The organism is Galactobacter valiniphilus (genome assembly GCF_003575975.1).
Lineage (GTDB): Bacteria > Actinomycetota > Actinomycetes > Actinomycetales > Micrococcaceae > Galactobacter > Galactobacter valiniphilus.
In genome coordinates this window covers 1-56567 of sequence record NZ_QQXK01000007.1, presented here as the reverse complement: position 1 = coordinate 56567, position 56567 = coordinate 1, and the positions used below count along the sequence as shown (strand labels likewise).

Annotated in this window: 52 protein-coding genes, 1 pseudogene and 2 riboswitches (1 of these 55 running past the window's edge); of the genes and pseudogenes, 17 read left to right on the top strand and 36 right to left on the bottom strand. The window is 70.1% G+C overall.

What is annotated here, in order from left to right:
- The 18 genes from DWB68_RS04875 to DWB68_RS04800 form a co-directional block, all read right to left on the bottom strand.
- Positions 1 to 944 carry the 5' portion of an NAD(P)/FAD-dependent oxidoreductase gene (locus DWB68_RS04875; protein WP_119424026.1) on the bottom strand. 457 nt of this gene lie to the left of the window's left edge, so the window shows 944 of its 1401 coding nt (coding positions 1-944); the start codon lies at positions 942 to 944; its stop codon lies off the left edge, out of view.
- Between the two features lie 99 nt (positions 945 to 1043).
- The gene (locus DWB68_RS04870) at positions 1044 to 1997 is read right to left on the bottom strand and encodes a Ppx/GppA phosphatase family protein (RefSeq protein WP_119424025.1); all 954 of its coding nucleotides are present in this window, start codon (positions 1995 to 1997) and stop codon (positions 1044 to 1046) included.
- Positions 1998 to 2000: 3 nt separating this feature from the next.
- Complete coding sequence (locus tag DWB68_RS04865; RefSeq protein ID WP_407645653.1) at positions 2001 to 2723, bottom strand: DUF501 domain-containing protein; 723 nt, start codon at positions 2721 to 2723, stop codon at positions 2001 to 2003.
- Between the two features lie 65 nt (positions 2724 to 2788).
- A complete protein-coding gene (locus tag DWB68_RS04860; RefSeq protein ID WP_119424024.1) occupies positions 2789 to 3721 on the bottom strand; it encodes a septum formation initiator family protein in 933 nt (310 codons plus the stop codon).
- Between the two features lie 177 nt (positions 3722 to 3898).
- Positions 3899 to 5179, bottom strand: coding sequence for a phosphopyruvate hydratase (eno, locus tag DWB68_RS04855; RefSeq protein ID WP_119424023.1), 1281 nt, complete (start codon positions 5177 to 5179; stop codon positions 3899 to 3901).
- 94 nt (positions 5180 to 5273) lie between these two features.
- Positions 5274 to 6056 (bottom strand): MazG nucleotide pyrophosphohydrolase domain-containing protein, encoded by a 783-nt coding sequence (locus tag DWB68_RS04850; RefSeq protein WP_119424022.1) that lies wholly within the window; start codon positions 6054 to 6056, stop codon positions 5274 to 5276.
- Positions 6057 to 6061: 5 nt separating this feature from the next.
- Positions 6062 to 7246: an adenosine deaminase gene (locus tag DWB68_RS04845; protein ID WP_119424021.1), complete on the bottom strand. Its 1185-nt coding sequence runs from the start codon at positions 7244 to 7246 to the stop codon at positions 6062 to 6064.
- 75 nt (positions 7247 to 7321) lie between these two features.
- Entirely contained in the window at positions 7322 to 7885 is a 564-nt protein-coding gene (locus DWB68_RS15935; RefSeq protein ID WP_147391578.1) for a hypothetical protein, read from the bottom strand.
- 183 nt (positions 7886 to 8068) lie between these two features.
- A complete protein-coding gene (locus tag DWB68_RS04840) occupies positions 8069 to 8860 on the bottom strand; it encodes a DedA family protein (protein ID WP_119424020.1) in 792 nt (263 codons plus the stop codon).
- A gap of 143 nt (positions 8861 to 9003) precedes the next feature.
- Positions 9004 to 10314 carry a thymidine phosphorylase gene (locus DWB68_RS04835; RefSeq protein WP_119424019.1) on the bottom strand — a complete coding sequence of 437 codons (1311 nt, stop codon included), beginning with the start codon at positions 10312 to 10314 and terminating at the stop codon, positions 9004 to 9006.
- Positions 10315 to 10327: 13 nt separating this feature from the next.
- On the bottom strand, positions 10328 to 10720 hold the full coding sequence (locus DWB68_RS04830; RefSeq protein ID WP_119424018.1) for a cytidine deaminase: 393 nt from the start codon (positions 10718 to 10720) through the stop codon (positions 10328 to 10330).
- Between the two features lie 4 nt (positions 10721 to 10724).
- Positions 10725 to 12026 carry an ABC transporter permease gene (locus DWB68_RS04825; RefSeq protein WP_119424017.1) on the bottom strand — a complete coding sequence of 434 codons (1302 nt, stop codon included), beginning with the start codon at positions 12024 to 12026 and terminating at the stop codon, positions 10725 to 10727.
- Complete coding sequence (locus DWB68_RS04820; protein WP_119424016.1) at positions 12023 to 13285, bottom strand: ABC transporter permease; 1263 nt, start codon at positions 13283 to 13285, stop codon at positions 12023 to 12025. The genes DWB68_RS04825 and DWB68_RS04820 overlap by 4 nt, the downstream gene beginning before the upstream one ends.
- Complete coding sequence (locus tag DWB68_RS04815) at positions 13278 to 14834, bottom strand: ABC transporter ATP-binding protein (protein ID WP_119424015.1); 1557 nt, start codon at positions 14832 to 14834, stop codon at positions 13278 to 13280. Before DWB68_RS04815 ends, DWB68_RS04820 begins: the two co-directional genes overlap by 8 nt.
- 81 nt (positions 14835 to 14915) lie before the next feature.
- Entirely contained in the window at positions 14916 to 15995 is a 1080-nt protein-coding gene (locus DWB68_RS04810) for a BMP family lipoprotein (protein WP_233548618.1), read from the bottom strand.
- Positions 15996 to 16197: 202 nt separating this feature from the next.
- The gene (locus DWB68_RS04805; RefSeq protein ID WP_119424014.1) at positions 16198 to 17394 is read right to left on the bottom strand and encodes an amidohydrolase; all 1197 of its coding nucleotides are present in this window, start codon (positions 17392 to 17394) and stop codon (positions 16198 to 16200) included.
- Between the two features lie 159 nt (positions 17395 to 17553).
- Positions 17554 to 17682: a hypothetical protein gene (locus tag DWB68_RS16950; RefSeq protein ID WP_267896929.1), complete on the bottom strand. Its 129-nt coding sequence runs from the start codon at positions 17680 to 17682 to the stop codon at positions 17554 to 17556.
- Positions 17683 to 18007: 325 nt separating this feature from the next.
- Entirely contained in the window at positions 18008 to 19120 is a 1113-nt protein-coding gene (locus tag DWB68_RS04800; protein WP_119424013.1) for a mannose-1-phosphate guanylyltransferase, read from the bottom strand.
- 404 nt (positions 19121 to 19524) lie between these two features.
- Here DWB68_RS04800 and sdhC point away from each other — a divergent pair, with 404 nt between their 5' ends.
- From sdhC to DWB68_RS04780, 4 genes are read left to right on the top strand one after another with little or no spacing between them, the layout of a single operon-like run.
- Entirely contained in the window at positions 19525 to 19911 is a 387-nt protein-coding gene (gene sdhC / locus DWB68_RS04795) for a succinate dehydrogenase, cytochrome b556 subunit (protein ID WP_119424012.1), read from the top strand.
- 2 nt (positions 19912 to 19913) lie between these two features.
- The gene (locus DWB68_RS04790) at positions 19914 to 20381 is read left to right on the top strand and encodes a succinate dehydrogenase hydrophobic membrane anchor subunit (protein WP_119424011.1); all 468 of its coding nucleotides are present in this window, start codon (positions 19914 to 19916) and stop codon (positions 20379 to 20381) included.
- A gap of 37 nt (positions 20382 to 20418) precedes the next feature.
- Positions 20419 to 22206 (top strand): succinate dehydrogenase flavoprotein subunit, encoded by a 1788-nt coding sequence (gene sdhA / locus DWB68_RS04785; protein ID WP_119424010.1) that lies wholly within the window; start codon positions 20419 to 20421, stop codon positions 22204 to 22206.
- Entirely contained in the window at positions 22206 to 22982 is a 777-nt protein-coding gene (locus tag DWB68_RS04780) for a succinate dehydrogenase iron-sulfur subunit (RefSeq protein ID WP_119424009.1), read from the top strand. The genes sdhA and DWB68_RS04780 overlap by 1 nt, the downstream gene beginning before the upstream one ends.
- Before the next feature lie 184 nt (positions 22983 to 23166).
- On the opposite strand, the gene DWB68_RS04775 is transcribed toward DWB68_RS04780, so the two are convergent.
- From DWB68_RS04775 to DWB68_RS04750, 6 genes are all read right to left on the bottom strand, one after another.
- Complete coding sequence (locus tag DWB68_RS04775) at positions 23167 to 23520, bottom strand: DUF6804 family protein (RefSeq protein WP_158588207.1); 354 nt, start codon at positions 23518 to 23520, stop codon at positions 23167 to 23169.
- 238 nt (positions 23521 to 23758) lie between these two features.
- On the bottom strand, positions 23759 to 24292 hold the full coding sequence (locus tag DWB68_RS04770) for a 2'-5' RNA ligase family protein (protein ID WP_119424007.1): 534 nt from the start codon (positions 24290 to 24292) through the stop codon (positions 23759 to 23761).
- Positions 24293 to 24300: 8 nt separating this feature from the next.
- Complete coding sequence (gene trpS, locus DWB68_RS04765) at positions 24301 to 25317, bottom strand: tryptophan--tRNA ligase (protein WP_119424006.1); 1017 nt, start codon at positions 25315 to 25317, stop codon at positions 24301 to 24303.
- A 65-nt stretch (positions 25318 to 25382) separates the two neighbouring features.
- Positions 25383 to 26225, bottom strand: a complete 843-nt coding sequence (locus DWB68_RS04760) for an exodeoxyribonuclease III (RefSeq protein ID WP_119424005.1) — start codon at positions 26223 to 26225, stop codon at positions 25383 to 25385.
- Positions 26226 to 26383: 158 nt separating this feature from the next.
- Positions 26384 to 26908 carry a hypothetical protein gene (locus tag DWB68_RS04755; protein WP_233548617.1) on the bottom strand — a complete coding sequence of 175 codons (525 nt, stop codon included), beginning with the start codon at positions 26906 to 26908 and terminating at the stop codon, positions 26384 to 26386.
- Between the two features lie 57 nt (positions 26909 to 26965).
- A complete protein-coding gene (locus tag DWB68_RS04750) occupies positions 26966 to 27328 on the bottom strand; it encodes a VOC family protein (protein WP_119424004.1) in 363 nt (120 codons plus the stop codon).
- 175 nt (positions 27329 to 27503) lie between these two features.
- On the opposite strand from DWB68_RS04750, the gene DWB68_RS04745 reads away from it, so the two are divergent.
- Positions 27504 to 28139 carry a hypothetical protein gene (locus DWB68_RS04745; RefSeq protein WP_119424003.1) on the top strand — a complete coding sequence of 212 codons (636 nt, stop codon included), beginning with the start codon at positions 27504 to 27506 and terminating at the stop codon, positions 28137 to 28139.
- Positions 28140 to 28210: 71 nt separating this feature from the next.
- Here the strand turns inward: DWB68_RS04745 and DWB68_RS04740 are convergent, their stop codons facing one another.
- Genes DWB68_RS04740 through DWB68_RS04730 form a run of 3 tightly spaced genes read right to left on the bottom strand, consistent with a single transcriptional unit; the run spans position 28211 to position 30871 of the window.
- Positions 28211 to 29029: an ABC transporter permease gene (locus tag DWB68_RS04740; protein ID WP_119424002.1), complete on the bottom strand. Its 819-nt coding sequence runs from the start codon at positions 29027 to 29029 to the stop codon at positions 28211 to 28213.
- On the bottom strand, positions 29026 to 29913 hold the full coding sequence (locus DWB68_RS04735) for an ABC transporter permease (RefSeq protein WP_233548616.1): 888 nt from the start codon (positions 29911 to 29913) through the stop codon (positions 29026 to 29028). The genes DWB68_RS04740 and DWB68_RS04735 overlap by 4 nt, the downstream gene beginning before the upstream one ends.
- The gene (locus DWB68_RS04730) at positions 29906 to 30871 is read right to left on the bottom strand and encodes an ABC transporter ATP-binding protein (RefSeq protein ID WP_119424001.1); all 966 of its coding nucleotides are present in this window, start codon (positions 30869 to 30871) and stop codon (positions 29906 to 29908) included. The genes DWB68_RS04735 and DWB68_RS04730 overlap by 8 nt, the downstream gene beginning before the upstream one ends.
- A gap of 103 nt (positions 30872 to 30974) precedes the next feature.
- On the opposite strand from DWB68_RS04730, the gene DWB68_RS04725 reads away from it, so the two are divergent.
- The 4 genes from DWB68_RS04725 to DWB68_RS04710 all read left to right on the top strand — a co-directional run bounded on the left by DWB68_RS04725 (position 30975) and on the right by DWB68_RS04710 (position 34742).
- The gene (locus DWB68_RS04725; protein WP_119424000.1) at positions 30975 to 31922 is read left to right on the top strand and encodes a hypothetical protein; all 948 of its coding nucleotides are present in this window, start codon (positions 30975 to 30977) and stop codon (positions 31920 to 31922) included.
- A gap of 79 nt (positions 31923 to 32001) precedes the next feature.
- Positions 32002 to 32505 carry a Fur family transcriptional regulator gene (locus DWB68_RS04720; RefSeq protein ID WP_119423999.1) on the top strand — a complete coding sequence of 168 codons (504 nt, stop codon included), beginning with the start codon at positions 32002 to 32004 and terminating at the stop codon, positions 32503 to 32505.
- On the top strand, positions 32498 to 33958 hold the full coding sequence (locus tag DWB68_RS04715; RefSeq protein ID WP_119423998.1) for a catalase: 1461 nt from the start codon (positions 32498 to 32500) through the stop codon (positions 33956 to 33958). Before DWB68_RS04720 ends, DWB68_RS04715 begins: the two co-directional genes overlap by 8 nt.
- A gap of 91 nt (positions 33959 to 34049) precedes the next feature.
- The gene (locus tag DWB68_RS04710) at positions 34050 to 34742 is read left to right on the top strand and encodes a DUF4190 domain-containing protein (RefSeq protein WP_119423997.1); all 693 of its coding nucleotides are present in this window, start codon (positions 34050 to 34052) and stop codon (positions 34740 to 34742) included.
- 65 nt (positions 34743 to 34807) lie between these two features.
- On the opposite strand, the gene DWB68_RS04705 is transcribed toward DWB68_RS04710, so the two are convergent.
- From DWB68_RS04705 to DWB68_RS04685, 5 genes are all read right to left on the bottom strand, one after another.
- Complete coding sequence (locus DWB68_RS04705) at positions 34808 to 35692, bottom strand: bifunctional methylenetetrahydrofolate dehydrogenase/methenyltetrahydrofolate cyclohydrolase (protein ID WP_119423996.1); 885 nt, start codon at positions 35690 to 35692, stop codon at positions 34808 to 34810.
- Between the two features lie 4 nt (positions 35693 to 35696).
- Positions 35697 to 36986, bottom strand: coding sequence for a serine hydroxymethyltransferase (glyA, locus tag DWB68_RS04700; protein WP_119423995.1), 1290 nt, complete (start codon positions 36984 to 36986; stop codon positions 35697 to 35699).
- A 57-nt stretch (positions 36987 to 37043) separates the two neighbouring features.
- A riboswitch (ZMP/ZTP riboswitch) is annotated at positions 37044 to 37127 on the bottom strand.
- Positions 37128 to 37216: 89 nt separating this feature from the next.
- Positions 37217 to 37636: a hypothetical protein gene (locus DWB68_RS04695; protein WP_119423994.1), complete on the bottom strand. Its 420-nt coding sequence runs from the start codon at positions 37634 to 37636 to the stop codon at positions 37217 to 37219.
- A complete protein-coding gene (locus DWB68_RS04690) occupies positions 37636 to 38037 on the bottom strand; it encodes a hypothetical protein (RefSeq protein WP_147391577.1) in 402 nt (133 codons plus the stop codon). Before DWB68_RS04690 ends, DWB68_RS04695 begins: the two co-directional genes overlap by 1 nt.
- A 10-nt stretch (positions 38038 to 38047) precedes the next feature.
- Entirely contained in the window at positions 38048 to 40453 is a 2406-nt protein-coding gene (locus DWB68_RS04685; RefSeq protein ID WP_119423992.1) for an HNH endonuclease signature motif containing protein, read from the bottom strand.
- Positions 40454 to 40696: 243 nt separating this feature from the next.
- Here DWB68_RS04685 and DWB68_RS04680 point away from each other — a divergent pair, with 243 nt between their 5' ends.
- Both DWB68_RS04680 and DWB68_RS04675 read left to right on the top strand, forming a co-directional pair.
- Positions 40697 to 41071, top strand: coding sequence for an RNA polymerase sigma factor (locus DWB68_RS04680; protein WP_119423991.1), 375 nt, complete (start codon positions 40697 to 40699; stop codon positions 41069 to 41071).
- On the top strand, positions 41046 to 42146 hold the full coding sequence (locus tag DWB68_RS04675; RefSeq protein WP_119423990.1) for a hypothetical protein: 1101 nt from the start codon (positions 41046 to 41048) through the stop codon (positions 42144 to 42146). Before DWB68_RS04680 ends, DWB68_RS04675 begins: the two co-directional genes overlap by 26 nt.
- Before the next feature lie 286 nt (positions 42147 to 42432).
- Here the strand turns inward: DWB68_RS04675 and DWB68_RS04670 are convergent.
- From DWB68_RS04670 to DWB68_RS04655, 4 genes and pseudogenes are all read right to left on the bottom strand, one after another.
- Positions 42433 to 43608, bottom strand: a pseudogene (locus DWB68_RS04670) (cystathionine gamma-synthase); the annotation flags it as partial.
- Between the two features lie 3 nt (positions 43609 to 43611).
- Positions 43612 to 45084, bottom strand: a complete 1473-nt coding sequence (locus DWB68_RS04665) for an O-acetylhomoserine aminocarboxypropyltransferase/cysteine synthase family protein (RefSeq protein WP_199700379.1) — start codon at positions 45082 to 45084, stop codon at positions 43612 to 43614.
- 191 nt (positions 45085 to 45275) lie between these two features.
- A complete protein-coding gene (gene metE, locus DWB68_RS04660; protein ID WP_119423989.1) occupies positions 45276 to 47636 on the bottom strand; it encodes a 5-methyltetrahydropteroyltriglutamate--homocysteine S-methyltransferase in 2361 nt (786 codons plus the stop codon).
- A 136-nt stretch (positions 47637 to 47772) separates the two neighbouring features.
- Positions 47773 to 48696: a methylenetetrahydrofolate reductase gene (locus DWB68_RS04655; protein ID WP_119423988.1), complete on the bottom strand. Its 924-nt coding sequence runs from the start codon at positions 48694 to 48696 to the stop codon at positions 47773 to 47775.
- Positions 48697 to 48823: 127 nt separating this feature from the next.
- Positions 48824 to 48919: riboswitch (SAM riboswitch) on the bottom strand.
- A gap of 169 nt (positions 48920 to 49088) precedes the next feature.
- Here DWB68_RS04655 and DWB68_RS04650 point away from each other — a divergent pair.
- From DWB68_RS04650 to DWB68_RS04625, 6 genes are all read left to right on the top strand, one after another.
- Positions 49089 to 49997 carry a flavin-containing monooxygenase gene (locus DWB68_RS04650; protein WP_119423987.1) on the top strand — a complete coding sequence of 303 codons (909 nt, stop codon included), beginning with the start codon at positions 49089 to 49091 and terminating at the stop codon, positions 49995 to 49997.
- Between the two features lie 33 nt (positions 49998 to 50030).
- Positions 50031 to 51125 (top strand): SH3 domain-containing protein, encoded by a 1095-nt coding sequence (locus DWB68_RS04645; protein ID WP_119423986.1) that lies wholly within the window; start codon positions 50031 to 50033, stop codon positions 51123 to 51125.
- A 57-nt stretch (positions 51126 to 51182) separates the two neighbouring features.
- Positions 51183 to 52034, top strand: a complete 852-nt coding sequence (gene purU / locus DWB68_RS04640) for a formyltetrahydrofolate deformylase (RefSeq protein WP_394162027.1) — start codon at positions 51183 to 51185, stop codon at positions 52032 to 52034.
- 256 nt (positions 52035 to 52290) lie between these two features.
- Entirely contained in the window at positions 52291 to 54792 is a 2502-nt protein-coding gene (locus tag DWB68_RS04635; RefSeq protein ID WP_233548615.1) for a galactose oxidase early set domain-containing protein, read from the top strand.
- 493 nt (positions 54793 to 55285) lie between these two features.
- Entirely contained in the window at positions 55286 to 55576 is a 291-nt protein-coding gene (locus tag DWB68_RS04630; protein WP_119423984.1) for a hypothetical protein, read from the top strand.
- The gene (locus DWB68_RS04625; RefSeq protein WP_119423983.1) at positions 55576 to 56550 is read left to right on the top strand and encodes a glycosyltransferase; all 975 of its coding nucleotides are present in this window, start codon (positions 55576 to 55578) and stop codon (positions 56548 to 56550) included. The genes DWB68_RS04630 and DWB68_RS04625 overlap by 1 nt, the downstream gene beginning before the upstream one ends.
- The last annotated feature ends 17 nt before the right edge of the window (positions 56551 to 56567 follow it).

Below are 56567 nucleotides of genomic sequence, written 5' to 3'. Positions count from 1 at the left end.
CCCTCGGCGTCCAGCGCGTGCAGGGAGGCGTCCACCACGAGGCGGCCGCGGGGCTCCACCGTGAAGTCGGTGTTGCGGACCATGGGGTTGGCCTGGACACCGGCGGTCCAGATCAGGGTGTCGACGTCGAACTCGTCGATGACCTGGCCCTTGGTGTCGTCATTGGCCATGGAGGTCAGCTTCAGGTGCTTGTCCGTGGCGTCGCCCAGGGAGGTCTGCAGGCGCACGTTGATGCCGCGGGAGCGCAGGTGCTCCACGACCCACTCGGCGGTCTCGGCCTTGATCTCGGGCATGATCTTCGGCATCGCCTCGACGAGCTGGAAGTCCAGATCGGCCGGGGTGATGTTGTTGCTGCGCTCGGCCGCGAGGCGGGCGGCGTCCTGCAGCTCGGAGATGGTCTCGACGCCGTTGAAGCCGCCGCCGACCACGATGAAGCGCAGGGCGCGCTTGCGGGCCTCTTCGTCCGCCGTGTTGTCGGCGAACTGGATGCGCTCCTGGACGTGATCGCGCAGGAAGATGGCCTCCTCGACGCGCTTCACACCGATGCCGGCCTGGGCCAGGCCCGGGATCGGGAACGTCTTGGTGATGGCGCCAGCGGCGACCACGACGTCCTGGTACGGCACGGCGAATTCGACGCCGTCCACGCCCTCGACCGTGGCGGTCTTGGAGGCGTGATCGATCTTGGTGACCTTGCCCTGCAGCAGCTCGGTGTCACGCAGGTGACGGGAGTGCGGCACGGTGATGTGGCGCGGCTCGATGGAACCGGACATCACCTCCGGCAGGAACGGCTGGTAGGTCATGTACGGCAGCGGGTCGACGAGGGTCACGACGCCGCCGTGAACCTTGACCTTCTTCTGCAGGTTCTTCGCGACGTAGAAACCGAGGTAACCGCCGCCGACGACGAGGATGCGCGGGCGCTCCGAGAGCTTGGGGGTGGTAGGCATGTCTCCATGATAGGCCGAGATCCGGGGTTTGTGAAAGTTCCCACGAACTAGGTTTCGACCCCGAGTTGGGCTAGAGCCTCTCCCCCCCGCTCGAGCCCCTCAGGAGGGGCGCGAGGCGAGGTCGAGGGCGATGCCGTCGAGGATGTCGAACTCGCTCGTCACCGCGCTGCGCACGCGGCCGGCGGTCACCTCTTCGAGGCGTTTGAGGAGCGTGCGCCAGATGAGCGCGCCGGCCTGCAGAACGTCGACGCGGCCGGGGTGCACGTACGGCAGCGAGGCGATGCGATGCTTGGGCCAGGAGAGCAGCTCGGAGGCCGCGGCCTCCACGATCCCGATCGGCAGCACCGTGGAGTTGATGGCCTCGGAGGAGTACTCGGGCAGGTCGAGCGCGTGCGCCGTGACCGTGGTGATGGTGCCGGCCACGCCGACCACCCGCTCCACGCTGGAGAGGTCGACGCTCTCCTCCACCACGGCGAGCAGCTCGCGCGTGGCAGCCTCGGCCGCCGCGATCTCCGCCTCGCTCGGCGGATCGGAGTGCAGGAAGCGCTCCGTGAAGCGCACGGCCCCCATGTCCACGCTGCGCGCGGCCATGACGCCGCGGCCGTCGCCGAGCACACACTCGGTGCTGCCACCGCCCAGGTCCACCACCAAGAGACGCTCGCGGCTCCCGGCGTCCACGCCGCTCGTGGCGCCGAGGAAGGACAGCCGAGCCTCCTCGTCGCCGGAGATGACCTCGGGGCGCACGCCGAGGCGCGCCTCGATGCCGTCCATGAACGCCTCGCGGTTGCCGGCGTCCCGCGTCGCGGAGGTCGCCACGAAGCGCACGCGCTCGGGGTGCAGGGGCGCCAGGATCGCGGCAATCTCCTCGGCGCCGGCGAAGGTGCGCTCGAGCGCCGCGGGGGCGAACTCACCCGTCGCGTCGATGCCCTCGCCCAGGCGCACCACGCGCATGGAGCGGTGCACCTGGCTCAGCGTGACGGGCCCCTCCTGCGGGGTGTCTGCTACGAGCAGGCGCAGGGAGTTGGTGCCGCAATCGATCGCCGCCACGCGCATGGCTCAGGCCTCCGTCTGGGTGTCGGTGGCCGAGCCGGCCTCTGCCTCCGCCGCCTCGCGGGCAGCGCGCTTGGCGGCGCGCTCGCGGCGCTTGGCCTCCGGGTCGCCGGCCTGCGTGCGCACGTGGCGCGAGCGGTCCTGTTCCGGCACGGGAGCCTCGGTGTCCCAGGCGCCTGCGCACGCGCAGACGTCCGCGGTCCACCACTGGGTGATCTTGGCCAGGGCCTCGTCGCCGAGGGCGTTGACGCCCGGACCGGCCGCGAGCGAGTGGCCCACCATGACGTGCAGGCACTTCACGCGCGCCGGCATGGCTCCCGCGGAGACGCCGTCGATCTCGGGGACGGGCCCCACGCCGGAGCGCTCACCGATGGCGTCGCGGACGGCGAGGTAGTGCTCGTGGGCGCGCAGCTGGGCGGCCTGAAGCTCCTCGTCCGTCTCCAGTCGCTCGTTCATGGTCACCATCTCGCCGGCCGCCTCGAGGCGGGACACGGCGGCCGTGATGACGGGGTGCGTCAGGTAGTACGTGGTCGGGAAGGGGATCCCGGAGGAGAGCCGCGGGGCGGTGGTGGCCACGAGCGGGTTGCCGCACACGCAGCGGGCGCCGATCTCCACGATGTCGCGGGCCGGGCGTCCGAGCTGCCGCGAGACGGTGTCGAGGTCCTGCTGGCTGGGGGTGCGCTCGGCGGCGGCGAGGGCCTCGGCCACGGGCACGCTGGGGGTGGGCACTGACGCTCCTAAGGGGCTGACTGACTTCTCCTGCCGGCCCCTCGAGCGGGCGCCCGAGCCGCCCGCTAGGGGGTCGAGGCGCGCACCACGGAGTCGATGAGGCCGTCCCCCCAGGGTAGTCCCTGGCGGTACTCCCCCGGTGTGAGCGTGGTGTCCTCCTCGGCGGCGCTCTCCTCCGGCGCGCCGATCACGACGTAGCGCTTCTCGCCCGGAAGGAAGCGCTGGATGCGCTCGCGGGCCTGCTGGCGCACAAACTCCGGGTCGTCCCAGCGATCCAGCTCGGCCTGCAGGTTTTCCTTGGTCTGCTTCTCCTGGGCCAGGAGCGCCTGGGCGCTGCGCAGCTCGGCGTTCTGGCGCACGTACGTGGTGACGGCCGGGAAGAGCATGAACCCGGAGACGATGAGGATCAGTGCGAGCGCGAGCACGCGCGTGGAGAGGGCGCGGGCGGCGACGGGCGCCGTGGCGCGCGGGGCGCTGGGCCGCGGCTGCGGGGCGTGGCCGGGGTCGCGGATCGCGCCCTCGAGCGCCGTGCGCTCGATGAGTCGGCGCTCGCGATCGGCCGGGTCGTGGCGGCGGCGACGGCGCACGCCGCCGGGCAGGTGCTCGCCGTTGAGGTCGGCCTCGATCTCCTCGGCCACGGCGTCCCTGGCCTTGCGCACGCCCTGGCCCACGGCGTCGGCGCCGCGCTGGGCGGCGGTGCGGGCCGCGTCACGCGCGGCAGCGAGGCCGCGGCGCTGGGTCCTAGCGGTGCCCGACGGCGCGGGCTCGCCTGCGGCTCCCGGCTCACCGGCCGCCGTGGCTTCCATGGAAGGCGCCGAGGCGGCCTTGGCACGGCGGTCCGCCGCCGCAGCGGCCGCGTCGATGACGGGCAGGGCCTCGGTTGCTGGCTCAGCGTCGGCGCCGTCCGCGCCCAACGCGCGCGCTGCGTCGTCGTTCGGTGGGGTGGGCCCCTGGCCGGCCCGGCCGCTGTGGGGCACGCGGGGAGGGCGTTGCGCCATGATCCCGTCCCCTCCTTGTCCTGCTCGCTGCTTCGGTGCGCGCCGGCGGGCCTTGGCGCCGCGCGGCGTGCGTCCCCCGCGCGGTGAAACGACGGAGGGAGCCACCCCAGCGGGGTGACTCCCTCGATCGTAGCGAAGCCGGTGGCCTCGCCTGCGCTACAACGCGCGGTTCTCAGCTCACGCGGAGAAACGCGGGAAGGCGGAGCGGCCGGCGTACTCGGCGGCGTCGCCCAGCTCCTCCTCGATGCGCAGCAGCTGGTTGTACTTGGCCACGCGCTCGGAGCGGGCCGGGGCACCGGTCTTGATCTGACCGGAGTTCACGGCGACGGCGAGGTCGGCGATCGTGGTGTCCTCGGTCTCGCCGGAGCGGTGCGAGGAGATCGTCGTGAAGCCGGCGCGCTGGGCCAGGGAGATGGCGTCCAGGGTCTCCGTGAGGGAGCCGATCTGGTTGACCTTGACCAGCAGGGAGTTGCCGGCCTTCTCCTGGATGCCGCGGGCGAGGCGCTCGGGGTTGGTGACGAAGAGGTCGTCACCCACGAGCTGGACCTTGTCGCCCAGCTCGGCGGTGATGGTCTTCCAGCCGTCCCAGTCGTTCTCGTCCAGCGGGTCCTCGATGGAGACCAGCGGGTACGCGGCGACGAGCTCGGCGTAGTAGGCCGTCATCTCGGCGGCCGTGCGGGCCTGGCCCTCGAACTGGTAGGCGCCGTTCTCGAAGAACTCGGAGGAGGCGACGTCCAGGGCCAGAGCGATCTCCTCGCCCGGGGTGTAGCCGGCCTTCTTGATGGCCTCGACGATGAGGTCAAGAGCGGCGCGGTTGGAGGGCAGGTTGGGGGCAAAGCCGCCCTCGTCGCCCAGGCCCGTGGCCAGGCCCTTCTCCTTCAGCACGGACTTCAGGGAGTGGTACACCTCGGCACCCCACTGGAGAGCCTGCGAGAAGGTCGCGGCGCCGATCGGGGCGACCATGAACTCCTGGATGTCCACATCGGAGTCGGCGTGGGCGCCGCCGTTGAGGATGTTCATGAGCGGCACGGGCAGCACATGAGCGTTGGGGCCGCCGAGGTACTTGTACAGCGGCAGGTTGGCGGACTCGGCGGCGGCGTGGGCCACGGCCAGGGACACGCCCAGGATGGCGTTGGCGCCCAGGGAACCCTTGTTGGGGGTGCCGTCCAGATCAAGCATCGTCTGATCGATGAAGCGCTGGTCGGTGGCGTCGAGGCCCTGGACCTTGGGGCCGATGACGTCGATGACGTTGTCGACGGCCTTGAGGACGCCCTTGCCCTGGTAGCGATCGGCGTCGCCGTCGCGCAGCTCGACGGCCTCGAACTCGCCCGTGGAGGCGCCGGACGGAACGCCCGCGCGGCCCAGGGAGCCGTCGGTCAGCAGGACCTCAACCTCGACGGTCGGGTTGCCTCGCGAATCAAGGATCTCGCGGGCGTGAACGGCATCGATGAGTGCCATGAACAGGTCTCCTTCTTGAAGGTGTCATGCAACCGGGAGCGAAAGTGCGTCCTCGTTGTCGCACCAGCGTCCCCAGCCTACTTTGGTCTGGGGTTCAGCGCGTGCCCTGTGACAGATGACGCGTGAGGGCGTCACGCAGGGCGCGGTCGGCGTCGACGCCCGCCGCGCGGGCGAGCGAGACCTGGGCGAGGATCGCCTCGCCGATCGCGTCGGCGTGATCTTCCGTCGCTTCTCCGGCGCCCGACGGCGCGAGGCCGGGCCCGGCGCCCGACGGCGCGTGGCTGGGCCCGGCGCCCGCGGCGCCGGGCGCGCCCGGGCCGGGCACGGCGGCGTCGTGCGTCTGGTGGGCGAAGACCTCGGTGCGGCCGGCCGCCCGGCCGAGGGCCTTCTGGGCCAGGCTCAGGGCCGAGAGCGAGGCGGGCAGGCCCTGGAGCGGGTCGGCCTCCCCCGCAGGGTCCTCGCCGCGGGCCGCGCGTTCGGCCGCCTTGGCGCGCTGCCAGGCGCGCTCGGCGGCGTCCGGGTCCCGGTCCGGCTCGGCGAGGACCGAACCGTCCTCGGCAAACACGTGCGTGTTGCGGCGCAGGAGCTTGGCTTCGAGGGCCTCGATGACGTCGGTGAGCGTCATCTCCCCGCGTTCCTCGCCCAGGCGGGCGTGGAGCAAGATCTGGAAGAGGATGTCGCCGAGCTCCGAGGCGAGCGGCGAGCCGAGCTGGCCCGCCGCGACGGTCTCGGAGACCTCGGCCGCCTCCTCCACGAGGTAGGGGGCCAGGCGCTCGGGCGTGAGCCGGGCCGTCCAGCCGCAGTTCTCGCGCAGGGCGTCAACGACCCCCACGAGGCGATCGAGCGCCGCGTGGGGGTCGGTGCGGGTCTGCGGCACGGGGCTCAGTCCTGCTCCTCCGCGTCGTCCTCGTCCTCATCGTCGTCATCGTCGTCATCGGCGTCCTCGATGAGGTCCTCGTAGGCGTCGGCGATGAGCTCGGCGAGGTCGCGGCGCTCGTCCAGGCCGAGGAAGGAGGCCTCCACGGCGTTGAGGGTGAGCTCCAGCAGATCCTCGGCGTCGTAGTCGAAGGCCTCGACGAGCAGGGCCAGCTCGTCGGAGAGCGTGGTGCCGGACATGAGGCGGTTGTCCGGGGAGATCGTCACGTTGAAGCCCGTGCGGAACAGGACGTCCACCGGATGCTCGTCGAGCGTGGAAGCCCAGGCAGCCGTGGCGCCGGTCTGCAGGTTCGAGGAGGGGCAGATCTCCAGGGCAATGCCGCGATCGCGCACCCAGGTGGCGACGGTGCCGGCGCTGAAGATCGTGACGGCCTCGTCGTCGTCTCCGTCGATCTCCTCGGTGGAGAGGTCCTCGGCGAGGCGCACGCCGTGGCCCAGGCGCAGGGCGCGGCCGTCCACGAGGGCGGACTGGATGGAGAGCAGGCCAGCGGCCTCGCCGGCGTGCAGGGTCACCGGGAAGAGGTTCGCGGCGAGCAGGTCGAGGGCGTTCTTGTGATCGGAGGCCGGGAAGCCGTCCTCGGGGCCGGCCAGGTCGAAGCCGACCACGCCGGCGTCGCGCAGCTGCAGGGCGAGCTCGGCCACCTCGAAGGAGTTGGTGTTCTGACGCATGGCCGAGAGGATCTGGCCCACCTCGATGTCCACGTCGGCGTCGCGGGCGTCCTGGACGGCCTCGTCGATGCCGTCCTGGACCGCCGCGACGGCCTCGGCCATCGTGAGGTCCTTGGTCGTGTGCTGCTCGGGCGCCCAGCGCACCTCGGCGTACACCACGCCGTCGTCGATGAGGTCCTCGACAAACTCGCGGGCCACGCGGGTCAGTGAGGCGGCGTCCTGCATGACGCCGATCGTGATGGCGAAGGTCTCGAGGTAGCGCTCGAGGGAGCCGGAGTCCGCGCTCTCGCGGAACCACTCCCCCAGGGCCTCGGGCGTGGAGGCCGGCAGGCTCACGCCGGCGCCGGCTGCCAGATCGATGATCGTGGCGGGGCGCAGGCCACCATCCAGATGATCGTGCAGGGAGACCTTGGGAAGGTCGCGGATGTCCAGGGTGCGCTCCCGCGCGCTGTTCTCGCTCACAACCGCAAGCCTACTCGGCGAATGCACAGGGCGCGTGTCCAATCGGAGTGATTGGACACGCGCCCTGTCTGAAACTCAACGACCCTTGCGGATCGAGACGTCGATGTGGTCTTCCGTGGGGAAACTCGCGGACCACTTGCCCGATTTGGACCCACCCTTACCGGCTGAGTACCAGCCGTGATTCCACGTTCCGGACGCCTTGCGCTTGAGGAAACCGTACTTGCACACACCTGTGTATCCCGGGGGCACCTTGACGGTGGCTCCATGAGAGAAAGACGAGGTCATGGTCTTTTGGTACGAGCCACCGACTTCTACCTTGACAGACCCCTGCGCCAAGAACGACAGCCCCGCCTTGATCTCGGTACTTGCGCTCGCACTAAAAGTCCAGCTCGAAGACTTCGTGACGCTCTTATTGCACACGTAGGTGGCCGTCTTCTTTGTACCGTTGTACATGCTGGTTCGATACTTTTCATCGAAAGTAGTGCCCTTTGTCGACGTCGTGGTCACACATAACCGCGAGCTCGTCCCGGAACACTTCGTGTTGCTCTTAGCGTGAGCCGGAGCCGCGCCACCGGCCACCAGCGTCGCACTCAGCACGACGGCCGCCAAAGACGCAAACACGCTGGGCTTAAATTTCACGATCCCCCCAAGTAATGATTCCTCGATACGACTTCAAGTAGTTCAGCTGGGCTCGAACGGGAAAACAAGATCTTGTTGGACACGGTTTTATAACACTATGAGAATTAGGGCCTGATCGACCGCCGCACCCGCACGAGATCCCACAAGGACCATCATCGTGAAGCGGTGAACTGCACACATTCCTTACTCAGTCGCGGTAGCTCTCGGGGGCTCCTTCTGCCCCTGCTCGACTTCCGAAGCTTCAGCCTCGATTGCTCCCGCGCGGAGCACTTCGCTGCGCCCGCCCAGCCTGCGCCGCACCGCCTCGCGTTGCTCGGCAAGCACGGCCGACTGCGGGCGGAAGCGCAGCAGGAAGCGATGGATCAGGCGGTCGATGACCCAGCCGAGGGCCAGCGCGATGGCCACCGAGATGACGATCGCGAGGAGCTTGTTGTGCGCCATCCACTGCCCGGCCAGGGCGCCGATGCCCACGGAGTAGAAGCCCCACATGAGGCAGGCCAGTCCGTCGAAGAAGGTGAAGCGGCGGCGCGAGAAGCCCGTGGCGCCCGCCGTGAAGTTGACGGCCACGCGGCCGATGGGGATGTACCTGGCAGTGAAGATCAGCACCGCGCCGCGGGCCTCGAGCTGGTGCTCGGCGAGGTCGAAGGCCTTGCGCACCTTGGGTCGATTCATCCAGCGGAAGCGGCGCGTGCCCACGGCCTTGCCGATCGAGTACGCGATCTGGTCGCCGAGGAACGCGCCGCCAGCGCCCACGAGCGCCAGGAGCACCACGGCCCAGGGACCGGCGGTGCCCGCCCACACGGAGGCCAGGGCCACGAGCAGCGACTCGCTCGGCACCACGGGGAAGAAGCCATCGATCAGGCACATGGTGAAGATGACCGGGAGCACCCACCAGGCCTCCGAGGCGCTGAGCACGGCGGCGTTGATGGCGTGCATCAGGTCGGTGAAGGCGGTGAACAGATCATTCGGCGACATGCGGGGCGTGGTCCTTCCAGGGCCTGGCGTACCCCTCCATTGTGAGGCAGATTTCTGGGGGTTTCATCACACCAGGGGTGGAACGCGAAGGCACCCCATGGGTGGACCCACGGGGTGCCTTCGGCGCTGTCGGGCGGCCCGGCTCAGGCGATGCGTTCGAGCACGATCGACTCCCGCGCGGCCCGGGCGCCGGCCGGGGCGATGACAGCGGCGCCGTCCAGGGCCTCGAGGGCGCGGGCGAAGCGCTCCGAAGTGTCGGCGTGCAGCGTCATGAGCGGGGCGCCGCGGCGGACCGCATCGCCGGGCTTGGCGTGCAGCTCGATGCCCGCAGCGGCCTGCACCGGATCCTCCTTGCGGGCGCGGCCGGCGCCGAGGCGCCACGAGGCCACGCCCACCTTGAGGGCGTCAAGCTCCACGAGCACGCCGTCGGCCTGCGCGTAGACGACCTCCCGGTGGGCCGCCACGGGCAGCGGCGCGTCCGGGTCGCCGCCCTGGGCCGCGATCATGCGGCGCCACACGTCCATGGCCTTGCCGTTCGTGAGGTTCGCCGCGACGTCGACGCCCGTGATCCCGGCGCCGGCCAGCATCTCGGTGGCCAAGGCCACCGTGAGGTCAACGACGTCACCCGGCCCAGCACCGTCGAGCACCTCCAGCGACTCCCGCACCTCGAGGGCGTTGCCAACGGTGAGGCCGAGCGGCGTGGACATGTCCGTCAGGAGCGCCACGGTGTGCACGCCGGCGTCCTTGCCGAGATCCACCATGGTGCGGGCGAGCTCGCGCGCCTTCTCCTGGGTCTTCATGAAGGCGCCGGAGCCGACCTTCACGTCCAGGACCAGGGCCGAGGTGCCCTCCGCGATCTTCTTGGACATGATGCTCGTGGCGATGAGCGGGACGCAGTCCACCGTGGAGGTGACGTCGCGCAGGGCGTAGAGCTTCTTGTCTGCGGGCACCAGGTTGGCGCCGGCCGCGGCGACGATCGCGCCGACCTCGGAGAGCTGCGTGCGCATCTGCGCGTCGCTCAGCTCCGCGCGCCAGCCGGGGATGGCCTCGAGCTTGTCCAGTGTGCCTCCCGTGTGGCCCAGGCCGCGGCCCGAGAGCTGTGGCACCGCGACGCCGAAGGAGGCGACGAGGGGGCCGAGCGGGAGGGTGATCTTGTCCCCCACGCCGCCCGTGCTGTGCTTGTCCGCCGTGGGCAGGGGCGTGCCGTCCGGCGTGGCCAGGCCCTCGTAGGAGAGGGTCTCGCCCGTGGCGATCATGGCCTGCGCCATGCGCGCGATCTCCGGACGCTCCATCCCGTTGAGGAAGATCGCCATGGCGAGGGCGCTCATCTGCTCCTCGGCCACCACACCGCGCGTGTACGCGTCGATGACCCAGTCAATCTGCTCGTTGGAGAGGGTGTGCTTGTCTCGCTTGGCCGCGATGATGTCGACGGCGTCGAAGGCCTCGGTGCTCATGTTCTGCCCTTCCTCAGGCGATGTCCGCCGGGCCAAAGGCGTCCGGCAGCAGTTCGTTCATGGTGACCACGCCGGAGACCCCCAGGGCCTCGAAGCCGGCGCCGGCGTGCTCGGAGAGCAGCTGGCGGCAGCGGCCGCACGGCATGATCGTGGAGCCCTCCCCGTTCACGCAGGTGAAGGCGCGCAGCTTGCCGCCGCCCGTCATGGCCAGCTGGCCCACCATGCCGCACTCCGCACACAACGTGACGCCGTAGCCGGCGTTCTCGACGTTGCACCCAACAACGACGCGGCCGTCCTCAGTGAGGGCGGCCGCGCCGACGCGGTAGTGCGAGTACGGGACGTAGGCGTGCTGTGCGGCCTGGGTCGCTGCGGAGGTCAGGGCCTCCCAGTCGATCGTCCCGGTCATGTAACTACTCCTTGACGTAGGGTTCACCGCTGGCTGCCGGGCCGCGGGACTTACCCACGAGGCCGGCGACGGCGAAGATGGTGACGATGTACGGAAGCATGGCCATGAACTGGCTCGGGACGGCGGTGCCAGCCTGGGCCAGGATGTACTGCAGGTTGGTCACGAAGCCGAAGAGCAGGCCGGCGCAGGCCGCCAACAGCGGGTTCCAGCGGCCGAAGATCAGCGCGGCCAGGGCGATGTATCCCGTGCCGCCCGTCATGTCGCGGCTGAACTCCGAGGTGGAGACGAGCGTGTAGTAGCTGCCGCCCACGCCGGCCACGATGCCGGCGAGCAGGACGTTCGAGACGCGCACGCGGTTGACCTTGATGCCCACGGTGTCGGCGGCCTTGGGGTGCTCGCCCACGGCGCGGACGCGCAGCCCCCACTTGGTGCGGAACAGCGCGAACCACAGGCCGGGCACCAGCAGGAACATGGCGTAGCCGAGCAGGGTCTGCTGGAAGAAGATCGGGCCGAGCACCGGGATGTCCGCCAGGCCCGGTATGGGCAGCTTGGCGAGCTTGGGCATGTCGTGGAAGTTCTCGCCGTCCTTGAGCAGCGTGCCGGCGAAGAAGCCGGTCAGGCCCGAGGCGAAGACGTTGAGCACCACGCCCACGATGATCTGGTTGACGAGGTACTTCACCGCGAAGAGCGAGAGCAGCGCCGAGACCAGGAGGCCGCCGAGGGCGGCCGTCACGAGGGCGCCCACGAGGGAGCCGGTCAGCAGGCCGCCCAGGGCCGCGCCGAAGGCGCCCAGCAGGAGCTGACCCTCGATGGCGATGTTGACGACGCCTGCGCGCTCGCAGAGGGCGCCTGACATGGAGCCGAAGATGATCGGCAGCGAGAGCGCGACCGAGCCGGTCAGCAGCTGCACGAGCGAGATGTCCGGGTTGTTGGCGGTGCCGACGAGCCAGACCATGAGCCCGGCCAGGAAGACGAACCAGGCAAGGCCCATCGCCCAGCCGGGCAGGCTGCGCTGGCGCTGGGTGGCCAGGAACCACGCCCAGGCCGCCGCCGCAATCAGGAGAAGTGCAACGATCCATCCGAAGGCCACGGCCGGCACCACGAGCGGCGGGACCTTAACGGCGGCGTCGGTGGCCGAGAGCCGGAACGAGGCGCTCGTGTGGGGCGCGAGGAAGCCGAAGACGACGACGGCGATGAGGGCCGCCACGCTCAGCATCCAGGCCGGGCGCTTGGCGGCGCGGGTCAGGGCCGCGGTGATGGCGCTCTGCTCGGGCGCGGGTGCGGGAGTGAGGACCTGCGCGCTCATGCGGCGCCTCCTTCGACGGTGGCGGCCTGAGCCGCGGGGGTCTCTGCCGGCGGGGCGGGCGGTGCGCTCTTCGGAGCCTTCGGGGCCTTTGCCGCCTTCTTGCGGTCGCGGATGCCGAAGATCGTGCGGGTCAGGGCCGGGGCGGCGATGAACAGCACGATGAGCGACTGCACCACGAGGACGATGTCCACCGGTGTGCCGGTGTCGGTCTGCATGCCCACGCCGCCAGCACGGAAGGCGCCGAAGAGCAGGGCGGCCAGGAAGACCCACAGCGGCTTGGAGCGGGCCAGGAGCGCGACGGTGATGGCGTCGAAGCCAATCGTGGCGGCGATGCCCTCGGCCACGAACATCTCGGTCCCGGAGACCTGCGAGGCGCCGGCCAGGCCGGCCATGGCACCCGAGAGCGCCATGGCGATGACGGTGCACGCCGCCACGGAGATGCCGGCGGTGCGGGCAGCCTCCGGGTTGGCGCCGACGGCACGCAGACGGTAGCCGAGCTTCGAACGGCTCAGGAGCCACCACGTGAAGACCGTGGCCAGGATGGCGATGACGAAGCCGAGGTGCACGCGGAGCGTGGTGCCCGGGATCAGCTGCGGGAACACAGCCGTGGGGTCGATGACCTCGGAGACCGGGTCGGAGGAGCCGGTGCGCTGCATGAGCGGGGTCAGCAGCACGAAGGCGAGCAGGTAGGTAGCCACGTAGTTGAGCATGATCGTCGTGATCACCTCATGCGCGCCGGTTTTGGCCTTAAGCCAGCCCGCGAGGCCGCCCCAGGCGGCTCCTCCGAGGGCGGCAGCGAGCACCACGAGAAGGATGTGCAGCGGCGCCGGAAGGTGGAGGCGGAAGCCAACGAAGCCAGCCACGGCGGCGCCGATGATGACCTGGCCCTGCGCGCCGATGTTGAAGAGCCCGGCCCGGAAGGCGATCGCCACGCCGAGCGAGGCCGTGATCAGCGGCGTCGCCTGCGTCAGCGTCTCCGAGAGCGGGTTGAACATCTCGGTGGCGGTGGCGCCCTCGTAGTTGAAGATGGCGCTGCGGAACATCGCGGCGTACGCGCCGCTCGCGGCGTTCCAAGCATCCCGGAAGAAGTCGCCGGGCTGCGCGAAGAAGTACGCGGCCGAGGCCTGCGCATCCTTATTGGTGACGGCGATGAGGATGCCGCCCACGATGAGCGAGAGCACCACCGCGAGGACCGAGACAAAGCCGTCGCTGCGCACGAACGCGCGCCAGCCCTGCCTCCCCTTGGTTGTCTCAGACAAGGTTTTCCTCCGATCCCGGCTGCGCGGAGCCCGCTGCGGCCTCGAATGCTTCTTCTGCGGTGCTGCCGGCCATCATGAGGCCGAGCACCTCGCGGCTCGTCCCGCCCGGAACGATGCCCATGAGCTTGCCGTGGTACATCACGGCGATGCGGTCGCCCATCTCGAGCACCTCGTCCAGCTCCGTGGACACGAGCACCACGGCGGTGCCGGTGTCGCGCTCACGCAGGATGCGGCGGTGCAGGAACTCGATGGAGCCCACGTCCACGCCGCGCGTCGGCTGGGACGCGACCAGGAGGCGCAGCGGGCGCGAGAACTCGCGCGCCAGGACGATCTTCTGCTGGTTGCCGCCGGAGAGCGTGGACGCCGCGGCGGACGCGGAGCCCGTGCGGATGTCGAACTCCTCGATTTTGTCGCTCGCGTTGCGGGCCACCGCCGCGCGGTGCAGGCTCAGCCGCCCGGCGATCTCGGGGCGGTCGAGCTGGTCGAGGACGAGGTTTTCGGCCACGGAGAACTCGCCAACGAGGCCCTCGACGTTGCGATCCTCCGGCACGTAGCCCACGCCGTAGCGCAGGACCTCCTTGACGGGGCGCCCGGTGAGGACGTCGCCGTGCAGGCTCACGGAGCCTGACTGCACGGGGCGCAGCCCCATGATGGACTCGACGAGCTCGGTCTGGCCGTTGCCCTGGACGCCAGCGACGGCGAGGACCTCGCCCTCCGCGACGCTCAGGGACACGTCGTCGAGCAAGAGTGTGCCGTTCGTGGCCACCACGCTCAGGTTCTTGACCTCGAGGGCCGGGGAGCCGCCCTCTGCGGGGACGCGGTTGAGGTTCAGCTGGACGTCGCGGCCCACCATGAGCGAGGCGAGCTCGCTCGAGGACGCGGACGGATCGGCGGTACCGACCACCTTGCCGCGGCGGATCACGGTGATGACGTCGGAGATCTCCTTGACCTCGCGCAGCTTGTGCGAGATGAAGATGATCGAGGTGCCGCCGTCGCGCAGCTGCTTGATGATGCGCAGGAGCTCGTCGGTCTCCTGCGGAGTGAGGACGGCGGTGGGCTCGTCCAGGATGAGGAGCTCGGCGTCGCGGATGAGCGCCTTGATGATCTCGACGCGCTGCTGGACGCCCACGGGGAGATCCTCCACGAGCGCGTCGGGATCGATGTCGAACCCGAAGCGCGCCGAAATCTCGCGCACCTTGCGCGCCGTGGTCTTGAGGTCCAGGCGGCCGCCCTTGGTGTCCTCGTGGCCCAGCGCGATGTTCTCGGCCACCGTGAAGACCGGCACGAGCATGAAGTGCTGGTGCACCATGCCGATGCCGCGGGCCATGGCGTCGCCCGGGCCGGAGAAGCGCACGGGCTGCCCGTTGAGCAGGATTTCGCCGGCCGTGGGCTGGTACAGCCCGAAGAGGACGTTCATGAGCGTCGACTTGCCGGCGCCGTTCTCGCCCAAGAGGGTGTGGACCTGACCGGGTTCGACCGTCAACGAAATCGAATCGTTGGCAACGAAATCACCGAAGGCCTTGGTGACATTTTTCAGTTCAAGCTGCATGCGCGCATCGCCTCATCCGTGGTGGGGGAAACACGGCGGACGGCCGGCGCGATGCGCCGACCGTCCGCCACGTGCGGGGACTTACTTACCGACCTTGACGGTGCCGGCGATGATGTCCTTGCGCAGCTGATCGATCTCACCCTGCAGTTCCGAAGGAACCTTGGAGGAGAAATCGTGGAACGGAGCGATGTCCACGCCGCCGTTCTCCAGGGTGCCCATGTAGTCCTCGCCCTTGAAGGTCTTGTCTACGCCGGACTTAATGCTCTCTTCGACCGTCTCGCCCATCTTCTTCAGCACGGAGGTCAGCACTACAGCCTTGCCATTCTTGGCATACTCGTAGCCGTCGGTGTCGACCCACACCACGGCGTCTTCGCCGTTGGAGGACTCGTTCACGGCGTCCACGGCGGACTGACCCAGCGGGCCGGCGACCGGCATGATGACGTCGACGCCGTCGGCGATCATGTTGTCAGAGATCTGGCGGGCCTTGTTGGCGTCAGAGAAGTTGTTCACGAAGGACTTGGAATCGCCCCAGCCAACGACCTTGACGTCCTTGCCCTTCTTCTCGTTGTAGTAGTTGACCCCCTCGAGGAAGCCCTCCATGAAGATCGTCACGGTCGGGATCTCGGCGCCGCCGAAGGTGCCGACCTTGCCGGTCTTGGAGTAGGCGGCCGCGGCGTAGCCGGCCAGGAAGGCGGCCTCGTCCGTCTTGTAGGACAGGGTGCGCACGTTGGCCGGGCGATCCTCGTAGCCGAAGTCCACGATCGCGAAGTTCGTGTCGGGGTACTTCAGCGCGGCTTCCTTCGTGGCGTCGCCGATGTTGAAGCCGGCGGTCACGACGATGTTGCACTTGGCCGAGACCATCGACTCGATGTTCGGCTTCATCTCCGTCTTGGAGTTCGACTCGGCCGACTTGGTCGTCACGCCAAGGTCCTTCTCGGCGGCCTTCAGGCCCTCGAAGGAGGCCTGGTTGAAGGAGCGGTCATCGAAGCCGCCCTCATCGGAGACCATGCAGGCCGTGTAGTCGATCTTGGGGGCGGCCGAGCCGCTCGAGGACTTGCCCGAATCGGTCGGAGCGGCGCCACAGGCGGCGAGGGCGAGGGCGGAAATGCCCAGAACGGCGGCGGCCGCGGAAACGCGGCGGCCGGACTTCGAGATCTTCACAAGGTCCTCCTGCAAGGGGTGCGTAGTGCCAGCGCCCCTAGGTCAGGGAAGACTCGGCCGTCCGGGCGTCGTCGCGCGTGCGTCCATCAGGATACCCCGGAGTGTGACGCAACATGTACCCGCCAGTTTGCTAACAGGTTTCGCGCGCACCTCGCATCCCTACTACTTTCCGCAGGACAGCACCTTGCTGTGCGTCCCCGCGTCAGCCGAGCTTGGCGACGGCGCGCAGCGCGGCCGCCGTCATGACCCGCACGCCCGTGGCGATGGCTCGCTCGTCCGGCGTGTAGTTGCCCTGGTGCAGGTCGAAGACCTCGCCGCCCGGCGTGCGCGTGCCCAGGCGGAACATGGCACCCGGGCGCAGCTGGGTCATCCACGCAAAGTCCTCGCCGCCCATGGACTGCGGGGTCAGCTCAATGGCGTCCGCACCGATCTCGGCGCGGGCGGCGTCCTCGATGAGGGCCGTCTCGGTGGGGGCGTTCACCACGGGAGGCACGCCGCGGATGTGCTCCAGCTGCACCTCGACGTTGTACGGCGCAGCGACCTGGGCCACGACCTCGTCCAGCAGCTCGCCGGCGCTGTCCCAGGCGTGGCCGTCGAGGCAGCGCATGGTGCCGGAGAGCGTGCCGACGGACGGGATCGCGTTCGGGGCGTTGCCGGCGTTGATCTGGCCCCACACCACGGAGACCGCGGAGCGCACGTCGATGCGGCGCGAGAGCACGGCGGGGACGCCGATCGCGATCTGCGAGAGCGCAAAGACGAGGTCCTCGGTCAGGTGCGGGCGCGAGGTGTGCCCGCCGTGGCCCGTGAGCTTGATGCGGATGGTGTCGGAGGCCGAGGTGATGGCGCCGATGCGCGTGCCGATGTGGCCGACCTCGATGCGCGGCTCGCAGTGCAGCGCGAGCACGCGCGGAACCTCATCGAGCACGCCCTGCCCGATCACGGCCTTGGCCCCGCCCGGCATGCGCTCCTCGGCCGGCTGGAAGATGACCCTGACGCGCCCGGCCAGCTGGCCGGCGTCGTGCAGGTCCTTGAGCAGGAGGGCCACGCCGAGCATGACCGTGGTGTGAATGTCGTGGCCGCAGGCGTGGCAGACGCCGGCGTGCTCGGAGGCGTAGGGCAGGCCCGTGACCTCCTGCAGCGGCAGGGCGTCGATGTCGGCGCGCAGGCCGATCGCCAACTCCCCCTCGCCGATGTCGACGAAGGCGCCGGTGCCGGTCAGGCGCGTGGGCGCGAGGCCGGCGGCCGTCAGCGCCTCGACGATGCGCGTGGTGGTGCGTTCCTCCTGGAAGGAGAGCTCCGGGTTGGAATGCACGTCCCGGCGGAAGGCGTGCAGCGCCTCCAGGCGCGGCTCAAGGAGCGGGGCGATCGCGGGGATCGTCGGGATGGCGGACTCACTCACGGCTGTGCTGTTCTTCCGGTTCACGCTGACAGGGCTGGGGTCAGTTTAGGCTCGCGCTCCCCCGGAGTGCGCCTCCCGCCGCGCGCGTGACGCGAGGGAGGGCTGGAAGGCACGACGACGCGGGCCCGGTTCCGGCCGCAGGCCGGCTTTCCGGGGCGTTCAGCCGCGCGCGACGACGGCCAGGTAGGCGCGCTGGACGAGCCAGCGCAGCGACTCCATCACCACCACGCAGACCGCCCCGAGGGCCAGCCACGAGAGCGGGCTCCACTCGCTGATGGGGCCGAGCACGGCCGTCCACACCGGACGGGCCGCTCGCGCTTCATCGCTAAAATCCCACCACCAACGGTGCGAACGCCCCGATCCGCTCTCCCTGGCGACGCCGCCGAGTTCCTCGGCCTGGGCGTCAAAAAAAGGTCAACCCGCCCAGCATGAGCAGTGCGCCGGGCAGGAAGAACCACAGCAGCGACAGTCGGCTGAAAAAGGAGAGCCGCTCCGAGCGGACCACAGGGGCGCCAGAGCCGGGGCGCCGCCGCGAGCGGGCCTGGGCCCGCCGCTGGCGGTCGCGGCGAACCCGCTCCCGATCCTGACGCGCCACGCGTGCCGGGGAGCGTCGTCAGAGGACGTCGACCTCGCCGTGGGCCTTGAGCGCCTCGACGGCACCCTTGACCTGCTGGGCGTGATCCTTGGTCGTCACGAGCAGCGCGTCCGGCGTATCAACGACCACGACGTCCTTGATGCCGATGAGCGCGATGACGCGGCGCGTGTCGGAGACGACAATGCCGTTGGCGTCGTCGACGTACACGCGGGCACCATCGCCCATGACGGTCATGCCGCCGGCGTCGGAGGCCGGGTTGAGGCGGCCGAGGGCGGCGAAGTCCCCCACGTCGTCCCACGTGAACTTGCCGGGCACCACGGCCACGTCGCCCGCGGCGGCGGCGGGCTCGGCGACGGCGTAGTCAATGGCGGTCTTGGGCAGCGTGGGCCACACGGCCGCCGTCACGGCGTCGCGCTGATCCGTGTCCCAGGCGGCGGCGATCTTTTCGACGCCGGCCGCGAGCTCGGGCTCGTTCTCGCGCAGGTGCTGGAGCATGAGGGCCACGGGGGCCACAAACATGCCGGCGTTCCAGAGGTACTCCCCCGAATCGACGTAGTCTTTGGCGACGTCCTCGTCCGGCTTCTCCACGAACTCGACAACGTTCTGCGCGTGCTCGGCGCCGACGACGCCGAGGGACTCGCCGCAACGGATGTAGCCGAAGCCGGTGGAGGGATACGTCGGCTCGATGCCGATCGTCACGATCTTGCCGGTCGCGGCGGCGTGCACCGCCTCGCGCACGGCCTCCTGGAAGACCTCCACGGGGCCGATCACCTGATCGGCGGCGAAGGAGCCCATGATCGTCTCGGGATCGCGGCGGAACAGGATCGCGGCGGCAAGGCCGATGGCCGCGGCCGAATCCTTGGGCTCGGACTCCAGCACCAGGTCGGCGGCACTCAGCTCAGGGAGCTGGGCCGTGACGGCGGTGCCGTGTGCCTCGCCCGTGACGACCATGATGCGGTTGCCGGCGAGCGGGACGAGCCGGTCGTAGGTCGCGCGGATCAGGGTGCTGCCGGAGCCGGTGAGGTCGTGCAGGAACTTCGGGGCGGCGGCGCGCGAGAGCGGCCACAGGCGCGTGCCCGTGCCACCGGCGGGGATCACACCGTAGAAACGCGACAACAGGGGGTCATTCATTCGGCCCAGGGTACCCGGCCCGCGCCCGCGCGCGCTCCTCGCCACGCGCCGTCGTGCACTGTGCCCGCGTGAGGCCCGCCACGCGGGCCCCGCGCGCCACCATCCTCCCGCCGCCCGCCCGGGCGCGGCCTCGCCTCGCGCGCGTACGCGTCGCGCGTGCGCGCAAGCAAACAGTGAAAGTGCGCCGCGAACTACCTTCCCCAATTTGGGCACTCCAATAGCGCAGAATTCCTGCGCATTGATGCCATGCAAAAGACGTATGTAACGCTCGTCACATCAAAGGAAGCCTCAAGCGTTCGCCGTGAGCGCAGTGGTCTAAGATCGGCGAAGAAACGCTCGCATCGGCGCGCACCCTCATGAGCGTGGAGAAACCACGTCGCCCGATGTTGCAGGGAGGTATTTCAGTGTCGAAGTCTTCTTCAGGCACCCTGTACCGCGGCCGAGAAGGCATGTGGTCATGGGTCGGACACCGGGTCACCGGTGTCGTCATCTTCTTCTTCTTGCTGGTGCACGTGCTCGACACGGCGCTGGTCCGCGTTGATCCGGACGCGTATGACGCGGTCATCTCCGCGTACAAGAACCCCCTGATGGCCCTCGGCGAGTTTGGTCTCGTCGCCGCCATCATGTTCCACGCCTTCAACGGCCTGCGCCTGATCCTCGTGGACTTCCTCAAGCAGGGTCCCAAGATTCAGCGCCAGCTCTTCTGGACCGTCATGGTGGTGTGGGTGGTGGCCGTTGTCGGCTTCGGCGCCCGCCACCTCACGCTCGCTTTCACCGGTGGAGGACACTGATCATGACCGCACAGATCGACGCTCCCCGCGCCAAGCGCATCGACCCGAAGTACAACCGGGCCCGCAAGTCGCGCAACAACTTCGAGATGATGGCGTGGCTGTTCATGCGCCTCTCCGGCGTGGTGCTCGTGGTCCTTATCTTCGGCCACCTCATCTCGAACCTGCTCGTGGGCCAGGGCGTTCACGCGATCGACTTCGGCTTCGTGGCCGGCAAGTGGGCCTCCCCGCTGTGGCAGATCTGGGATCTGACCATGCTGTGGCTCGCCATGCTGCACGGCACCAACGGTGTCCGCACGATCATCAACGACTACGCAGAGAAGGACCGCACGCGCTTCTGGCTGAAGACGGTCCTCTACGTCGTCGCTGCCTTCACCGTGCTGCTCGGCACCATGGTGATCTTCACCTTCGATCCGTGCATCAGCGAGACGTTCGCCAAGTCCCTGCCGCTTCAGTGCGGCGCCGGCGCCTGATCCGCGGCCCACGAGAACTTCTTAAGGAATCAGACGAATGCAGGTACATCAGTACGACGTCGTGATCGTCGGGGCCGGCGGCGCAGGCATGCGCGCGGCCATCGAGTCGGGCCAGCGCGCCCGCACGGCGGTCCTCACCAAGCTCTACCCTACGCGTTCCCACACCGGCGCGGCTCAGGGCGGCATGTGCGCCGCCCTCGCCAACGTCGAGGAGGACAACTGGGAGTGGCACACCTTCGACACCATTAAGGGTGGCGACTACCTGGTTGACCAGGACGCAGCCGAGGTCATGGCCAAGGAGGCCATCGACGCGGTGCTCGACCTCGAGCACATGGGTCTGCCGTTCAACCGCACGCCCGAGGGCAAGATCGACCAGCGCCGCTTCGGCGGTCACACCCGCGATCACGGCAAGGCCCCTGTGCGTCGCGCCTGCTACGCCGCGGACCGCACGGGTCACATGATCCTCCAGACGCTCTACCAAAACTGCGTCAAGCACAACGTGGAGTTCTACAACGAGGTCTACGTCCTCGACCTGCTCATCACGGAGACGGAGGCCACCCGCGAGGACGGCACCGCCTACCAGCAGAAGCACGTCGCCGGCGTCGTTGCCTACGACCTCTCCACCGGTGAGATCTCCGTCTTCCAGGCCAAGTCGGTCGTGTTCGCCACGGGCGGCGCCGGCAAGGTCTTCAAGACCACCTCGAACGCCCACACCCTCACGGGTGACGGCATGGCCATCGCCTTCCGCCGCGGCATCCCGCTGGAGGACATGGAGTTCGTGCAGTTCCACCCGACCGGCCTGGCCGGCCTGGGCATCCTCCTCTCGGAGGCCGCCCGCGGTGAGGGCGCCGTGCTGCGTAACTCCGAGGGTGAGCGCTTCATGGAGCGTTACGCCCCGACCATCAAGGACCTGGCGCCGCGCGATATCGTCGCCCGCTCCATGGCCAACGAGGTCCGCGAGGGTCGCGGCTGCGGCCCGAACAAGGACTACGTCCTCCTCGACCTGACGCACCTGGAGCCGGCGCACATCGACGCCAAGCTCCCGGACATCACCGAGTTCGCCCGCACCTACCTGGGTGTCGAGCCCTACACGGAGCCGGTCCCGGTCTTCCCGACCGCCCACTACGTGATGGGCGGCGTGCCGACCAACATCAAGGGCGAGGTCCTGCAGGACAACGACACCGTCATCCCCGGCCTGTACGCCGCGGGCGAGGTGGCCTGCGTGTCCGTGCACGGCTCCAACCGCCTGGGCACCAACTCCCTCCTGGACATCAACGTGTTCGGCAAGCGCTCCGGCATTGCCGCCGCCGAGTACTCCAAGACGGCCGAGTTCGTTGCCCTTCCGGAGAACCCGGAGGCGTTCGTGGAGGGCCTCGTGGCCCACGTCCGCGACAACGACGGCGCCGAGCGCGTCGCCGCGATCCGCAAGGATCTGCAGGAGACCATGGACGCCAACATGCAGGTGTTCCGCTCCGGCGACACGATCGCCAAGGCGCTCTCCGATATCGAGGAGCTGCGTGAGCGTTACCTCAACATCGGCATCCAGGACAAGGGCAAGCGCTTCAACCTGGATCTCCTTGAGGCGATCGAGCTGGGCTTCCTGCTCGACCTGGCCGAGGTCATGACCGTCTCCGCGCTGCATCGCCACGAGTCCCGCGGCGGTCACTACCGCGAGGACTTCCCGAACCGCGACGACGCGAACTTCATGAAGCACACCATGATTTACAAGGACGAGAACGCGGAGACCGAGGGCGTCAAGGGCATGCGCTTTGACACCAAGCCGGTCGTTTTCACCCGTTACGAGCCGATGGAGCGTAAGTACTGATGAGCACCAACGTTGCAGAACCCGCATCCAAGGTTGAGATCAAGGCCGGCTCCGGCGACGCCGTCGAGTCCTTTGACATCACCCTGAAGGTCCGCCGCTTCGACCCGGAGATCTCCGACGAGGCTCATTGGGACGTGTACAAGTTGACCATGTACGGCACGGACCGCGTGCTGGACGCCCTGCACCGCGTGAAGTGGGAGGAGGACGGCTCGCTGTCCTTCCGCCGCTCCTGCGCGCACGGCGTGTGTGGCTCCGATGCCATGCGCATCAACGGCCGCAACCGCCTGGCCTGCAAGACCCTTCTGAAGGACCTGGACACGTCCAAGCCCATCACCGTGGAGCCCATCAAGGGCCTGCCGGTGGAGAAGGACCTCATCGTGGACATGGAGCCCTTCTTCCAGTCCTACCGCGAGGTCATGCCGTTCCTCATCACCAAGGGCCACGAGCCGGCCAAGGAGCGCTTCCAGTCCCAGGAGGACCGTGAGCGTTACGACGACACCACCAAGTGCATCCTGTGCGCCGCGTGCACCTCGTCCTGCCCCGTGTTCTGGACCGATGGCCAGTACTTCGGCCCCGCCGCGATCGTGAACGCTCACCGCTTCATCTTCGATTCCCGCGACGATGCCGGCGACATGCGCCTGGAGATCCTGAACGACAAGGAAGGCGTGTGGCGCTGCCGCACCACCTTCAACTGCTCCGAGGCGTGCCCGCGTGGCATCCAGGTGACCAAGGCGATCTCCGAGGTCAAGCAGGCCATCCTCACGCGCTCGATCTGATCGACGCCTGAGGCCAAAGAGGCCCGCTCCCCTATTCCAGGGGAGCGGGCCTCTTTGCTTTGCCTGTGGGCCTCCCCGCGGCGCTGCCTCATCACCCCTCTTTCCTCGAATCGGAGTGAGTTTGGTCCGTTTTTGGGCCGAAAACTGTACCAAACCCACTCCGATTCTGGGGTTGGGTGTCGGGCTACTCGGAACTTACGGATCGCGTGATGAAGAGTCCCGCGCACAGGAGGACCGCGGCGCTGAGAAGGTCCAGCGGCGCCCATGCGCTCTTGGACAGCCAGATCGGGAAGACCGGGTTGAACAAGACGGCCACGGCACCGGCAGCGACGGCCCATCCAACGGCCGAACTGCGGGCGGCTTCGACCGCGATCCACACGGCAGCGACCGTCACAGCGAGCCGAAGAAAGCTGTAGTAGCCGTACGGCAGGTCGGCGAGGGCGAGGACGAGGAGGGCGGCCGCGGCCACTCCGGGCACTAGAACCGGGCGTGATTCTCGGGCTGGCTGGACGGAGGGCGGGGGCACAGGTGATGACATGGCTCTCACCCTATGCACGGCAGCAGTGGGCCGCCCGGTTGCAGGTCCTCCGTGACCTCCCAAAATCGGAGTGCCAAATGTCGTAAAAACCGCGGCTTTCACGACATTTGGCACTCCGATTTTGAGTTGGGAGGGCGCCCGACGGCGCGGGGCGGGGCTCGGGTGCGCCGTGGCGGCTTGGGGGCGGCGTGGGTTGCGCGCGGGGCGCGACGTGGGCGCGCGGGCGCCGCCGCGCGCTTTAGAGCGTGCCGAGGGGGAAGGTCGCGCGCAGCTTCCAGTCCGCGTCGCCGAGGTCTCCGTACAGCGAGACCCGGTCGGCGCGGAGCTCCCACTCAACCGCCGCTTGGGAGGCCTCCAGCGCGTCAAGCGTCGCGTCGTCGAGCCCCTGCCCCAGGGTCACGTGAGGCACGAACGGGTACGCGGACGGGGCGGCCAGCGGGCCGGCCTGCAGGGCCGCGTGGAGGGTGCGGCACCACCGCTCCCCCACGCTCACCGGGCAGTAGACCACGGGCGTGAGCGGGCGGAAGGTCGCGGTGCCGGAGAAGCGCAGCGTGGTCGGCTCGGTGGCCGCGGCCACCGCCGCCACGTGTTCCACGATCTGGTTCCAGTCGGTGGCCGGCAGCCCCGTGAGCAGCGTCAGGTGCGGGGGGACGGCCGCGAAGGGGTCGCCGGCGGCGGCCCGCAGGCCGGCCAGGCGCGCGGCGTGAGGCTCCGGGATGGGGATGACGATCCCCACCCGCTCCTCGCCCGCGCGCCCGACCGGTGCCTGCATGGCTAGGCTCAGCGCCCCTGCGGCCGCAGGAAGCCCACGGCGTCGTAGACCTTGCCGAGGGTCTCGGAGGCGACCTCGCGGGCCTTGGCCGCGCCGACGGCGAGCAGGCGATCCAGCTCGGCCGGATCGTCGAGCAGCTCCAGCGTGCGGGCGCGGATCGGCTCCAGCGTGGCCACGACGGCCTCGGCGGTGTCCACCTTGAGGTGGCCGTACATCTTGCCCTCGTACTGCTCCACCAGCGTGGCCACCGGGGTCTCGGTGACCACTGACAGGATGGAGAGCAGATTGGAGACGCCCGGCTTGGCCTCGCGGTCGAAGGCGACGACGTTGCCGTCGTCGGTCACGGCCGACTTGATGCGCTTGGCGATCACCTTGGGCTCGTCAAGGACGTTGATGCGCCCGTTCGGCGAGGCCGAGGACTTCGACATCTTGGAGGTCGGGTCCTGCAGATCGTAGATCCGCGCACCCTCGGCCGGGATCATCGGCTCAGGGATCTTGAACGTCTCGCCGAAGCGGTGGTTGAAGCGCGCGCCCAGCGTGCGGGTGAGCTCCACGTGCTGCTTCTGATCGTCGCCCACGGGCACGCCGTCGGCCTGGTAGAGCAGGATGTCGGCGGCCATCAGCACGGGGTACGTGAAGAGGCCGACGTTCGTGGAGTCCTGGCCGTAGCGCACGGACTTGTCCTTGAACTGCGTCATGCGGCTGGCCTCGCCGAAGCCCGTGATGGTCTGCAGGACCCACGAGAGCTCGGCGTGCTCGGGGACGTGCGACTGCACAAAGAGCGTGGAGCGCTCCACGTCCACGCCGCCGGCGATGTACTGCGCCACGGTGGTGCGGGTGCGCTCGGCGAGGTTCGTCGCGCCGTCGGGCGAGGTGATCGAGTGCAGATCCGGGATGAAGTAGAACGCGTCGTACTCGTCCTGCAGCTTCACGTAGTTCACGAGGGCGCCGAGGTAGTTGCCCAGGTGCAGGGAGTCGGCGCTGGGCTGCATCCCGGAGAGGACGCGGGGCTTGGCGGTGGTCATGCTGATGCCTTTCATGGGTCGGCGCGGCAACCCGCCCTAAAACGGAGCGCGCCGGGGAGGAGAGTCTAGAACTGGTAGTCGACCACGAGCGGCGCGTGATCGGACCAGCGGGTGTCGTAGCTGGCAGCGCGGTCAACGTCTGCGCGCAGCGCCTTGGCGGCAAGTGACGGGGAGGCCATGTGGTAGTCGATGCGCCAGCCCGTGTTGTTGTCGAACGCCTGACCGCGCTGCGACCACCAGGTGTAGGGCCCGTCGACGTCGCCCGCGAGGTCACGCGCCACGTCCCGGTACCCGATCTCCTCACCGAAGAAGCGGTCAAAGTAGGCGCGTTCCTCGGGGAGGAATCCGGCCCGCTTGACGTTGCCCTTCCAGTTCTTGATGTCTCGCGTGGTGTGCCCCACGTTCATGTCGCCCACGAGGAGGACGTCGCGGCCGTCGGCGCGCAGCGCCGGCAGCTTGGTGATCATTTCCTCGAGGAAGGCAAACTTGTCGTCCTGCTTGGGGGTGCCCACCTCGCCGGAGTGCACGTAGACGCTCGCCACGGTCAGCTTGGTGCCGTTGATGACGAAGTCGGCCTCGGCCCAGCGGCCGGTGTTGGCGAAGCGATCGGAGCCGATCCCGATGCGCGTGGCCTCCGGCTCCTCGCGGGAGGCGACGAGCACGCCTGCGCGGCCCTTGGCCTCTGCCTCGGCGTGCACCACGTGCCAGCCGTCGGCGAGGAACTCGTTGACGATCTTGTCGGGGGCGCGGACCTCCTGCAGGCACAGGATGTCGACATCCCTCGCCTCGAGCCACTCCGGCATGCCCTTGCGGTAGGCGGCACGGATGCCGTTGACGTTCACGCTGGCAATGCGCGTGGCGCCGTTCTTGGGGGCGTACTCGGGGCTCGTGGCGGTGGATTCAGTCACACCACCACTCTATCCGTAGTGGCCGACGGCGGGTGGTTCCGTTGCTCACGCGCCGCCCCCTGGGCGGCAACGGTCAAACGCAAGGAGGGCACGACGTCGTCGTGCCCTCCTTGGGTGCCTCCCACGCGGGAGGCGCCGGCCTCTTGCCGGCAAGAATCTCAGCCCTCGATGATCTCCGCGTCCACGGTGGCGCGCGCCTTGCGGCGTTCCTTGATCATGTCGCGGGCGTTGGAGGCCGTGATCTCGATGGTCTCGAGCGCGCGCTCGACCATCTCGGCGGACTCAGCCGTGCCCTTGCGCAGGTTCTCCATCACGACGCCATGCTGGACCTGGATGATCTTGAAGGAGTGGTCGATCTTGAGCTCGTGGTTGCGCTCGGCCTCGTCGATGACGGAGACCTTGTCGGTGGAGCCGTCCACCTTGGCGGCCAGATTGGCGTTGGTCTGGTCCCACTTGCGGCCCACGGCCTTGGCGCCCGTGCGTAGCACAAAGAAGATGACGGCGGCCAGGACGAGCCACAGGCCGGCGATGATCGCCACGATCCAGCCGACCACCGTGTTGGAGTTCGCGGCGAAGAGGACGGCGACGAGCAGGGCGAGCACCAGGACGCCCATGCCGATGAGGCCCAGGGTCGGGGTGTTCTTCTTCTGGCGCGTCTCGGCGCCCGTGGTGATCTCAGGCATGCACCCATTGTCTCAAAGTCCTCGGGTGCCGGCTGACCGTTCAGCGGTGGGTGGAACTCACCACGACACGAGGCAGAAGGGGTGGCCCTGCGGGTCGAGGTAGACGCGGAAGCTCGCCCCGCCCTCCCCCGTCGCCGTGGCGCCGAGCGCCAGCACCTCGGTCTCGGCGATGTCCAGGTCCTTGACCCGCACGTCGATGTGGGCCTGCTGCGGCAGCTCCTGCGCCGGCCAGTCCGGCGGGACATAGCCGTCCACGCGTTGGAAGGCAACGGCCGGCCGGTCCGGTGCATCGCCGATGCCGACCCACCCTCCGTCCTCGTCCGCCTGCACCCGGATCATGCCGAGCAGTTCCTGGTAGAAGGACGCGAGGGCGTCCGGGTCCTTGCAGTCGAAAACGACGGCCTGCCATGTGCCGATCATGATCGCCTCCTGGGGGTGTGCGCTGACCACGAACCCGCCAGTGTTCTCCGACCTCGGCCCCGTCACAAGGGGAACGCCACGATCACGGGCAAGCTCCCAGGTGGTCGCGGGCCCCGGGCGTCGGATACTTTGAGCTCGACGGCCGCAGGGGGCGGGTGTCGACAGGGGGACAACCATGAAGATGATCCGGGCGGCCAGGGCCGCGGCCGCCGGCCTGGCGCTGGCCGCGCTCACCGCGTGCACAGCGGGCGGCGGAGCAGGGGCTTCCACCGGCACGACGGCGGGCGGGGCCTCCGTGGGCCCCGCGGCTTCCGCGTCGGCATCGGCACCGGCACCGGCACCGACATCGACTCAGACGTCCGGTTCAGCGACCGCGACAGCCACCGCGGGCACGATCCTGCCCACGCCGCCCAGCGATTGGTCGCAGAGCGCCACGTCCACGGCGTTCGCAGCGCTGGGCGCCGATCCGTTCGTGGGCGAGGATCCGACCCCCACGCTCCGGCTGCGCCTCACGGACGGCCTCAAGGAGAGCACCAAGACCTTCACGGTTGGTGCCGGGCATCGCCTCATCGTCTACGTCGCGTGCGCGACACCCGGCGGCTTCAGCCTCAAGGTGACGCACGGCAAGCAAGACGCGGTGGGGCACGGACAGGACGAATGCTCCCCGGTGGACGGCGGACCGGACAGCACGCGGCTGGAGGCCAACGCCTTCGAGGTGCTCGGCACGAGAGACCCCGGCGAGGTCACCATCAAGGTCTCGCGCGGCTCGACCGAGGGCGCCGTCGAGTTCGGCTTCGCGAGAGCCAAGTAGCGCTGCATAACGCAAGTCCACCCCGACGGCGGGTGACCGGCCCGCCCGGGCCGACCGCCCGCCGTCGTGCCTCACTTCAGGAAGAGCTTGCGCAAGCGTCCCGTGGCCATCGTGACGCCGAGCAGCGCCATGACCACGAAGTACAGGATGTGCACCAGCACGGAGGAGTCGACCTGCCCGGCCGCGAACTGGCGCAGCATGTCCACGCCGTGCCACAGCGGCAGCGCCTGGATGACGGCCTGCACGCCCGCCGGGTAGACGGAGAGCGGGAAGAACGTCGCCGAGAAGAGGAACATCGGCATCGTCAGCATGTTGATCCAGTCCAGCTGCTGGAAGCGCTTGATGAAGGTGATGCACCCCATGAACAGGGCGGCGAAGCTGAAGGCGATGAGCACGGCACCGGGGATCATCAGCAGCGCCCACGGGCTCGTGATGAGCCCGGCCAGCGCGGCGACCGTCATGAAGCCGAGCGCGTAGAGCAGGCCGCGCAGCAGCGCCATGATGATCTCGCCGATCGCCACGTCCAGCGGCCCGAGCGAGGTGTAGAGCATCACCCGGTAGAGCTTGGAGTGGTTGAGCTTGAAGAACATGTTGTTCGAGTCGTAGAGCGCGCCGTTCATGGCGGAGGTGGCCAGCAGCGCCGGGGCGATGTACGCCGCGTAGCTCATGGGCACTCCCCCTGGACCCTCGACGGTGCCGATGGCCGCGCCCAGGCCGTAACCCATCGAGGCGAGGTAGAGCACCGGCTCCAGGAAGCCGGAGACGATGACCACCCAGGTGGCGTTCTTGGTGGCCATCCAGCTGCGCTGCATGACCGCCTTGATGTTTCGCCCGTAGAGCGCGCCAAAGGCGCGGTGCTCGGGGACCAGTTCGACGGCGAGATGGCTCATTTGGTGCCTCCCAAGCGGGCCACGAAGTGGCGGCGCGTCAGGACGAAGCCCACGGCGATGAGCGCCACGAGCACGGCGAGGTGGATGAGCGCCTGCCAGCCACCCACCTGGTGCCCATACATGGCCCAGCGCGAGAGCTCGGTGCCGTGCCAAATGGGCGAGATCCAGCCGATCCACTGCAGGAAGATCGGCAGATTGGTGAGCGGGTAGAAGGTGCCGGAGAAGAGGAAGAGCGGCATGAAGACGAAGCGCATGATGATGGAGAACTGCCCCTTCTCCTCCTTGATCGTGGCCGAATAGGCCATGATCGGCAGGCCCATGGCCATGCCGGCCAGCGCCGCGATGGGGATCGCGATGAGGCCCGCTGGCAGGTGCACGGCACCGAAGAGCGCCACGATCACCATGAAGAGGCTGCCCTGGATGAGCAGGCGGATGAGGATCGCGAGCATCTGCCCCTGCGCGATCTGCTGCGGGGAGATCGGTGTGACGAGCGGGCCCTGGTAGATCCGGTGCCACTTGAAGCCGTCCATGACGGGGAAGGTGGACTCGGTCGTGGCGCCCTGCACCGCGCTGGAGACCAGCAGGGCCGGGGCGATGAAGACGAGGTAGGGCACGCCGTCGAACAGGGTCTGGTTGCCCGTGAGCAGGCTGCCGAGGCCGATACCCATCGCGAGGATGTACATGAGCGGGCTGCCCACGGCGTCCGCGACGAGCACATCGCCGTAGCGGCGCATGGTGCGCAGGTAGTACTCGGCCACGTACCAGGTGCCCAAGCGCGTGGCCTTGGCGGCCGAGACCTCCGCCGAGTGGGCGGACAGGGTGCTGTCAAAGAGGGTGGCTCCGCCACCGATGCTGGAGGTGCCCGACGGCGCGTGATCAGTCAACGAGGGACCGTCCCGTCAGGTGGAGGAAGACGTCCTCGAGGCTCGAGCGGCGCACGAGTGAGGCGACGGGCGTGAGCCCGCGCGCCAGGACCTGGGCCAGGGCCGCCTCGCCGTCCCCGGCGTAAATCAGGATGCGGTCGGCGAGGATCTCCTGGCGCTCGCCCAGGCCCTTGAGGGTCTGAGCTGCCGCCGCGTTGGCGTCGGAGCCGAAGCGGACCTCCAGGACCTCGCGGGTGGAGTAGTCGCGGATCAGCTCGGCCGGGGAGCCCTCCGCCATGATCCTGCCGTGGTCCACCACGATGAGGCGGTCGCAGAGCTGTTCCGCCTCGTCCATGAAGTGGGTCGTGACCAGGAGCGTGGTGCCCTGTTCCTTCAAGCGGAAGAGGCGGTCCCAGAGGATGTGTCGGGCCTGCGGGTCCAGGCCCGTGGTGGGCTCGTCCAGCAGGAGGATCTGCGGGTCGTTCACGAGCGAGCGGGCGATCGTGAGGCGGCGCTTCATGCCGCCGGAGAGGGCGTCCACACGTTCATTTGCCTTGTCGGTGAGCTGGGCGAAGTCCAGCAGCTCCTCGATCTTGGGCTTCAGGTAGGAGCGCTTGAGGCCGAAGTAGCGGCCGTAGACGTAGAGGTTGTCCCTGACCTTGATTTCCTCGTCCAGGTTGTCCTGCTGCGGCACCACGCCGAGGTGGGCGCGCACGCGCGGGCCCTCGCGGTCGGGGTCCAGACCCATGACGGCGAGCTCGCCGCCGCTGCGGGTGGAGACGCCGCCGATCATGGACATGGTGGTTGACTTGCCGGCGCCGTTGGGGCCGAGGAAGCCGAAGGACTCCCCCGGGGCAACCTCGAAGTCGATGCCGTCCACGGCGGTGAAGTCGCCGTAGCGCTTGGTCAGGCCGCGGGCGGTGACGACGCCTCCGGTGCGGGTGGGCGCGGAGGTGGGACTGGGAGTGATGTGGGGCACAGCGTCACGCTAGCCCAGGCGTCCGATTGGGACAAGTCAATGGGGAGGGGCGATCCTCCGCAAGGGGGATGGAACGGCGCAGCGGGCTGGGTAGCGTCTGGTCATGGAGACCTCGACGTTTGGCGGCACCGCCCGCCTGATTCCCGTCGTCGCGCTTGCCGCCAGCCTGGCCTTGGCGGGCTGCACCGCAGACGGCGAACACCAAGGCGCGCACGGCGACACCGCGCCGGTGACGACAAGCATGCCTCCGACCACGGACACTGAAACCGCTTCCCCGTCCGGCGCGGCCACCGACCTCTCGACCCTTCGCCCCGAAGCCCACGAGGACGGCGACGTCAGCCGGGCCGACTTCACCAACGCCTTCGTTGACCGTTCGGGGACCGGCCCGGCGGAGATCAACCTCCCGGCACGCCCCGAGGCCAAGGTGGGCGTGACGGCCGCATGCTCAGGGGACGGCGCCATCGGCGTCTACATCGACAATCAGAACGGCAGCCGCTACCTCTGGGGGAAGTTTGACTGCGACGGCACCTACACGGGCTCCGCCACCTCGACCAAGCCCCTGCTCACGCAGGCGTCAACACTGAAGGTGGAGGTGGACGATGACGTCGACTGGCGGGTGCTCGTGGCGGAGGTGCCAACGCCGTCCGCCGGCGCGGCGGCGGCCACCCCCGGCGGCTCGGCGAACCCAGCGGACGCACTCGAACAGCTCCGAGGCGCGGACGGCCCCTCCCGGGCCGAGTTTCTCGGCGAGGGCAAGCCGGTCAGGATGCTGTTCGACCGGGTGTCCACCAAGTCGCTCACCGCATCGGTGCAGCTCGCGCCGCGACTCAACACGGCCATCCTCGTCCAATGCACGCAGGAAGCCTCGGTCGCGGTCTCGCTCTTCAGCGCCGACGGGCAAGGGATGCGTAGCGGTGGTACCTCCTGCCTCAGGGAGGGAGGGTCGTGGCTGGGAGGTTCGCTCGCCTCGACACGAGCCACCTTGACGATCAAGGCGCCGGACGGCGTGGGATTCCGGGTGTGGGTCTGGCAGTACCGACCGGCCACGTAGCGCCGAGTCGCGGCGTCACAACACGCCGTTCACCCACTGTTCTTATTCTAAATGATTCAGGATATGGCAGGATGGGGGCATGACCTCCCACCAGCACTCCTCCAGCGTGGACGCCCTGCGCTCCTCGTGGGAGCACGCCCTGCGCGCTGCTGGCAAGCGGGTCACCAAGCAGCGCCTCGCCGTGCTCGGCGCCGCCCACACGCATCCGCACGGCACCGCCGACGAGCTGCACCGCGCGGCGGCCCAGGAGCTCCCCGAGCTCGCGCTGCCCACCACGCACGGCATCGTCAACGACCTGACGGCGGCCGGCCTGCTGCGCCGGATTGACGTCCCCCATTCCCCCTGCCTGTACGAGACCGACCTCGGCGACAACCACCACCACGCCCAGTGCGTGAGGTGCGGCCGCCTCGAGGACGTCGCGTGCGCCGTCGGGCACGCCCCGTGCCTGACCCCCTCAGACAGCCACGGGATGCGCATTCTCGTGGCCGACGTCCTCTACCGCGGGCTGTGCGAACCGTGCGCGGCGGAAGAGACCGAACCCTCCCTAACCCACCGAGAGAAAGAGGAGTCACTTCATGGCTGACAACACCTCCGCTCACGCGACCGGTTCCACGACTCAGGCCGGCATCCCCGCCGTCAGCGACCGCAACTCGCTGTCCGTCGGCGCCGACGGCCCCATCGTTCTGCACGACCACCACCTGGTGGAGACCCTGCAGCACTTCAACCGCATGAACGTCCCCGAGCGTCGCCCGCACGCCAAGGGCGCCGGTGCGTTCGGCGAGTTCGAGACCACCGAGGACGTCTCGAAGTACACCAAGGCCGCGCTGTTCCAGCAGGGCGTCAAGACCGAGACCCTCCTGCGCTTCTCCACGGTGGCCGGCGAGATCGGCTCGCCCGACACGTGGCGCGACGTCCGCGGCTTCGCGCTGAAGTTCTACACGACCGAGGGCAACTTCGACCTCGTTGGCAACAACACCCCGGTGTTCTTCCTGCGCGATCCCATGAAGTTCCCCCACTTCATCCGCTCCCAGAAGCGCCTGCCCGATTCCGGCCTGCGCGACGCCACGATGCAGTGGGACTTCTGGACGCACAACCCCGAGTCGGCCCACCAGGTCACCTACCTCATGGGCGACCGCGGTCTGCCGAAGACCTGGCGCGAGATGAACGGCTACGGCTCCCACACCTACATGTGGGTCAACGAGGCCGGCGAGAAGTTCTGGGTCAAGTACCACTTCCTCTCCCAGCAGGGTGTGGAGAACATCTCCGGCGCCGAGGCCGACCGCCTCGCCGGCACGGACGCCGAGCACCACCGCCGCGATCTGTTCGACAACATCAAGGCCGGCAACTTCCCCAAGTGGGATCTGCACGTCCAGGTGATGCCGTACGAGGACGCCAAGTCCTACCGCTTCAACCCCTTCGACCTGACCAAGGTCTGGTCCCTGAAGGACTACCCGCGCATCAAGGTCGGCACGCTGACCCTGAACCGCAACCCGGAGAACTTCTTCGCCGAGATCGAGCAGGCCGCCTTCTCCCCGGCCAACATGGTCCCCGGCATGGGCATGTCCCCGGACAAGATGCTGCTGGGCCGCAACTTCGCCTACGCGGATGCCCAGCGCTACCGCATCGGCACCAACTTCCAGCAGCTGCCGGTCAACAAGCCGAAGTCGCCGGTGCACACCTACTCCTTCGAGGGCAACATGTGGTACGAGAGCACCGGCTCGCGTTCCTACTACGCCCCGAACTCCTTCGGAGATACCTGGTCGGACGAGACCGGCCCGGTGGACAACTCGTGGGAGTCCGACGGCGAGCTCGTGCGTTCGGCTTACACGCTGCACGCCGAGGACGATGACTTCGGCCAGGCCGGCACGCTGGTCCGCGAGGTCTACTCGCAGGAGCAGCGCGATCGCCTCGTCGAGACGGTCTCCGGCGCCCTCGGCGGCGTCATCGAGCCCGTCCTGTCCAACGCCATCCAGTACTGGAAGAACGTTGACGAGACCATCGGCGCCCAGATCGAGGCCAACGTCAAGGGCGCCTGAGCTCCCTGACGCGACCTTGAGCTAGCCGCTCGAGAAGCGGGCCCCGCACCTTTTCGGTGCGGGGCCCGCTCGCGTCGGTACAGTAGAAGCCATGAGCGTCCCCTCCCGCGATTCCTTCGAGAACCCGCAAGAGTCCGCCGACTGGGCGCAGCAGCCCGAGGGCGATCGTTCCTGGGCCGTGCAGGATCCCGCCAACGACCCGGCCAACCCGTACGGCCGCTCCGCGCTGTTCGGCGACGCCGCCGCCGATCCCTACGCCGCTCCGGCCGCCGATCCTTACGCACCACCCGCCGCTGACGCCTTCCCGACGGCCCCGCCCGCGGCCCCGTACCCCGCGCAGGCCGATCCGTTCGCAGCGCCCGCGTTCCCCACGGCCCCGGGCGCCGCTCCGCTGCAGAGCAACCCCTACGCCCAGCCGTACGCCGCGCCGCAGCAGTACGGCTTGCCCTACGGCCAGCCGATGGTCCAGCAGCCGTACCCGCGGCAGTACGCGCCCTACGGCGCCCCGGTGTACCAGGCACCGCCCGCCCGCGGCCTGAGCATCACGGGCATGGTGCTCGGCATTGCGTCCGTCGGCCTGTTCATGTGGGCCTTCCTGCTGCCGCCGCTGGCCGGCCTGGTCTTCTCGATCATCGGCCTCATCAAGGAGCCCCAGGGCAAGGGCATGGCCATCACAGGCCTGATCCTCAGCGGCGCCGGCCTGCTGTTCTGGCTCCTGCTCATGCTCGGCGGCGGCTGGTTCTGGAGCGACTACTCCTCGTACAACGACACCAGCAACGTCTAAACCGCAGACAGCACGACGGCGCCTCGCTCACCTAAGGTGAGCGAGGCGCCGTCGTGCTGTGTGGCTTACAGGCCCGCCGAGCGCTCCGCGGCCTCGACCACGTTGGTCATGAGCAGGGCCACCGTCATGGGGCCCACGCCGCCCGGGTTGGGCGAGAGCCAGCCGGCGACCTCGGCCACGGCCGGATCCACGTCGCCGTAGACCTTGGGCTTGCCGCCCTCGGCCGGCGTCTCGCGGGTAACGCCCACGTCCAGGACCGCGGCGCCGGGCTTGACGTCCTCTGCCTTGATGAGGTGCTTCACGCCGGCGCTGGCCACGATGACATCGGCCTGACGCAGGTACTGGCCCGCGTCCACCGTGCCCGTGTGGGTCAGCGTGACGGTCGCGTTGAACTCGCGGCGCGTGAGCAACAGGCCGATGGAGCGGCCGATCGTCACGCCGCGGCCGACGACCACGACGTGCTTGCCGTTCAGGTCGTAGCCGTTGCGGGTGAGTAGCTCGATGACGCCGCGCGGGGTGCACGGCAGCGGCGAGGTGATCTCCGAGTTCACGTTCAGCACCAGGCGCCCCAGGTTGGTGGGGTGCAGGCCGTCGGCGTCCTTGTCCGGATCGATGCGCTCGAGGATCGCGTCGGTGTCCAGGTGCTTGGGCAGCGGCAGCTGCACGATGTACCCGTGGCACGTCGGATCGGCGTTGAGCTCGTCGATGAGGGCCTCGACCTCCTCCTGCGTGGCGCTCGCGGGGAGCTCACGCTGGATGGAGTTCATGCCGACGGCCTCGGACTGCTTGTGCTTCATGCCCACGTAGAGCTGGGACGCCGGATCGGCGCCGACCAGAACGGTGGCGATGCCCGGGGTGATGCCGCGCTCCTTCAGGCGGGCAACACGCTCGGTCAGTTCTTCCTTGATCGCGGCGGACGCCTTGCGCCCGTCGAGGACCTGTGCGGTCACTCGATCACCACTCCTCGAGGCCCGGGTACAGCGGGAAGTCGGCGGCCAGCTTGTCGACGCGGGCGCGCAGGGCGGCAACATCGGCGTTCTCGCCGTCCTTGAGGGCGGTCGCGATGATGTCGGCCACCTCCGTGAACTCGGCGTCGCCGAAGCCGCGGGTCGCGAGCGCCGGCGTACCGATGCGCAGGCCCGAGGTGGTCATCGGCGGGCGGGGATCGAACGGCACGGCGTTGCGGTTGACCGTGATGCCGATCTCGTGGAGCAGGTCTTCGCCCTGCTTGCCGTCCAGCTTCGAGTTGCGCAGGTCGACGAGCACGAGGTGAACGTCGGTGCCGCCGGTGAGGACGGACACCCCTGCCTCGGCCACGTCGGAGGCGTTGAGGCGCTCGGCCAGGATCTGGGCGCCGGACAGGACGCGCTCCTGACGCTCGGCGAACTCCTCGGAGGCGGCGATCTTGAAGGCAACGGCCTTACCCGCGATGGCGTGCATGAGCGGACCGCCCTGCTGACCCGGGAAGACGTTGGAGTTGATCTTCTTGAACATCTCGAGGTCGTTCGTGAGGATCAGGCCGGAGCGCGGGCCCGCGAGGGTCTTGTGCACCGTGGAGGTCACGACGTCGGAGTACGGCACCGGGTTGGGGTGCTTGCCCGCGGCCACCAGGCCGGCGAAGTGGGCCATATCGGTCCACAGGAGGGCGCCCACCTCGTCGGCGATGGAACGGAAGGCCTCGAAGTCCAGCTGGCGCGGGTACGCGGACCAGCCGGCGACGATGACCTGCGGGCGAACGGCCAGGGCCTGCTCGCGCAGCTTGTCCATGTCGATGCGGAAGGTGTCGGGCTCCACCTCGTAGGCGGCGACGTTGTAGAGCTTGCCGGAGAAGTTCAGCTTCATGCCGTGCGTCAGGTGACCGCCGTGGGCCAGGGACAGGCCGAGCATCGTGTCGCCGGGGTTGATCATCGCGGCGAGGGCGGCGGCGTTGGCCGAGGCACCCGAGTGCGGCTGAACGTTGGCGTACTTGGCGCCGAAGAGCTCCTTGACGCGGTCGCGTGCCAGGTCCTCGACCTGGTCGACGAATTCGCAGCCGCCGTAGTAGCGGCGACCCGGGTAACCCTCGGCGTACTTGTTGGTCAGGACCGAACCCTGGGCCTCGAGAACGGCGCGCGGGGCGAAGTTCTCCGAGGCGATCATCTCGAGCGTGTCGCGCTGGCGACCAAGCTCGTCGGTGATCAGGTTGGCGATGTCCGGGTCAACCTCGGACAGCGGCAGATTGGTGACGTTCGTGCTCTGGGACACGGGCTTCTCCTGTGTGGACGAAACATTGCTGGCGGGGCCTAGCTGGCCCCTGGATTCGCGCCGGACCCAGGCGTGCGGTCCGTGTGACACAGGTGCCGCTCCCCGGTGGTTATCCACCTCACGCCAGTCGCGACGGAATCCACTCTATCGGTACTCAGGCGGGCTCGTGCATCGGGGTCAGCACGTTGCACCGTGTTGAGCTTCCCGGCCGGCCTGTGACGGCGGAGGCCTCAGCGCGCGAATCCCGCGCGCGCCTCGGGGTGTGCGATGGCCTGGCGTGCACCGGCGAGGAACTCATCCACCCACGCCTGGTCCGGCCTCCAGCGCAGGGAGCGCGGGATGTCGGCGTGCAGCACGGTGCCGTCCGTGAGGAAGAAGACGAGGCGCAGGTAGCCGCGCGGATTGGCCTCGACGGCGTCCGAGTCGCTGGGGATCAGGTTGAGGGCCACGCCGAGCAGATCCTTGGCCCCGGCCTTGCGCAGCTCGGCGTCGACGTCGTTCAGTTCGTCCCAACGCAGGAAACGCGGGGCCTTGAAGCGCAGGCGCTTGCCGTCGCGGACGAGCGGGGCGGCGGCGACGTCGAAGCCGTCCGGCGTGACCACCGCGAAGTGATCCTTCATGGGTCCGCCGAGTCGCAGGCCGTTCACCATCAGCGCGCCCCCTCGGCCGCGAGCTCGGCCCGGAGCCGGGGATCGAGGATGGCCCGATCGATGAGGGCGCTGAGGTCTCGCGCGTTGGCCTTGGTGAGGCGGCGCTCGGCGTCCGCCGGCACCATCCAGATGGTGTTGGTGGTATCGCCGTCAAGGTCCGTGTAGATCCGGGCGGTGATCTCCCCGTAGCTCTCGGGTCCGTCGATGCCGGCATCACCGACAACCGAGGCCGCGAGGGCCGCCCACCAGCCCGCCTTGCGCCAGCCCTTGCCGATGGGGACGTCAAGCTCGACCTTGCGCAGGCGGTGCCACGGCACGCGGTCCTCGACCACTCCGTCGTTGACGAGGCTCAGTCCCTCGGTGTCTGCCAGTACGTGATGGCGTTCGCTTCCCCACAGCATGGGCTCGACGCTACGGGCTTCGGGGCCCGGCCGCATCGACCGCGAGACGGATCCGTCGGGATGAGTGCCAGTGGAGCTCGGCGCGGCGCGGGGACCCCTGCCGGGCACTCATACGGGCCGGTCTGGCTAGCGGTCTGCTGTCTACGCCCAGCTCCGGTATCCCCGCCAGCCACGGCGATGGGTGTGTGGAGCGGCCGGGTTCAGGGCGGCCAGAACTCAGCGGTGCGGTCCATTTCGGACCCCTCGAGCTCCAGGCGGACGGCCGCGAGCGCGCGGCCCGGTTCGCTTCATCGGGAGACCAAGCAACTCGTCCTTGCCCGCTGGATTGCCCCATTCCCTGCCCCGCGCCTTGGCGTGCTCCTTGCCCATCCGCCGCCGCGGTCCGTGCCTCCTGGCGCCGTTCGGCGGCCAACCTTCGCAGACGCCACACGCTGAGCACGGCCCATGGGTGACCCACGGCCCCGACCTCGCGGGCGGGCACCACGCCGAGGCGGCCGCGATGGAGTTCGTGGTGATGGAACGAGCAGAGCAGGATCGCGTTGTCCAGATTCGTGTGGCCGCCGGCCGACCACGGGATGACGTGGTGGGTGTGGCACCAGGACGGCGGCGCGAGGCATCCGGGAGCCCGGCAGTGCCGATCCCGCGCGGCGAGCGCCTGTCGCTGGGCCTTGGAGAACGGGCGCTGCTGGCGCCCCAGGCGCACGGCCGTGCCCGCATCGTCGGTGACCACGAGCCGCAGGGCGTGGGTGCAGAGCATCGCGGCGACCGTGGACATCGGCACCGCCTCGTCCGAGCGGGAGTGTGAGGCGAAGAGCCCGTCCAAGGTGGCGCCCAGCGCCGAAGGCCCGCGGCCAGTCAGGCAGCCGTTCGGGCTTGTCTGGCCCGTCTGGCCCGTCTGGTCAGCTTGGCGTCCGCCGATGACGTCACCAGTCGAGCCTGCACCACTGGGAAGCGAAGGTTGCTGCGCCTGCGCCCACGCCGCCAAGCCGGGGAGCTCGGCGGCGTTGCCGATCGCTCCCAAGGACCGGGCGTAGCGATCCAGCGCCGACATCGTCACGGTGACCACCAGGGTGGCGCCGGAGCCGCCCGGCCCTGCCTCGTCCTGCTGGCGCTGGTGCGCCTCGACGAGCGAGTGCAGGGCGTCGAAGCCCTTCTGCTCCGGCGTGCGCTTGTCGTCCGCGGCCCGGCCTGCGGCGTCCACAGTTGTATCTGCGTTGCACCCGGGCACGTCGTGAGCAGAGCCCGAGTGTTCTCCCGTGGGGTCGAGGAAGCGGTCCGGGTGGGCCTGCGGCCCGGTCTGCGCGTCCATGAAGTGTGCAAGCGCGGCACCGGCCTGTTCCGGCGCATACCCGGTCAGCCTCCACCCGCCGCCGCTCGCGCGTTGCACCTTGAAGGACCGGCGCTGGACCTGTTCGCCGTCACGCGGCTCCACCCCGTCGGGGTCGATCGCGTCCCGCCAAGCCCCGGCCTGCACGCGCACGAGGTGCGGCTCCATGCGGCGCGGGCCCCACACGTCCATGTCCGCAGGGGTGCGCCCTCGCGTGCCGACCGACGTGGCGCCGCCCGCAGGCGTGACGCCGGGAATGTTCCAGAAGGTGCCGTCTCCGGCCCCCGTGATCTGACCCGAACCAGGCAGGACTGAGCCGCCCTGCCCCAAGTCGGCCGGGCCTTCCAGCGGGGCGGGACCGGAAGCGTCGCCCGGGCCGGCGGCACCGCCGCCTGTGGCACCCAAGCCGCCCGCCGCGTCGTCGGGCATAGGGCCGCCGCCTGGTAGCCCCGCGACTTCTCCGCCGCCGGCAAGCATCCCGGTGCCCGCGGCCGTGCCCGCGCCCGCATCAGCCCGCCCGCGTGTGGGATCCCCGTGCGTGATGACTGGCCGCCCTGCCTCGTCGAAGCCCACGCGGCCGCCCGTGGCCCCGTCCACCAGGAAGCGTTCGGCCGCCTCCGTCATGCCCGGCTGCAGCTCGGCCGAGCCGGGATGCGGCAGGCCTCGATGCACGGCGATCGCCTGGTCAGCGGAGATCTCCCCCGCGAGCAGGGCCGCGGCGAGCGCCGGGCGGAAGGGCGGCAGGTCCCCCGAGGAGAAGCCGGTGCGCGGCCCCGTGGCCTGGGCCAGCGTCACGAGCGTTTCCGCGGCGCCGGCCTGCACACCAAAGGCCTGCGAGATGAGCGCCTTGGTGGAGCGGAACCCCAGCCGGGAGCAGAGGGCCTCGGCCCGCGAGAGGCCCTCGGAGCGGCGGCCCACCACCCCGGTGATCGCCACGCGCAGCCCGTCCGCCGCCCGCGAGACGTCCGAGGCCACCCCCAGCAGCTCCACGACCTCGGCCTCGCCGGCCCGGTCGCCCCCGGCGGCGATCGCCTCGACCGCCTCCCGCAGGAGCCCGAGCGCCTGATCCAACAAGAACTTTTCCGACACGATTCACCTCCCAGAGCGCGCCTGACAATGAGCCATCACAGCGGCAGAATCGATTTCACAACACCCCGCCACTCCCTCGTGTTTCCAACCATTCTCCCACCGCACGTCATTCGAAGATAGATTCGAAGCGAGATATTTCCGGAACCCAAGAAATATGTTTAAACCGCTCCCCTCACACCCTTCCGCCGTCCACTGGGCGAAACTTTTCGTGAACCCGCCGAACCCCACGGAGCAATACCCACCGTGAACACCGATCACGACGTCATCGCACGCTCCTTGAGGGAGCCGGCGGCGTTTGCCGATCTCTTCGATCGCCACGCCGCCACCGTGTATCGCTACGCCTCCAGCCGCTCCACTCGGCAGGTGGCCGACGATCTCCTCTCCGAGACCTTCCTCGTCGCCACGCGCCTCGCCAAGCTCCCGCGCGGCGACCGCGATGTGGTCATCCTCTACGCCTGGGAGGAGCTCACTTACGAGCAGATCTCCCACGCCCTCGGCATCCCGGTCGGCACGGTCCGATCCCGCCTCAACCGCGCGCGCACCAAGCTCGGCGCAGCGCTCCCCTGCCCCACCCACAGCAAGGAGGCCGGTCATGGACTCTCTGAATCTCTTGCATGACGCCCGCCCCACCGACGCCGACGTCAGCCCCGAGGCCTTCACTGCCTCCCGCGCTCACCTCATGAACGCCATCAACGGCGAGGCCCAGGGCACGACGGCGCCCGCTCGCCGCCGCTTGAGCGGCGCCTCCCGCGCCAAGCGGCTGGGCTTCCTCGGCGGCGCTGCCGCTCTCGCCGCCGGCGCCCTCGTCGCGGCCCAGCTGCTGGGGCCCACCAACACGCCCCTCGGCCCGGATCCCGCGACCGCCGCCGTCCTCAATCAGGCCGCCGACAACGCCGTGAAGTTCAGCGATCCGCCCCTCAAGCCCGGGCAGTATCTCAAGGTCAGTTCGGTGGCTGAGTACGGGTCCGGATCGGTCGACCAAGACGGCAAGGAAACGTCCTGGATTCGCTCCGTCCGGGACGAGATGTACATCCCCGCCGATCGTTCGGGGATGTGGGTGTGGGTGCGTCACTCCGAGCTGCCGGTGCGGCCGATGTCGAAGATGACCGATCAGGAATTCGCCGAGCTGGTTGAACTCCAGAAAAGGTACGAGAAGGGCAGCCTCGTGGCCGGCCCCGGCGGAGCTTTCTACAGCCCCGGAACGCCCCTGGGCCACTCCGACGACTGGCCGGACAACCCCCGCGAGCTCCTGAAGCACGCGCAGCAGCAGGGCGGCCGGGAATCCGAGTCCGAACGTGCCTTCGTGTGGATTGCAGACCGCCTGCGCCAGGGGCAGCTCGACAGCGCCGACCGTTCGCTGCTCTTCCGGACCGCCGCCCTCATCCCCGGCATCACGGTCGCTGACACGAAGGTGCAGTTGGACGGGCGCACAGGCGTCGCCCTGCGCTCGGCCGAGCTGGGCCACGACATCATCGTGGCTCCGGAGACGGGACTCTACATCGGCGAGCGCTACTACTCTGGCGGCAGCTTCACCCCCAGCAACCTCGATAGCTGGGCCGCCGTCACGACCACCATCGTGGACCAGGCTCCCCCCACCCCCGGGGCCGTCGAGTGGCCAAGCGTCAACTGCCCCAACGACGGCGAACCCACCGATTGCTGGAGCAAGTTCAACGTCTGGCCCCTGACCAAGTAGCCGGGCCTCTCTCGACCCGGCCCACAGCGCGCGACGGCCGCCCACCGAAAGGTGGGCGGCCGCCGTCGTGCATGCCCCCGAACTTCAGCGCCGGCACTGCCGCGCGCACCGCCGCGAGAGGTGCAGGAAGACTCTCCCGGCGGGCCTCGGCCGGCGGCGCCGCGACGGTGTCCGCTTCGACCGCCTCGGCCTCGGGCGCCTGCACCCGCACCGCCGGCACGGCGGCCCCCACGCCGGGCCGCACGACCTCGACCCGCGCCCCGAGCGCTTCGGCTGCAACCACATCCAAGGCCCGCTCGAGGTCCGCGATGAGGTCGGCGACGTCCTCGATCCCCACCGAGAGGCGCACCAGATCCGCCGAGATCTCGCGGGGCGTCCCGCGCAGCGGACCGTGCGTCATCTCGGTGGGAAGACAGATGAGCGACTCCACGCCGCCCAGGGACACGGAGAGCCCGAACAGCTCGGTCGCCGTGACGAAGCGCCGGGCAGCCGCCTCGCCCCCGGCCAGCCGCAGCGACACCACGCCACCGAAACCGCCGGACATCTGCCGCGCGGCGAGCCGGTGATCGGGATGGGACTCGAGTCCCGGGTAGAACACCTCGGCCACGCCGTCCCCGGCGAGCGCCTTCGCCTCGAGGAAGCGCGCCACCTCGAGCGCGTTGGCCGAGTGCTGACGCACCCGCAGCCCCAGCGTCTTGAGCCCGCGCGCCGCCAGGAAGCAATCCTGCGGTCCAGCCACGGCCCCCGCCGCGAACTGCGCAAACGCCACGGCATCGGCGAGCGGCTTGCCCAGGAACTCCACGTCGGAGACCACCACGGCCCCGCCGAGCACGTCCGAGTGCCCTCCGATGTACTTGGTCGTCGAATGCACCACGGCATCCGCGCCCCACTCCAAGGGCCGCTGCAACGCCGGCGAGGCGAAGGTGTTGTCGACGAAGAACAGGCAGCCGGCCTCGTGCGCCACCTGCGCCCACCCGGCGAGGTCGGCGATCCCCAGGTGCGGATTCGACGGCGTCTCCACCCACAGCACGGCGGTCGCGTCGCGCCGGATCGCGGCCCGCACGGCGTCCAGATCCCCGGCCGGCACGGCCGTGTGCGTGATCCCCCACGGCCCCCACACGTCCCGCAGCAGCCGGTTGGTCCCGCCGTAGGAATCGGAGCCGATCACCACGTGATCGCCCGGGCGCAGCACTGAACGCAGCAGCGCGTCCTCGGCCGCGATCCCGGAGGCGAAGGCGTACGCCTTGAACCCGCCCTCCAGCGCGCAGAGCTGCTCCTCGAAGCCGCCCCGCGTGGGGTTGGAGCCGCGCGAGTACTCGTGGCCCGCGCGCAGCACGTTGACGTCGTCCTGAATGAACGTGCTGGTCTGATAGATCGGCGGCACCACGGCGCCCGTGAGCGGATCGGGTGCCTGCCCTGCATGCACGGCGCGGGTGTCGAAACCAGGGGTGTACAGAGACATGACTCAGGCCTTCCTTGCCGCCGCGGTGGCGGCCAGCGCGTAGATGTCTGCCGGGGTGGGGCGGGGTGAAATGCCCGACGCCGCGGTGGCGGCTCGGGGGTTTGGCTCGCCCGGGCGGGCGGCAAGTCCAGGGACGGTGGGCGACGCCGGGGCGGCACCCACGGGCGCGGCACCCTCAGGCGCGGCACCCTCCCAACCGGCCCACGCGGCGTCGAGCGCCTGGGTCAGATCCGCGCTGAGGTCGCGGGGATCCTCGAGGCCCACGGAGAGCCGCAGCAGCGCCCGGGAGATCCCGGCCGCGCGCAGCTGCTCCGCGGAGAGGCGGCAGTGGGTCATGGTGGCTGGGTGCGCCAGCAGGGTCCTGGCGTCGCCGATGTTGGCGGCGAGGGTCACCAGCTCGAGGGAGTCAGCGAACGGCGCCACGAGCGCCTCGTCCACGAGCTCGAGCCCGAAGATGCAGCCCGTCCCGCGCGCGAAGTCCCGCGCCGCGAGCTCGTGCTGCGGGTGCGAGGGCCGCGACACGTGGTGGACGCGCGCCACGGCCGGGTGCGCCTCGAGCGCCTCCGCGAGCTCCTCGACGGAGCGGGCCACGTGGCCGGCGCGTACGGCGAGCGTCTCCACGCCGCGCAGCAGCTGGGCCGCGGCCTCCGGGCCCAGTGCCGGGCCGAGGTCGTGCAGGAACTTGGAACGCACGAGCATCGCAAACGCGCCGGCGCCGTAGCGCTGCAGCAGCGAGTCCCCGCGATAGCGCTCTCGGGGCGCCGCGATCTGCGGCCAGCGCACGGGATCCGAGAAGTCGAAGGACCCCACGACCACGGCACCGCCGAGCGCCGAGCCGTGCCCTCCCAGGCCCTTCGTGACGGAGTGCACCACCACGTCGGCCCCGTGCTCCAGGGGGCGGTAGGCGTACGGGGTGGCGAGCGTGTTGTCCACGACCACCGGGATGCCGTGGGCGTGAGCCAGCGCCGCGATCGGCTCGAGCTCGATCACCTCGGCCTGCGGGTTCGTCACCGACTCCAGCAGGAAGCCCACCGTGTCGGCCTCGATCGCGCCCTCCCAGGCGCCCAGGTCCCCCGGCTCCACGAAGCTCACGGGCACCCCGAAGTCGGAGAAGGTGTCGGTGAGCAGGTCCACCGTGCCGCCGTACAGCCGCGCCGAGACCACGAGGTGCCGCGGGCCCTGCAGCAGCGCGAGCAACGCCAGCGCCACGGCCGATTGCCCGCTCGCCGTCGCCACGGCGGCCGTGCCACCCTCCAACGCCGCGAGGCGCTGCTCGAGGATCGAGACCGTGGGATTGCCCGTGCGCGAGTACGTGAACGCGGCGCGCTTCAAGGCAAAGGACTCCGCCGCCTCCGCGTGGTTTGCGAACGCGAACGCCGCCGAGGTGACGACGGGCGGGGTGAGCGGGCGCTGCTCGCCGGAGGGCCGGTAGCCGGCGTGGACCCCGGCGGTGGCTGGCTGCTGCTGGGCGGTCATGGTGGATCTCGATTCGCTTGACGGCTGTCGTTGGAGAAGATGCTGTGCTTCTGAAGCTGCGGTGCCCCCTCCCGCCTTTTTCGTCGTCTCCCGCACGGAAGGTGCGGGATGAGACGAAAAGTGCGGGATGAGACGGTGCCCGACGCCGCCCGCCCACGGTGAGCGGGCGGCGTCGAGCAGGTGGGGCGTCCTTAGACGGACGCGGCGATCGCGGCGCGGGCCTTGGCCGCCGCCTCGACGAGGTGGCGCAGGGAGGCCTCGGTCTCCGGGTAGGCGCGGGTCTTCAGGCCGCAGTCCGGGTTGACCCACAGCTGCTCGGGGGTCAGGCGCTTGAGCGCCTCGGCGAGCAGCTCGTCGATCTCCTCCGTGGAGGGGACGCGCGGCGAGTGGATGTCGTACACGCCCGGGCCGATCCCGCGGGAGAAGCCGAACTCGGCCAGGTCGCCCGTGACCTCCATGCGGGAGCGGGCCGCCTCGATCGAGGTGACGTCGGCGTCCAGCGCGTCGATCGCGCCGACCACCTCGCCGAACTCCGAGTAGCAGAGGTGGGTGTGGATCTGCGTGGCGGTGTCCGCGCCGGCCGTGGCCAGGCGGAAGGAGTCGACCGACCAGCGCAGGTAGTCCGGCTGGGCCTCGGCGCGCAGCGGCAGCAGCTCGCGCAGCGCCGGCTCGTCCACCTGGATGATGCCGATGCCGGCGGCCTGCAGGTCCTCGATCTCGTCGCGCAGCGCCAGGGCGACCTGCTGGGCCGAGACCTCGAGCGGCTGGTCGTCGCGCACAAAGCTCCAGGCCAGGATCGTCACGGGGCCCGTGAGCATGCCCTTGAGCGGCTTCTCGGTCAGCGAGGCGGCGTAGGAGATCCACGGCACGGTGAACGCGCGCGGGCGGGAGACGTCGCCCCACAGGATGGCCGGGCGCGTGGAGCGCGAGCCGTAGGACTGCACCCAGCCGCGGGTCGTGGGCGCGTAGCCGTCGAAGTTCTCGGCGAAGTACTGGACCATGTCGTTGCGCTCGGCCTCGCCGTGCACCAGGACGTCCAGGCCCAGCTCCTCCTGGAAGCGCACCACGCGCTCGATCTCGGCCTTCAGGAAGGCCTCGTACTCGGCCTCGCTGAGCGCGCCAGAGCGGGCCCCGGCGCGGGCCTTGCGGACCTCGGCGGTCTGCGGGAAGGAGCCGATCGTGGTGGTCGGCAGCGGCGGCAGGCCCAGCGCGGCGGCCTGGGCCGCGCGGCGCTCCTCGGCGTCGGCGCGCTCGAGGTCCTCCGGGGTCAGCGCTGCGAGGCGCTCGCGGACGGCGGCCACGCTCGTCCCGGCAAACGCCGCGCGGGCGGCGTGGGCCTCGGCGTCGGCGGCGAGCTCGGCGGCGATGGCGGCGTCACCCTCGCGCAGGCCCTTGGCGAGCGTCACGACCTCGGCGACCTTCTCGTCGGCGAAGGCGAGCCAGGCCGGGAGGTGCTCCGGCAGGGCGGTCTCGGCCGCCACGGTGTGCGGGACGTGCTGCAGGCTCGTCGCGGTGCCCACGGCGAGCGCGCCGCCGGCCTCCGTGACCTCGGCCTGCAGCGTGCGCAGCGCGGCGAGGGACTCGCCCAGGCGGTTGCGCCAGATGTTGCGGGAGTTCACGACGCCGGCCACGAGGGTAGCGCCGTTCAGCTCGCCCAGGTGGGCGGCGGCCGGGGCGGCACCGCGGACCAGGTCCGCGTGCACCACGGCCACGCCGGCGCGGGCCAGCTCGCCCTGCACGTGACCCGGGCGGGCCGGGTCGCCGGCCGTGCCGTAGCCCGAGGTGACGAACAGGCGCGGGGCGCTCTGCACCGCGGCGAGGGCCGAGTACACGCGGGTCACGGTGGAGCCGTCGGCGGCGAGCTTGGCGCCCTCCTCGGTCACGAGGCCCGGCTCGTCCAGCTGCACCAGCTTCACGCCCGCCGCGCCGAGCGCGGCGAGCAGGGAAGCGTAGGCGGCCACGGCGTCGTCGAGCCGCTCCAGCGGGGAGAAACCCTCCGGGGCGCCGTCCTCCGCCTTGGCGAGCAGCAGGTAAGTCAGCGGGCCCACGAGCGTGGGGCGCAACTCGAAGCCCGCCGCGGCGTGCGCCGCGTGGTTCGCCACGAGGCGCTCCGGATCGGCCACGAAGGCCGTGCCCGGGCCGATCTCCGGCACGAGGTAGTGGTAGTTGGTGTCGAACCACTTAGTCAGCTCGAGCGGGGCGTTCGCCTCGTCACCGCGGGCCAGGACGAAGGCCTCGGCGGTGCCGATGCGCTCGCCGATCACGCCGGAGAAGCGGCTCGGGACGGCGGAGAGCGCCGCCGTGGTCTCGAGCACCTGGTCGTAGTAGGCGACGTCGCCCGGGAGGGCGCCGCCCGCGGCGTCGAGCCCCAGCCCGGCCAGGCGGGTGAGGTCGGCGAGCTGCACCTGGCCGGCGGCGGCGTGGAGCTCGTCGAGGGAAATCTTCCCCGCCCAATGGGCCTCGAGGGCCTTCTTGAGTTCGCGGTCCGCACCGATGCGGGGGTACCCAAGAACGGTGGCGTCGAAGTCGGGGTTCAGCGGCTGCTGCGTCATGATCTCTCCTGTTTTCACCCGTTTTTGGGTGTGCTGATCCCGGCGCGGTCTCTGCGCGGGAAGTGAGGGGGTGCCGCGGGCTCGGTGCCCGGCGGCGGGTGGTGCTGGTCTGTGGCAGGGTGGGGGCGGGAGGCGCTCAGGCGCCCACGCGGGCGGCCAGGCCGTGCCTGGCGTCGGTGCGCTGGCCCGGCAGGTCCAGTCGCTCCACGAGGTCGATGGCTCCCTCGTGCCGGTTGAAGGTGTAGACGTGCACGCCAGGGGCGCCGTCCCCGAGCGCCCGGCGGACCAGGCTCGCCGCGAACTCCACGCCGATCCGGCGGCGTTCGGCCTCGTCCGAGGCCGTCTCCAAGGCGTGGCCGAGCAGCGGGTCGGGCTCCACGCCGGTCAGCTTGGCCAGGCGGGCCAGCCGATCGGGCGAATCCACGGGGAGCACCCCGGGGATGATCGGGATGGTGACCCCGGCGCGGCGGGCCGCGTCCACGAGCTGCGTGTAGTCCTCCGGGCGGAAGTACACCTGCGTGATGGCGTAGTCGGCGCCGGAGCGCTGCTTGCCCACGAGCACCTCGACGTCGTGCTGGAAGCTCGGCGACTCGGGGTGGCGGACGGGGTAGGCGGCCACGCCCACGGAGAGCCGGCCGGCCCCGAGGGCCGCGCTGTACTGCCCCTCCACTTCGCGGATGAGCTCCACGAGGTAGCGGGCGAAGGGGTACTCCCCCACGTCGGCGGCCGGGTCCTCGGGCAGGTCTCCGCGCATGGCCAGCACGCCGCGGACGCCGAGCCCGATGAAGTGCCGGACCAGGCCCGCGAGGCTCTCCGCGCTCTCACCCACGCAGGTCAAGTGGGCGAGCGGGCGCAGCCGGGTGTCGCGGACCAGGTGATCGACGAGGTCGAGCGTGGCGCGGCGGCGGTGCGGCGTGCCGGAATAGGTGACGGACACGTAGTCGGGTTCGGTGTGCGCCAGGGCCTCGAGGGAGACCTCGAGTCGCTCCGCCGCCGCGGCGGAGGCCGGCGGGAACAGCTCGTAGGACAGGGACGGTGGTGGTGCCGGATAGTGCGGCATGGTTGCAGTGCTCCTCGTGATGCTCACGGGATCAGCACGGTGTCCGTCGGCAGGTGACAGGCCGCTGCCGCGCACCGCCCTTGAGGGCGGTCCACGACGGAAACTCATCACACAAAGACGCTGTGCTTATCCATCGGTCCTGGCGGAAGCACCTTTCGCCCTGCCGGGACGAAGGTTGCTGCGGCGTCACTGAGCCAGATCTCTCAGCCGCTCTGGATGGGTTGTGAGTCACACCTTCCGATATCCGGGGCCCGCTTGGCAAGGGGCTCGGAAGTACTTGTGCCATGCGTCGCGCGCGGCGGCGTTCGTGACGCGGAATGACGCGCGATCCGCCGTGGTTGACGCCCGTATGACCCACGGCAACGACTCTGTGACGCCCCGGACGCCCGCCGATCCGGCCCGGCGCCCCGCTCGGCGATCCCGACCCCACCGAGCCGGCCCGCGAGGTCGTCAAGCGCTACTTCGGCGCCTACGCGGACGCCGAGGGGCTCGAGGTCCAGCGCCCGTGGCGCGTGACCCGCGTGAGCCGCGTCGGCGCCGAGGACGGGCGCTACCGCCTCGAGGCGAGCGGCCCGAGCGGCGCGCGGCGCGTATACCTGGCGCGCTCCGTGATCAGCGGCACCGGCACGTGGGATCGCCCCTTCATCCCCTCCACGCCCGGGCGCTTCGACGGCCCCCAGCTCACGACGCGCGACTTCCGCTCCCCCGCCGACTTCGCCGGCCGCCGCGTCCTCGTGGTGGGCGGCGGCACCTCCGCCGTCCAATTTGTGCTCCTGCTCGAGGCCAACGGCGTCGACACCCTCTGGTCCACCCGCGGGGCCCCGCGCTGGACGCCCCTGGCCTTCGACCAGGACTGGGGGCGCGCCGTCGAACAGCGCGTCTCCGCCCGCACGCGCGGCGGCCTGCCGCCGCTCAGCGTCGTGGCGGCCACCGGCCTGCCGCTCATCCCCCGCTACGTCGCCGGCATCGAACGCGGCGTGCTCGTCTCCCGCGGCCCCCTGGCGCGGCTCACGCCGGGCGGCGTCGACTTCGCCGACGGCAGCCACGAGGAGGTCGACGCGATCCTGTGGGCCACCGGCTTCAGGGCCTCGCTCGGCCACCTGGCCCCGCTCGCCCTGCGGGCTCCCGGCGGCGGCATCGCCATGGCCGACGACGACGTGTCGGTCGCTGGCGCGCCCGGCCTCTTCCTCGTGGGGTACGGACCCAGCGCGTTGACCATCGGGGCCACCCGGGCGGGGCGGCGCGCCGCGCGCGCGGCGCTGGCCCACGCTTGGCAGGCATCGGAGCATGCCCTAGCGTGAGGGGTGACGCCGTACCCTAAGCAAGGACCTCCCATGGACCCCCGTACGCGCTCCGCCGCTCGATTGACGTGGCGCGCGTGTGCCGCGGTTACCCTCGCGGCCTCGCTTCCGCTGGTGGCCTGTACCGCCGCCGACGCGACACCCCAGTCCGCCAGCCCCGCCACGGCCGCCGCCCTCGGTGTGGTGGCCGCCCCCGCCGCCGGTGCCGCTGTGAAGACGACCCCGATCGCCAAGGCCTCCAAGGAGACCACCACCCGTGTGCACCTGCGCGAGGGGGCGAGCTCCAGCACGCGCTCGCTCGGGGTCATCCCCCGCGGGCACGTGTTCTCCACGAGCGCCAGGACGGCCAACGGCTGGTTCAAGCTCAGCTATGCGGGCAAGACCGGCTTTGTCTCCCCCCACTACGTGCGCAACTTCAACGCGGGCCTCACGAAGGTCGGCGAGAAGGACTACGTGACCACGCAGAACGGCGCGCGCGACCTGTGGTTTACGACGCGCACCGCCACCGTGACGTGGAAGTCGCTCACGTTCACGGTCCCCTCCGGCACCCCCGTGTGGAAGCTCGGCGGAGCGGGCAAGGGCAAGTTCAAGGTCAACGCCGGCGGCTATCGCAATGCGGTCATGACCACCACCGGCTTGAGCCGAACGAGCCCCGCCCCCGCCTCCAACACGTCCAAGATCTCGCTCGCCGCCTTCAAGAAGCTCCCCGTGGGCAACATCCCCACGAAGTACCTGGCGCGCGCCGACTTCTCCACTCACGCGCTGATCGGGGCCCCGGCCGTGGCCGACCTCAACGCCCTCAACAAGGCGTTCAGGGCCCGCTTCGGCGAGGACCTCTACATCGACCTCGGCTACCGCAGCTCGAGCCAGCAACGGGCGATCTACCGCGAGCTCGGCGGGTGGCTCGCCGCCAAGCCCGGCACCTCCGTCCACGAAAAGGGTCTCTCCTTCGACACCCCGGAGCACGGCGCCTACTCCTGGAACTCCGCGCGCTTCGCCTGGCTCGTGGCCAACGCACCGAAGTACGGCTGGGAGCACCCCAAGCGGGTGCACCGCTACACCTCCGCCGGCAAGCTCAACCCGGCCCGCGAATACTGGCACTTCGACTACGTCGGCAAGGGCAAATAGGGGGCCCGCGCGTCACGGAGCGGCGGGTCGCACCCAGCACCACTACGCTTGGGGCGCGTGAGTACTCTGCCGCGCTTCATCATTTCCCTGGCCTGCCCCGACCGTCCCGGGATCGTTCACGCCATCACCGGGGCCCTCCTGGCCGCCGGCGGCAACATCATCGAGTCGCAGCAGTACGGCAGCGCGGAAACCGGCACCTTCTTCCTGCGCGTTGAGGTCGAGACGGCGGGGGGCCGCGCCGCGCTCGAGGAGCGCCTCACCCCCGTGCGCGAGGCCTTCGACATGCGGCTCGAGCTGCACTCCTCCGCCGCGCCGCTGCGCACCCTCATCCTGTGCTCCACGGCAGAGCACGCCGTGAACGAGCTGCTCTTCCAGCGCCGTTCGGGCTCGTTGCCGATCGACGTCCCCCTCGTGGTGTCCAACCACGACGCGCTGCGTCCGCTGGCCGAGTTCCACGGCGTCCCCTTCGAGCGCATCGAGGTCACGCCCCAGACCAAGCCCGAGGCCGAGGCCCGCATCCTGGAGCTCATCGAGGAGCACGACATCGAGCTCGTGGTGCTGGCCCGCTACATGCAGATCCTCTCCGACGATCTCTGCCGCGCCCTGGCCGGCCGCGCCATCAACATCCACCACTCCTTCCTCCCCTCCTTCAAGGGCGCCCGCCCCTACCACCAGGCGCACGAGCGCGGCGTGAAGCTCATCGGCGCCACCGCCCACTACGTCACGGCGGACCTGGACGAGGGCCCGATCATCGACCAGGACGTCGTGCGCGTGAGACACGACCGGACCCCGGCGCAGCTCGTGGAGCGCGGGCGCACCGTCGAGGCCCAGACGCTGGCCCGCGCCGTGCGCTGGCACGCCGAGCGCCGGGTCCTCCTCGATGGGCATCGGACGGTCGTTTTCGACTGAAGTCCCGGGGTTTTTTGATGCCCCCGGATGTATTTTTATAGGTCCTTCACAAATATGTCTGTGACATTGTTCTAACACCGTGACAAACAACGGGCGGCCCTCCTATCGTCACTGGTGCCGGCGCCCGCTCGCGGGGCCGCTCGTCGGTAGAACCCGCACCGTTGGGACCGTCACATGCATCACTTTGGGCGCCCCCGGGGGGCGCACCCGCTCTCACGGCGCGGCCGAGCGCCGCGGCCGCCGAGCACCAGTGCTCGTGGCCGCGCTCGCTTGCCTCCTGACCCTCCTCGTTCCCGTCGCCAGCGCGCCGTCACCGGCGAGCGCCGCCGCCGTGCCGGGCGGGCCGGAGCTCGTCTCGAACCCCTCGCTCGAGGAGGGCGCCACCGAACCCACGTGCTTCTCGCGCGTGGGGTGGGGCACCCCCGCCACCGGGGAGGCCGTTCCCGGGCGCACGGGGGCCAGGGCCATCGCGCTGACGCTGAGCGGGCACACCGAGGGCGACGCCAAACTCATCCAGCAGGAGAACGCGGCCTGCGCGCCAGTCGTCTTGCCTGGCAAGAGCTACCAGATCTCGCTCTGGTACCGCTCCACCGCTCCCGTGGCGCTCACGCTCTTCCGCCGCGCCGGCGGCAGCTTTGGTTACTGGGGCGAGGTCCGCAGCTATCCGGCGGCCGCCGGCTGGACCCGCGTCGTCGCCACGACCCCGGTCATCCCGGAGGGCACCGAACGGCTCAGCTTTGGCCTCTCGCTCGGCCAGAACGGCACCGTCGTCACCGATGACTACTCCGCGCGCCTGCTCAGCGAAGCGCCGGCCGACCCCGCCGGCGAGCTCGTCGCCAACCCCTTCCTCACGGAGGACGGTGACGCGGGGATGCCCGCGTGCTTCGCGCTGGCCGGCTGGGACGAACGCACGGTCTCCACCGCTCTCGGGGACCAGGTCCCGGCGGGCTCCCCCACCGGCGCACGCAGCTACCGGACCAGCATCTCCGATCACCGCTCGGGGGACGCGAAGCTGCTGACCTCCGAGGACCTCTCCTGCGCGCCGAGCGTGCAGCCGGAACGCAGCTACCGCGTCGCGGTGCAGTACCGCTCCGACCTCCCCGTCACGCTCTCGCTCTTCCGGCACACCGCGGAGGGCTGGTCCTATTGGCAGGACGCAGCGACGCTGCCCGCGAGCCCCGGCTTCACCACGGGCGAGGCCATCACGGCGCCGCTCCCCGCGGGCACGGACCGCCTCGCCTGGGGCGTGACGCTCGCGGGCGACGGCACCCTGGACACGACCGGTTACTCCCTCAAGGCCGTGCCGGAGGAGCCGGTCCTGCCTCCCGGGGACCCCGCGCTCATGGGCAGCTGGTCCGTGTCAGCAACCGAGCTCCCCGTCCGGGCCATCCACTCGACCCTGCTCAAAGACGGACGGCTCCTGCTCATCGCCGGCTCGGGCAACGACGGCAACCAGTTCGCCGCCGGCACCTTCCGCTCGGTCGTGTGGAACCCCACCACCGGGGTCTTCAAGCAGATCCCCACCCCCTACGACATGTTCTGCGCCGGCCACGTGACCCTGCCGGACGGCAAGGTGTTGTTGGCCGGAGGCACCGCCGCCTTCCCCGGCGCCGGCGACGGCCCCAACACCTTCAAGAGCTCCCCCAAGAGCTACTACTTCGACCCCAAGGACGACTCCTGCCACCGGGTCTCCGACATGCCTGACGCGCACTGGTACCCCAGCCTGACCAAGCTCGGCAACGGCGACATCTGGGCCGCTGGCGGCCTCAACGCCAACGCGCAGGGCACCGTGGCCACGCAGATGTTCAACACCAAGACCCGAAGCTGGCTGCCCCTGAACCAGGTGCCGCAGACCTACACCTACTGGGGCACGTACCCGCACATGTTCCTGCTGGACGACGGGACGCTCTTCTACTCCGGTGCCCACACCTTCGGCAACGGCCGCCCGGGCACCGGCTCCTCGCTCTACGACTGGCGCACGGCCAGCGTGCTGGACGTGCCCGGCCTGCGCGAGAAGGACATGCGCGATCAGGCGGGCAGCGTCTTCATCGGCCCCGTGCAGGACCAGCGCGTCATGATCGTGGGTGGCGGCAACACCGACGGCAACCGCGCGGCCATCAACCTCGTGGACATCGTCGACCTCAAGGCACAGACCCCGAGTTACACGGCCGGCCCCGACCTCCCCGGCCCCGGCAAGCTCTACGTCAACCTCGTCAACCTGGCGGATCGCACGGTCCTGGCCTCCAACGGCTCCCAACAGAACCGCTCCCAGAGCGTGCGCAGCGCCGCGCTGTACGCGCCGGACGCCAACGCCTGGACGTCCATCTCGCCGGATCCGGTGCCCCGCAACTACCACTCCTCCGCGATCCTGCTCCCCGACGGCCGCGTGGCGGTGCTCGGCTCCAATCCGGCAGACAACTCCTTCGAGCTGCGCATCTCGCTCTACTCGCCCCCATACCTGTTCAAGGGCACCCGACCCACCATCACGCAGGCCCCGAGCTCGGTCACGGCCGGTCGGTCCTTCGCGCTGCAGGTCACGGGCGATGTCGTGAAGGCCCAGCTCATCGCGCCGCTCTCCGCGACCCACCAGACGGACACCAACGCCCGGCTCATCGACCTGCCGATCTCCGGCACCGGCACCAGGCGCACCGCGCAGCTCACCGCCAACCGCAACCTCGTCCCGCCCGGGCCGTACATGCTCACGGTGAGCAACGCGCGCGGAGTGCCGAGCGTGGCCAGGTGGGTGTGGGTCCTGTGAGCCCCCTGACCTCCTCCCGCCGCCGGCTCGTGCCCGGCCTCGTCGTTCTCGCCTGCGCCGTGCTCACCCTCGCGGTGACCGTGGCGCTCGGCGCCCAGCGCGGTGCGCGGATCGACGACCCACACGCGGCGCACTCCGCGGGGCAAGCCGAGGCAGTGCGGCCATCGTTAGGGGCCACCGGCCCTTCGGCCGCCGTGCCAGGCACCCCCGGGGGCGCCACGCCTTCCCCGGGTTCGGCGACCCCCTCGCCGACCCCCAGCCCGGGGACAGGACCCTCCGCGAGCCCCTCCTCCGGCGCCGACGCCGGGGAGCTGGACGCTCGCCCCTCAGGGCGGGGGCCACGGCCCTGCCGCCCGCGAGCTCGAGCCCGCCGCCCGCCGTCGCGCGGGGCGGCGAGGGCACGACGCTCGACGGCGCGGCGTCGCGTTCCGGCGACGCCGCGCCGCTGCGCGCCGACGGAACGCGCGAGCGCTCGCTCAAGCCGGCACCCAAGGTGGCCCCGGAAGACGTCCTCGGCAGCGAGCGCGGCACGGGCGGTTGCCTCAAGGAGTACGGCCAGACGGGGCAGTGCCTCCCGTCCGTCCCCCCAAGCCAAGCCGAGCACGTGAGCCAGATGCTCGCGGCGGGGCAGGACCCCTCCGCCATGACCCATCCCTACCGCTGCACAGAGGTGCGCACCATGTTTGCCACAGGCCTGATCGTCCGCGTCTCGGGGGTGGATCCGCAGGGTCTCGACCGCAACGGGGACGGGGTCGCCTGCGGCCGCGGGGACGGTGACGCCTGATGTTCGCGGCGCTCGTGACGCTCGCGTCCGTGGCCATCTCCCTGGCCCTGACCCTCATCGCTGTCTTCTCGCTCTATCTGAACACCTACGCGTGGTGGAGCCCCGACACCCGCCGGCGCACCCGCTACGGCACCGCCGCCCACCGCTCGCACCTGACGTTCTCGCTCATCGTGCCGTGCCGGCACGAGAGCGAGGAGGTCATGGAGGCCACCATCCGCGCACTCCTGGCGCAGAGCCACGGGGCGCCGCAGATCATCATCTCTGTGGGCCACGACGACCCGGACACCACCGGCGCCGCGCGCCGCATCGCCGCCCGCTACCCCCACCACGCCCAGGTCTCGGTGGATCGCCACAGCACCAAGAGCAAGCCAGTCCAGCTCAACACCTCGCTCGAACTCTGCACAGGCGACGTGGTCGGGATCTTCGACGCCGAGTCCATCGCGGCGCCGCACCTCCTGCGCCACATCGACACGACCTTCGCGATCACCGGTGCCGACGCCGTGCAGGGCGCCGTCCAGCTCGTGAACTACCAGGACTCCTGGTACGCGCTGCGCGATTGCTTCGAGTACTTCACGTGGTTCCGCTCCCGCCTGCACAATCAGGCCAGGCGCGGCTTCATCCCGCTCGGCGGCACCACGGTGTTCGTGCGCAGGGAGCTGCTCACCCAGCTGGGCGGCTGGGACCCCGACTGCCTCGCCGAGGACTGCGATCTCGGCGTGCGTCTGTCGACCCTGGGCCACAAGGTCGTCGTGGCCTACGCCCCCGAGCTCGTGACGCGGGAGGAAACCCCCGACTCGATCCCCGGGCTCGTGCGGCAGCGCACGCGCTGGGCGCTCGGCTTCATGCAGGTCTACGCGAAGGGCGACGGGCGCGTCATCCCCACCCGGCGGGCGCGCCTCCTGGCCCGCTGGACCGGTCAAGTCCCCGGTAGTGGTGTAGCGCTCGGTCCTTCGATGTGTGGGGTCAGGCGCTGAGTCCGAGGATGCTGTCG

What these genes read in the sequence shown, in the direction of transcription:
- DWB68_RS04870 (WP_119424025.1), bottom strand. Translation starts at nt 1,997, where the DNA reads ATGCGCGTGGCGGCGATCGATTGCGGCACCAACTCCCTGCGCCTGCTC.
- DWB68_RS04860 (WP_119424024.1), bottom strand. Translation starts at nt 3,721, where the DNA reads ATGGCGCAACGCCCTCCCCGCGTGCCCCACAGCGGCCGGGCCGGCCAG.
- eno (WP_119424023.1), bottom strand. Translation starts at nt 5,179, where the DNA reads ATGGCACTCATCGATGCCGTTCACGCCCGCGAGATCCTTGATTCGCGA.
- DWB68_RS04840 (WP_119424020.1), bottom strand. Translation starts at nt 8,860, where the DNA reads ATGTCGCCGAATGATCTGTTCACCGCCTTCACCGACCTGATGCACGCC.
- DWB68_RS04835 (WP_119424019.1), bottom strand. Translation starts at nt 10,314, where the DNA reads ATGAGCACCGAGGCCTTCGACGCCGTCGACATCATCGCGGCCAAGCGA.
- DWB68_RS04830 (WP_119424018.1), bottom strand. Translation starts at nt 10,720, where the DNA reads ATGACCGGGACGATCGACTGGGAGGCCCTGACCTCCGCAGCGACCCAG.
- DWB68_RS04825 (WP_119424017.1), bottom strand. Translation starts at nt 12,026, where the DNA reads ATGAGCGCGCAGGTCCTCACTCCCGCACCCGCGCCCGAGCAGAGCGCC.
- DWB68_RS04815 (WP_119424015.1), bottom strand. Translation starts at nt 14,834, where the DNA reads ATGCAGCTTGAACTGAAAAATGTCACCAAGGCCTTCGGTGATTTCGTT.
- DWB68_RS04800 (WP_119424013.1), bottom strand. Translation starts at nt 19,120, where the DNA reads ATGAATGACCCCCTGTTGTCGCGTTTCTACGGTGTGATCCCCGCCGGT.
- DWB68_RS04790 (WP_119424011.1), top strand. Translation starts at nt 19,914, where the DNA reads ATGACCGCACAGATCGACGCTCCCCGCGCCAAGCGCATCGACCCGAAG.
- sdhA (WP_119424010.1), top strand. Translation starts at nt 20,419, where the DNA reads ATGCAGGTACATCAGTACGACGTCGTGATCGTCGGGGCCGGCGGCGCA.
- DWB68_RS04780 (WP_119424009.1), top strand. Translation starts at nt 22,206, where the DNA reads ATGAGCACCAACGTTGCAGAACCCGCATCCAAGGTTGAGATCAAGGCC.
- DWB68_RS04775 (WP_158588207.1), bottom strand. Translation starts at nt 23,520, where the DNA reads ATGTCATCACCTGTGCCCCCGCCCTCCGTCCAGCCAGCCCGAGAATCA.
- DWB68_RS04770 (WP_119424007.1), bottom strand. Translation starts at nt 24,292, where the DNA reads ATGCAGGCACCGGTCGGGCGCGCGGGCGAGGAGCGGGTGGGGATCGTC.
- trpS (WP_119424006.1), bottom strand. Translation starts at nt 25,317, where the DNA reads ATGACCACCGCCAAGCCCCGCGTCCTCTCCGGGATGCAGCCCAGCGCC.
- DWB68_RS04755 (WP_233548617.1), bottom strand. Translation starts at nt 26,908, where the DNA reads ATGCCTGAGATCACCACGGGCGCCGAGACGCGCCAGAAGAAGAACACC.
- DWB68_RS04750 (WP_119424004.1), bottom strand. Translation starts at nt 27,328, where the DNA reads ATGATCGGCACATGGCAGGCCGTCGTTTTCGACTGCAAGGACCCGGAC.
- DWB68_RS04745 (WP_119424003.1), top strand. Translation starts at nt 27,504, where the DNA reads ATGAAGATGATCCGGGCGGCCAGGGCCGCGGCCGCCGGCCTGGCGCTG.
- DWB68_RS04740 (WP_119424002.1), bottom strand. Translation starts at nt 29,029, where the DNA reads ATGAGCCATCTCGCCGTCGAACTGGTCCCCGAGCACCGCGCCTTTGGC.
- DWB68_RS04725 (WP_119424000.1), top strand. Translation starts at nt 30,975, where the DNA reads ATGGAGACCTCGACGTTTGGCGGCACCGCCCGCCTGATTCCCGTCGTC.
- DWB68_RS04720 (WP_119423999.1), top strand. Translation starts at nt 32,002, where the DNA reads ATGACCTCCCACCAGCACTCCTCCAGCGTGGACGCCCTGCGCTCCTCG.
- DWB68_RS04715 (WP_119423998.1), top strand. Translation starts at nt 32,498, where the DNA reads ATGGCTGACAACACCTCCGCTCACGCGACCGGTTCCACGACTCAGGCC.
- DWB68_RS04710 (WP_119423997.1), top strand. Translation starts at nt 34,050, where the DNA reads ATGAGCGTCCCCTCCCGCGATTCCTTCGAGAACCCGCAAGAGTCCGCC.
- DWB68_RS04695 (WP_119423994.1), bottom strand. Translation starts at nt 37,636, where the DNA reads ATGGTGAACGGCCTGCGACTCGGCGGACCCATGAAGGATCACTTCGCG.
- DWB68_RS04690 (WP_147391577.1), bottom strand. Translation starts at nt 38,037, where the DNA reads ATGCTGTGGGGAAGCGAACGCCATCACGTACTGGCAGACACCGAGGGA.
- DWB68_RS04675 (WP_119423990.1), top strand. Translation starts at nt 41,046, where the DNA reads ATGGACTCTCTGAATCTCTTGCATGACGCCCGCCCCACCGACGCCGAC.
- DWB68_RS04665 (WP_199700379.1), bottom strand. Translation starts at nt 45,084, where the DNA reads ATGACCGCCCAGCAGCAGCCAGCCACCGCCGGGGTCCACGCCGGCTAC.
- metE (WP_119423989.1), bottom strand. Translation starts at nt 47,636, where the DNA reads ATGACGCAGCAGCCGCTGAACCCCGACTTCGACGCCACCGTTCTTGGG.
- DWB68_RS04655 (WP_119423988.1), bottom strand. Translation starts at nt 48,696, where the DNA reads ATGCCGCACTATCCGGCACCACCACCGTCCCTGTCCTACGAGCTGTTC.
- DWB68_RS04645 (WP_119423986.1), top strand. Translation starts at nt 50,031, where the DNA reads ATGGACCCCCGTACGCGCTCCGCCGCTCGATTGACGTGGCGCGCGTGT.
- DWB68_RS04625 (WP_119423983.1), top strand. Translation starts at nt 55,576, where the DNA reads ATGTTCGCGGCGCTCGTGACGCTCGCGTCCGTGGCCATCTCCCTGGCC.